50 protein-coding genes and 5 tRNA genes (2 of these 55 cut by a window edge) are annotated in these 57,671 nt (G+C 72.7%); 36 read left to right on the top strand and 19 right to left on the bottom strand.

What is annotated here, in order from left to right; genetic code table 11:
- Both IE295_RS11965 and IE295_RS11960 read right to left on the bottom strand, forming a co-directional pair.
- Positions 1–307, bottom strand: the 5' portion of a protein-coding gene (locus IE295_RS11965) for a MarR family winged helix-turn-helix transcriptional regulator (RefSeq protein WP_190063571.1). The gene continues 176 nt to the left of window position 1, outside the view; only the first 307 of its 483 coding nucleotides appear in the window; its start codon is at positions 305–307; the stop codon falls past the left edge of the window.
- Between the two features lie 169 nt (positions 308–476).
- On the bottom strand, positions 477–2,741 hold the full coding sequence (locus IE295_RS11960; protein ID WP_190063570.1) for a (Fe-S)-binding protein: 2,265 nt from the start codon (positions 2,739–2,741) through the stop codon (positions 477–479).
- A 268-nt stretch (positions 2,742–3,009) separates the two neighbouring features.
- Between IE295_RS11960 and dnaK the strand changes: the two genes are divergently transcribed.
- The 5 genes from dnaK (at position 3,010) to IE295_RS11935 (ending at position 8,293) form a co-directional block, all read left to right on the top strand.
- A complete protein-coding gene (dnaK, locus tag IE295_RS11955; protein WP_190063569.1) occupies positions 3,010–4,863 on the top strand; it encodes a molecular chaperone DnaK in 1,854 nt (617 codons plus the stop codon).
- A complete protein-coding gene (grpE, locus tag IE295_RS11950; protein ID WP_190063568.1) occupies positions 4,860–5,516 on the top strand; it encodes a nucleotide exchange factor GrpE in 657 nt (218 codons plus the stop codon). Before dnaK ends, grpE begins: the two co-directional genes overlap by 4 nt.
- Before the next feature lie 33 nt (positions 5,517–5,549).
- The gene (gene dnaJ / locus IE295_RS11945; RefSeq protein ID WP_190063567.1) at positions 5,550–6,722 is read left to right on the top strand and encodes a molecular chaperone DnaJ; all 1,173 of its coding nucleotides are present in this window, start codon (positions 5,550–5,552) and stop codon (positions 6,720–6,722) included.
- 3 nt (positions 6,723–6,725) lie between these two features.
- Complete coding sequence (locus tag IE295_RS11940) at positions 6,726–7,193, top strand: heat shock protein transcriptional repressor HspR (RefSeq protein ID WP_190063566.1); 468 nt, start codon at positions 6,726–6,728, stop codon at positions 7,191–7,193.
- A gap of 164 nt (positions 7,194–7,357) precedes the next feature.
- The gene (locus tag IE295_RS11935) at positions 7,358–8,293 is read left to right on the top strand and encodes a type IV toxin-antitoxin system AbiEi family antitoxin domain-containing protein (RefSeq protein WP_190063565.1); all 936 of its coding nucleotides are present in this window, start codon (positions 7,358–7,360) and stop codon (positions 8,291–8,293) included.
- A gap of 12 nt (positions 8,294–8,305) precedes the next feature.
- On the opposite strand, the gene IE295_RS11930 is transcribed toward IE295_RS11935, so the two are convergent.
- On the bottom strand, positions 8,306–8,710 hold the full coding sequence (locus IE295_RS11930; RefSeq protein WP_190063564.1) for a pyridoxamine 5'-phosphate oxidase family protein: 405 nt from the start codon (positions 8,708–8,710) through the stop codon (positions 8,306–8,308).
- Positions 8,711–8,949: 239 nt separating this feature from the next.
- Between IE295_RS11930 and clpB the strand changes: the two genes are divergently transcribed.
- Both clpB and IE295_RS11920 read left to right on the top strand, forming a co-directional pair.
- Positions 8,950–11,604 (top strand): ATP-dependent chaperone ClpB, encoded by a 2,655-nt coding sequence (clpB, locus tag IE295_RS11925; protein ID WP_190063563.1) that lies wholly within the window; start codon positions 8,950–8,952, stop codon positions 11,602–11,604.
- Positions 11,605–11,689: 85 nt separating this feature from the next.
- Positions 11,690–12,223 (top strand): YbjN domain-containing protein, encoded by a 534-nt coding sequence (locus tag IE295_RS11920; protein WP_224322985.1) that lies wholly within the window; start codon positions 11,690–11,692, stop codon positions 12,221–12,223.
- A gap of 31 nt (positions 12,224–12,254) precedes the next feature.
- Here IE295_RS11920 and IE295_RS11915 read toward each other — a convergent pair whose 3' ends face one another.
- Positions 12,255–13,484: a putative hexosyltransferase gene (locus IE295_RS11915; protein ID WP_224322984.1), complete on the bottom strand. Its 1,230-nt coding sequence runs from the start codon at positions 13,482–13,484 to the stop codon at positions 12,255–12,257.
- 271 nt (positions 13,485–13,755) lie between these two features.
- Between IE295_RS11915 and IE295_RS11910 the strand changes: the two genes are divergently transcribed.
- The 3 genes from IE295_RS11910 (at position 13,756) to IE295_RS11900 (ending at position 17,490) form a co-directional block, all read left to right on the top strand.
- Complete coding sequence (locus IE295_RS11910) at positions 13,756–14,958, top strand: aminotransferase class I/II-fold pyridoxal phosphate-dependent enzyme (protein ID WP_190063561.1); 1,203 nt, start codon at positions 13,756–13,758, stop codon at positions 14,956–14,958.
- 346 nt (positions 14,959–15,304) lie between these two features.
- Entirely contained in the window at positions 15,305–15,823 is a 519-nt protein-coding gene (locus IE295_RS11905; RefSeq protein ID WP_190063560.1) for a DUF2617 family protein, read from the top strand.
- A 104-nt stretch (positions 15,824–15,927) separates the two neighbouring features.
- A complete protein-coding gene (locus IE295_RS11900) occupies positions 15,928–17,490 on the top strand; it encodes a polyamine aminopropyltransferase (protein WP_190063559.1) in 1,563 nt (520 codons plus the stop codon).
- Here the strand turns inward: IE295_RS11900 and IE295_RS11895 are convergent.
- Complete coding sequence (locus IE295_RS11895) at positions 17,478–18,401, bottom strand: helix-turn-helix domain-containing protein (protein WP_190063558.1); 924 nt, start codon at positions 18,399–18,401, stop codon at positions 17,478–17,480. The two genes, IE295_RS11900 and IE295_RS11895, sit on opposite strands and share 13 nt — an antisense overlap.
- Positions 18,402–18,496: 95 nt before the next feature.
- On the opposite strand from IE295_RS11895, the gene IE295_RS11890 reads away from it, so the two are divergent.
- The 12 genes from IE295_RS11890 to IE295_RS11835 all read left to right on the top strand — a co-directional run bounded on the left by IE295_RS11890 (position 18,497) and on the right by IE295_RS11835 (position 29,807).
- On the top strand, positions 18,497–19,147 hold the full coding sequence (locus tag IE295_RS11890) for an NAD(P)-dependent oxidoreductase (protein WP_190063557.1): 651 nt from the start codon (positions 18,497–18,499) through the stop codon (positions 19,145–19,147).
- A gap of 78 nt (positions 19,148–19,225) precedes the next feature.
- Entirely contained in the window at positions 19,226–19,954 is a 729-nt protein-coding gene (locus IE295_RS11885; protein WP_190063556.1) for an SRPBCC domain-containing protein, read from the top strand.
- A 53-nt stretch (positions 19,955–20,007) separates the two neighbouring features.
- Positions 20,008–20,799, top strand: a complete 792-nt coding sequence (locus tag IE295_RS11880; protein ID WP_190063555.1) for an aldose epimerase family protein — start codon at positions 20,008–20,010, stop codon at positions 20,797–20,799.
- Between the two features lie 4 nt (positions 20,800–20,803).
- A complete protein-coding gene (pyrE, locus tag IE295_RS11875) occupies positions 20,804–21,349 on the top strand; it encodes an orotate phosphoribosyltransferase (protein ID WP_190063554.1) in 546 nt (181 codons plus the stop codon).
- A gap of 224 nt (positions 21,350–21,573) precedes the next feature.
- A complete protein-coding gene (gene fbaA / locus IE295_RS11870; protein ID WP_190063553.1) occupies positions 21,574–22,596 on the top strand; it encodes a class II fructose-bisphosphate aldolase in 1,023 nt (340 codons plus the stop codon).
- Positions 22,597–22,747: 151 nt separating this feature from the next.
- Complete coding sequence (locus tag IE295_RS11865) at positions 22,748–24,247, top strand: MFS transporter (protein WP_190063552.1); 1,500 nt, start codon at positions 22,748–22,750, stop codon at positions 24,245–24,247.
- Between the two features lie 139 nt (positions 24,248–24,386).
- The gene (locus IE295_RS11860) at positions 24,387–24,800 is read left to right on the top strand and encodes a DUF3151 domain-containing protein (RefSeq protein ID WP_190063551.1); all 414 of its coding nucleotides are present in this window, start codon (positions 24,387–24,389) and stop codon (positions 24,798–24,800) included.
- A gap of 190 nt (positions 24,801–24,990) precedes the next feature.
- On the top strand, positions 24,991–25,857 hold the full coding sequence (locus tag IE295_RS11855) for a tryptophan 2,3-dioxygenase family protein (protein ID WP_190063550.1): 867 nt from the start codon (positions 24,991–24,993) through the stop codon (positions 25,855–25,857).
- Positions 25,850–27,043 carry a kynureninase gene (gene kynU, locus IE295_RS11850; RefSeq protein ID WP_190063549.1) on the top strand — a complete coding sequence of 398 codons (1,194 nt, stop codon included), beginning with the start codon at positions 25,850–25,852 and terminating at the stop codon, positions 27,041–27,043. The genes IE295_RS11855 and kynU overlap by 8 nt, the downstream gene beginning before the upstream one ends.
- Complete coding sequence (locus IE295_RS11845) at positions 27,040–27,765, top strand: alpha/beta hydrolase (RefSeq protein ID WP_190063548.1); 726 nt, start codon at positions 27,040–27,042, stop codon at positions 27,763–27,765. The genes kynU and IE295_RS11845 overlap by 4 nt, the downstream gene beginning before the upstream one ends.
- A 99-nt stretch (positions 27,766–27,864) precedes the next feature.
- Positions 27,865–29,145, top strand: coding sequence for a sensor histidine kinase (locus IE295_RS11840; RefSeq protein WP_190063930.1), 1,281 nt, complete (start codon positions 27,865–27,867; stop codon positions 29,143–29,145).
- Positions 29,142–29,807 (top strand): response regulator, encoded by a 666-nt coding sequence (locus IE295_RS11835; protein ID WP_190063547.1) that lies wholly within the window; start codon positions 29,142–29,144, stop codon positions 29,805–29,807. Before IE295_RS11840 ends, IE295_RS11835 begins: the two co-directional genes overlap by 4 nt.
- A 29-nt stretch (positions 29,808–29,836) precedes the next feature.
- Here IE295_RS11835 and IE295_RS11830 read toward each other — a convergent pair whose 3' ends face one another.
- Positions 29,837–30,784 (bottom strand): diacylglycerol kinase, encoded by a 948-nt coding sequence (locus IE295_RS11830; protein ID WP_190063546.1) that lies wholly within the window; start codon positions 30,782–30,784, stop codon positions 29,837–29,839.
- 176 nt (positions 30,785–30,960) lie between these two features.
- Between IE295_RS11830 and IE295_RS11825 the strand changes: the two genes are divergently transcribed.
- A complete protein-coding gene (locus IE295_RS11825) occupies positions 30,961–32,247 on the top strand; it encodes an adenylosuccinate synthase (protein ID WP_190063545.1) in 1,287 nt (428 codons plus the stop codon).
- 106 nt (positions 32,248–32,353) lie between these two features.
- Here the strand turns inward: IE295_RS11825 and IE295_RS11820 are convergent, their stop codons facing one another.
- Together IE295_RS11820 and IE295_RS11815 are read right to left on the bottom strand one after the other, a co-directional pair.
- The gene (locus tag IE295_RS11820; RefSeq protein ID WP_190063544.1) at positions 32,354–34,054 is read right to left on the bottom strand and encodes a serine/threonine-protein kinase; all 1,701 of its coding nucleotides are present in this window, start codon (positions 34,052–34,054) and stop codon (positions 32,354–32,356) included.
- Positions 34,055–34,189: 135 nt separating this feature from the next.
- The gene (locus IE295_RS11815; RefSeq protein ID WP_190063543.1) at positions 34,190–34,393 is read right to left on the bottom strand and encodes a cold-shock protein; all 204 of its coding nucleotides are present in this window, start codon (positions 34,391–34,393) and stop codon (positions 34,190–34,192) included.
- Positions 34,394–34,725: 332 nt separating this feature from the next.
- On the opposite strand from IE295_RS11815, the gene IE295_RS11810 reads away from it, so the two are divergent.
- From IE295_RS11810 to IE295_RS11795, 4 genes are all read left to right on the top strand, one after another.
- On the top strand, positions 34,726–36,081 hold the full coding sequence (locus IE295_RS11810) for an aspartate aminotransferase family protein (protein WP_190063542.1): 1,356 nt from the start codon (positions 34,726–34,728) through the stop codon (positions 36,079–36,081).
- 205 nt (positions 36,082–36,286) lie between these two features.
- Positions 36,287–36,982, top strand: coding sequence for a GntR family transcriptional regulator (locus tag IE295_RS11805; RefSeq protein WP_190063541.1), 696 nt, complete (start codon positions 36,287–36,289; stop codon positions 36,980–36,982).
- A gap of 45 nt (positions 36,983–37,027) precedes the next feature.
- The gene (locus IE295_RS11800) at positions 37,028–39,499 is read left to right on the top strand and encodes a dolichyl-phosphate beta-glucosyltransferase (protein WP_190063540.1); all 2,472 of its coding nucleotides are present in this window, start codon (positions 37,028–37,030) and stop codon (positions 39,497–39,499) included.
- A gap of 152 nt (positions 39,500–39,651) precedes the next feature.
- Positions 39,652–40,302 carry a putative DNA-mimic protein gene (locus IE295_RS11795; protein ID WP_086566122.1) on the top strand — a complete coding sequence of 217 codons (651 nt, stop codon included), beginning with the start codon at positions 39,652–39,654 and terminating at the stop codon, positions 40,300–40,302.
- Positions 40,303–40,353: 51 nt separating this feature from the next.
- Here the strand turns inward: IE295_RS11795 and IE295_RS11790 are convergent, their stop codons facing one another.
- A complete protein-coding gene (locus IE295_RS11790) occupies positions 40,354–41,070 on the bottom strand; it encodes an SLATT domain-containing protein (RefSeq protein WP_086566121.1) in 717 nt (238 codons plus the stop codon).
- A gap of 323 nt (positions 41,071–41,393) precedes the next feature.
- Here IE295_RS11790 and purD point away from each other — a divergent pair, with 323 nt between their 5' ends.
- From purD to IE295_RS11760, 6 genes are all read left to right on the top strand, one after another.
- Positions 41,394–42,644 (top strand): phosphoribosylamine--glycine ligase, encoded by a 1,251-nt coding sequence (gene purD, locus IE295_RS11785; protein WP_190063539.1) that lies wholly within the window; start codon positions 41,394–41,396, stop codon positions 42,642–42,644.
- A 265-nt stretch (positions 42,645–42,909) separates the two neighbouring features.
- Positions 42,910–44,583, top strand: a complete 1,674-nt coding sequence (locus IE295_RS11780; RefSeq protein ID WP_224323020.1) for a hypothetical protein — start codon at positions 42,910–42,912, stop codon at positions 44,581–44,583.
- Between the two features lie 174 nt (positions 44,584–44,757).
- Positions 44,758–46,236, top strand: a complete 1,479-nt coding sequence (locus IE295_RS11775; protein ID WP_190063537.1) for a N,N-dimethylformamidase beta subunit family domain-containing protein — start codon at positions 44,758–44,760, stop codon at positions 46,234–46,236.
- Between the two features lie 68 nt (positions 46,237–46,304).
- The gene (locus tag IE295_RS11770; protein ID WP_190063536.1) at positions 46,305–47,204 is read left to right on the top strand and encodes a phosphoribosylaminoimidazolesuccinocarboxamide synthase; all 900 of its coding nucleotides are present in this window, start codon (positions 46,305–46,307) and stop codon (positions 47,202–47,204) included.
- A 140-nt stretch (positions 47,205–47,344) separates the two neighbouring features.
- The gene (locus IE295_RS11765; RefSeq protein ID WP_190063535.1) at positions 47,345–48,043 is read left to right on the top strand and encodes a response regulator transcription factor; all 699 of its coding nucleotides are present in this window, start codon (positions 47,345–47,347) and stop codon (positions 48,041–48,043) included.
- Positions 48,040–49,458: a sensor histidine kinase gene (locus IE295_RS11760; RefSeq protein ID WP_224322983.1), complete on the top strand. Its 1,419-nt coding sequence runs from the start codon at positions 48,040–48,042 to the stop codon at positions 49,456–49,458. Before IE295_RS11765 ends, IE295_RS11760 begins: the two co-directional genes overlap by 4 nt.
- Positions 49,459–49,520: 62 nt before the next feature.
- On the opposite strand, the gene IE295_RS11755 is transcribed toward IE295_RS11760, so the two are convergent.
- The 10 genes from IE295_RS11755 to IE295_RS11710 form a co-directional block, all read right to left on the bottom strand.
- Positions 49,521–49,593 (bottom strand) — tRNA-Gly (locus IE295_RS11755).
- A 34-nt stretch (positions 49,594–49,627) separates the two neighbouring features.
- A complete protein-coding gene (locus IE295_RS11750; protein WP_190063534.1) occupies positions 49,628–50,260 on the bottom strand; it encodes a response regulator transcription factor in 633 nt (210 codons plus the stop codon).
- A complete protein-coding gene (locus IE295_RS11745) occupies positions 50,257–51,576 on the bottom strand; it encodes a sensor histidine kinase (RefSeq protein ID WP_224323686.1) in 1,320 nt (439 codons plus the stop codon). The genes IE295_RS11750 and IE295_RS11745 overlap by 4 nt, the downstream gene beginning before the upstream one ends.
- Positions 51,577–51,616: 40 nt before the next feature.
- Positions 51,617–52,438, bottom strand: a complete 822-nt coding sequence (locus IE295_RS11740; RefSeq protein ID WP_190063533.1) for an ABC transporter permease — start codon at positions 52,436–52,438, stop codon at positions 51,617–51,619.
- Positions 52,438–53,421: an ABC transporter ATP-binding protein gene (locus tag IE295_RS11735; RefSeq protein ID WP_190063532.1), complete on the bottom strand. Its 984-nt coding sequence runs from the start codon at positions 53,419–53,421 to the stop codon at positions 52,438–52,440. Before IE295_RS11735 ends, IE295_RS11740 begins: the two co-directional genes overlap by 1 nt.
- Before the next feature lie 149 nt (positions 53,422–53,570).
- Positions 53,571–53,643 (bottom strand) — tRNA-Gly (locus IE295_RS11730).
- Between the two features lie 77 nt (positions 53,644–53,720).
- Positions 53,721–53,792, bottom strand: a tRNA-Gly gene (locus IE295_RS11725).
- 45 nt (positions 53,793–53,837) lie between these two features.
- Positions 53,838–53,909: transfer RNA gene (locus tag IE295_RS11720), tRNA-Gly, on the bottom strand.
- 45 nt (positions 53,910–53,954) lie between these two features.
- A tRNA-Gly gene (locus IE295_RS11715) sits at positions 53,955–54,026 on the bottom strand.
- Positions 54,027–54,256: 230 nt separating this feature from the next.
- A complete protein-coding gene (locus IE295_RS11710) occupies positions 54,257–54,574 on the bottom strand; it encodes a histone-like nucleoid-structuring protein Lsr2 (RefSeq protein ID WP_190063531.1) in 318 nt (105 codons plus the stop codon).
- A gap of 316 nt (positions 54,575–54,890) precedes the next feature.
- On the opposite strand from IE295_RS11710, the gene purS reads away from it, so the two are divergent.
- The 3 genes in view from purS to purL are tightly spaced (each overlapping or abutting the next) and all read left to right on the top strand, a layout consistent with a single transcriptional unit that may run on beyond the window.
- Positions 54,891–55,136 carry a phosphoribosylformylglycinamidine synthase subunit PurS gene (gene purS / locus IE295_RS11705; RefSeq protein ID WP_042151546.1) on the top strand — a complete coding sequence of 82 codons (246 nt, stop codon included), beginning with the start codon at positions 54,891–54,893 and terminating at the stop codon, positions 55,134–55,136.
- Positions 55,133–55,813 (top strand): phosphoribosylformylglycinamidine synthase subunit PurQ, encoded by a 681-nt coding sequence (gene purQ, locus IE295_RS11700; protein ID WP_190063530.1) that lies wholly within the window; start codon positions 55,133–55,135, stop codon positions 55,811–55,813. The genes purS and purQ overlap by 4 nt, the downstream gene beginning before the upstream one ends.
- Positions 55,810–57,671: the 5' portion of a phosphoribosylformylglycinamidine synthase subunit PurL gene (gene purL, locus IE295_RS11695; RefSeq protein WP_190063529.1), read on the top strand. The gene runs 388 nt beyond the window's last position; only the first 1,862 of its 2,250 coding nucleotides appear in the window; the start codon lies at positions 55,810–55,812; the stop codon falls past the right edge of the window. Before purQ ends, purL begins: the two co-directional genes overlap by 4 nt.

The following is a 57,671-nucleotide window of genomic DNA, read 5'->3' as shown; positions in this document are numbered from 1 at the left end:
CCTCGTCGTCCGGGCTCGTCAGCCAGCCGCGGACGACCATGGAGTCGAGCGCCCGGTCGATCTCGTCGCGGCCTTCGTCGAGGGCCGCGGCCAGCAGATCGCGGACCTTCTGGCGGGTCAGCCCGCCCTCGACGGCGTCGACGCGGTTGAGGATCCACCACTGGGGCTGGGTGATGTCCACCTGGGCCATCGCCGAGCGGATGTGCCGGATCACGGACTTGTTGGCGACCCAGCTCCAGTAGCCGATGGGCTGGCCGGCGAGGTTGGCGGTGTCGGGGTTCGGGGTTTCCAGCTTCGTCGTCGTCATGGGAACGACGGTAGGACCTCAAGCGCGCTTGAGATCAAGTGTGTTGGCAGTCACGAGCGGTACGCGACGCCGGGGCGCCAGATGGACAGGACGCCAGAGGACAGGACGGCAAACGGCCGGGCCCCGCGAACATGTCGCGGGGCCCGGCCGTGCGTACGCCTGCGGACGCCTACTTCACCGGCTCCGGCTCCGGCGTGTCCGCCGTCTCGCCGTCGCCCTCCGGGGCGGCCGGGGTCTTCACGGACTCCAGCAGCAGCTGGGCGACGTCCACGACCTGGATGGACTCCTTGGCCTTGCCGTCGTTCTTCTTGCCGTTGACCGAGTCGGTCAGCATGACGAGGCAGAAGGGGCAGGCGGTGGAGACGATGTCCGGGTTGAGGGACAGCGCCTCGTCGACGCGCTCGTTGTTGATGCGCTTGCCGATGCGCTCCTCCATCCACATGCGCGCGCCGCCGGCGCCGCAGCAGAAGCCGCGCTCCTTGTGGCGGTGCATCTCCTCGTTGCGCAGGCCCGGCACCTTGGCGATGATCTCGCGCGGCGGCGTGTAGACCTTGTTGTGGCGGCCCAGGTAGCAGGGGTCGTGGTAGGTGATCAGACCCTCGACCGGGGTGACGGGGACGAGCTTGCCCTCGTCGATGAGGTGCTGCAGCAGCTGGGTGTGGTGGATGACCTCGTACTCGCCGCCGAGCTGCGGGTACTCGTTGGCGATGGTGTTGAAGCAGTGCGGGCAGGTCGCGACGATCTTCTTCTTCGCCTTCTCGACCTTGACGCCCTCGTCCGCGTCCTCGCCGAAGGCCATGTTCAGCATCTCGACGTTCTGCTGGCCGAGCTGCTGGAAGAGGAACTCGTTGCCCAGGCGGCGGGCGGAGTCACCGGTGCAGTTCTCCTCGCCGCCCATGATGGCGAACTTCACGCCCGCCATGTGGAGCAGCTCGGCGAAGGCCTTGGTGGTCTTCTTGGCGCGGTCCTCCAGGGCGCCGGCACAGCCGACCCAGTAGAGGTACTCGACCTCGGTGAGGTCCTCGATGTCCTTGCCGACGACCGGGACCTCGAAGTCGACCTCCTTGGTCCACTGCAGGCGCTGCTTCTTCGCCAGGCCCCAGGGGTTGCCCTTCTTCTCCAGGTTCTTGAGCATCGTGCCCGCCTCGGACGGGAAGGAGCTCTCGATCATCACCTGGTAGCGGCGCATGTCGACGATGTGGTCGACGTGCTCGATGTCGACCGGGCACTGCTCGACGCACGCACCGCAGGTGGTGCACGACCACAGCACGTCCGGGTCGATGACGCCGTTCTCCTCGAGCGTCCCGATCAGCGGGCGCTCGGCCTCGGCGAGGGCCGCCGCCGGAACGTCCTTGAGCTGCTCCTCGGTCGCCTTCTCGTTGCCCTCCGCGTCCTTGCCGCCGCCGGCGAGCAGGTACGGGGCCTTGGCGTGCGCGTGGTCGCGCAGCGCCATGATGAGCAGCTTCGGCGACAGCGGCTTGCCGGTGTTCCAGGCGGGGCACTGCGACTGGCAGCGGCCGCACTCGGTGCAGGTGGAGAAGTCGAGGATGCCCTTCCAGGAGAACTCCTCGATCTTGGAGACGCCGAAGACGTCGTCCTCGCCCGGGTCCTCGAAGTCGATCGGCTTGCCGGCGCTGACCATCGGCTGCAGCGCGCCGAGCGCCACGTCGCCGCTGGCCTCGCGCTTGAACCAGATGTTCGGGAAGGCGAGGAAGCGGTGCCAGGCCACACCCATGTCCGTCTTCAGGGAGACGGTGATCATCCAGATGAAGGACGTCGCGATCTTCAGGCCCGCGAAGAAGTAGGTGAGGTTCTGGAGCGTGGAGACGTCCATTCCCTCCAGCCACGAGACGACCGGGTACGAGATGAAGAACGAGGCCTCGTAGCCGTCCACGTGGTGCTGGGCGCCCTCGAGCGCGTGCAGCATGAAGATGCAGACGCCGACGATGAGGATGACGGACTCGACGAAGTACGCCTGGCCGGTGTTGGAGCCGGCGAAGCGGGACTTGCGGCCCGCGCCGCCCGGCCGGTTCAGCTGCCGGATGACGATGAGGGTCAGGATGCCGAGCGCGGTCATCGTGCCGAGGAACTCGACGAAGACGTTGTACGGGGCCCATTCACCGATGATCGGCAGGAGCCAGTCGGCCTGGAAGAGCTGACCGATGGCGTTGACGATCGTCAGCAGCAGGGAGAAGAAGCCCACCGCCACGAACCAGTGCGCCACGCCGACCACGCCCCAGCGGTTCATCCGCGTGTGGCCGAGGAACTCCTTGGCGACGGTGACGGTCCGCTGCGTGGGGTCGTCGGTGCGGGTGCCGGCCGGTACGGGCTGGCCTAGCCGTACGAAGCGGTAGATCTGCAGGAGGGCACGGCCGAACAGCGCGACGCCGACCGCGATGAGGACCAGCGACACAATGATCGCGGCGAGTTGCATGGGAGGGGCTCCTCGAACCTGCGAGAGCGGGATTACTAATCGGTAACTTATCCAGTCCGTACGAGACTACTCACTCTCGCGTGCGCGATATACCCGCACCGCCGGTGATCTGTGTCGCGAAGGCAAGCCTTGCTCCGTGCTGTGCGATCGCGACTGCCAGTAAGACCTACATAAAAGTTGAGTGGGCCCGACTCAGGTCTGTTGACAGGTTTGCGGGGGGTGTTGCACCCTTGAGTCTGTTCCACTCAAGTCAGCTGGAGGAATCGACATGGCACGTGCGGTCGGCATCGACCTGGGTACGACGAACTCCGTCGTCAGTGTTCTCGAAGGCGGTGAGCCCACCGTCATCACCAACGCCGAGGGCGCCAGGACCACGCCGTCCGTCGTCGCCTTCGCGAAGAACGGCGAGGTGCTGGTCGGCGAGGTCGCCAAGCGCCAGGCCGTCACCAACGTCGATCGGACGATCCGCTCGGTCAAGCGCCACATGGGCACTGACTGGAAGATCAACATCGATGGCAAGGACTTCAACCCGCAGCAGATGAGCGCCTTCATCCTGCAGAAGCTCAAGCGGGATGCCGAGGCCTACCTGGGCGAGAAGGTCGTCGACGCGGTCATCACCGTCCCGGCGTACTTCAACGACTCCGAGCGCCAGGCCACCAAGGAGGCCGGTGAGATCGCGGGTCTGAACGTCCTGCGCATCGTCAACGAGCCCACCGCGGCCGCCCTGGCCTACGGCCTCGACAAGGACGACCAGACCATTCTGGTCTTCGACCTCGGTGGCGGCACCTTCGACGTCTCGCTGCTCGAGATCGGCGACGGCGTCGTCGAGGTCAAGGCGACCAACGGCGACAACCACCTCGGTGGTGACGACTGGGACCAGCGTGTCGTCGACTACCTGGTCAAGCAGTTCGCCAACGGCCACGGCGTCGACCTGTCCAAGGACAAGATGGCGCTGCAGCGTCTGCGCGAGGCCGCCGAGAAGGCGAAGATCGAGCTGTCCTCGTCCACCGAGACCTCGATCAACCTGCCGTACATCACGGCGTCCGCCGAGGGCCCGCTGCACCTGGACGAGAAGCTCACCCGCGCCCAGTTCCAGCAGCTGACCGCGGACCTGCTCGACCGCTGCAAGACCCCGTTCCACAACGTCATCAAGGACGCCGGCATCAGCCTGTCCGAGATCGACCACGTGGTCCTGGTCGGCGGTTCCACCCGCATGCCCGCCGTCGCCGAGCTCGTCAAGGAGCTGACCGGCGGCAAGGAGGCCAACAAGGGTGTGAACCCGGACGAGGTCGTCGCCATCGGCGCCTCGCTCCAGGCCGGTGTCCTCAAGGGTGAGGTCAAGGACGTCCTGCTCCTCGACGTGACCCCGCTGTCCCTCGGCATCGAGACCAAGGGCGGCATCATGACCAAGCTGATCGAGCGCAACACCACGATCCCGACCAAGCGCTCCGAGATCTTCACGACGGCCGAGGACAACCAGCCGTCCGTGCAGATCCAGGTCTACCAGGGCGAGCGCGAGATCGCGGCGTACAACAAGAAGCTCGGCATGTTCGAGCTGACCGGCCTGCCGCCGGCCCCGCGTGGCGTCCCGCAGATCGAGGTCTCCTTCGACATCGACGCCAACGGCATCATGCACGTGACCGCGAAGGACCTGGGCACGGGCAAGGAGCAGAAGATGACCGTCACCGGCGGCTCTTCGCTCGCCAAGGACGAGGTCGACCGCATGCGCCAGGAGGCCGAGCAGTACGCGGAGGAGGACCACCGCCGCCGCGAGGCCGCCGAGACCCGCAACCAGGGCGAGCAGCTCGTCTACCAGACCGAGAAGTTCCTCAAGGACAACGAGGACAAGGTCCCCGGCGAGGTCAAGACCGAGGTCGAGACGGCCCTCACCGAGCTGAAGGAGAAGCTCAAGGGCGAGGACACGGCCGAGATCCGCACCGCGACCGAGAAGGTCGCCGCGGTCAGCCAGAAGCTCGGCCAGGCCATGTACGCCGACGCCCAGGCCGCGCAGGGCGCCGCCGGTGCCGCCGACGCCGGTGCGGGTGCCCCCAAGGCCGAGGACGACGTCGTCGACGCCGAGATCGTGGACGACGAGAAGCCGAAGGGCGGTGCGTCGGCGTGACGGAGGAGACCCCGGGCTTCAACGAGAACGAGAAGCCTGAAGGCCCCTCCGACGCCACGACCCCCGATGACGCGGCGCAGGCCGCCGGATCCGCCGACAAGGCGGGTCCGGCCGGCCCGGCCGCGCCCGGCGAAGAGCTGGTCGAGGTAGGCCTCCAGGCACAGCTGGACCAGGCCCAGGCCGCGCTCAACGAGCGCACCGCGGACCTCCAGCGGCTCCAGGCCGAGTATCAGAACTACCGTCGCCGAGTGGAGCGGGACCGGGTCACGGTCAAGGAGATCGCCGTCGCGAACCTCCTGTCCGAGCTCCTCCCCACGCTCGACGACATCGGTCGCGCCCGTGACCACGGCGAGCTCGTCGGCGGCTTCAAGTCCGTCGCCGAGTCGCTGGAGACGGTCGTGTCCAAGATGGGCCTGCAGCAGTTCGGCAAGGAGGGCGAGCCCTTCGACCCGCTGGTGCACGAGGCCCTGATGCACAGCTACGCGCCCGACGTCACCGAGACCACCTGCGTGCAGATCCTGCAGCCGGGGTACCGGATCGGCGAGCGCACGATCCGCCCCGCGCGGGTCGCGGTCGCCGAGCCGCAGCCGGGCGCGAGCCCCAAGGGCGACGAGGCGTCGGACGAGGAGAGCGGTGGCCCGGAAGAGGGCTGACGCCCTGGGTGACGGGAAGGAGGGACGTCGGGGATGAGCCTGAGCAGGGACTTGCTGGAGAAGGACCTCTACAAGGTCCTCGGCGTCCCCAAGGACGCCACCGAATCGGAGATCAAGAAGGCGTACCGGAAGCTCGCCCGCGAGTACCACCCGGACGCCAACAAGGGTGACTCCTCGGCCGAGGAGCGCTTCAAGGAGATCTCCGAGGCGAACGACGTCCTCGCCGACGCCAAGCGCCGCAAGGAGTACGACGAGGCGCGCGCCCTGTTCGCGAACGGCGGCTTCCGCCCCGGTCCGGGCGGCGGCGGCTCGTTCAACTTCGACCTGGGCGACCTCTTCGGGGGCGCCCAGGGCGGCGGCGGTGCCGGCGGCTTCGGCGGCGGGCTGGGTGATGTGTTCGGCGGCCTGTTCAACCGGGGCGGCACGGGCACGCGCACCCAGCCGCGCCGTGGCCAGGACATCGAGTCCGAGGTGACGCTCAACTTCACCGAGGCGGTGGAGGGGGCCACGGTCCCGCTGCGGATGTCCTCCGCGGCGGCGTGCAAGGCCTGTTCGGGCACCGGCGACAAGAACGGCACGCCCAGGGTCTGCCCGACCTGCGTCGGCACCGGCCAGGTGTCGCGCGGCTCGGGCGGCGGCTTCTCGCTGACCGACCCCTGCCCGGACTGCAAGGGCCGCGGGCTGACCCCCGAGAACCCCTGCGACGTCTGCCACGGCAGCGGGCGCGCCAAGTCCTCCCGCACGATGCAGGTCCGCATCCCCGCCGGTGTCTCCGACGGCCAGCGGATCCGGCTGCGGGGCAAGGGCGCGCCGGGCGAGCGCGGCGGCCCGAACGGCGACCTCTACGTCGTCGTCCACGTCGGCACCCACCCGGTCTTCGGGCGCAAGGACGACAACCTCACCATCACCGTGCCCGTCACCTTCGTGGAGGCGGCGCTGGGCGGCGAGGTCAAGGTCCCCACGCTCGGCGGCCCTCCGGTGACCCTGAAGCTGCCCGCGGGCACGCCCAACGGCCGTACGATGCGCGCCCGTGGCAAGGGCGCGGTGCGCAAGGACGGCACCCGCGGCGACCTCCTGGTCACCGTCGAGGTCGCCGTGCCCAAGGACCTCGGCGACAAGGCCAGGGAAGCCCTGGAGTCCTACCGCGAGGCCACCTCGGGCGAGGATCCGCGAGCGGAGTTGTTCCAGGCCTCGAAGGGAGCGTGACCCATGGAAGGTGTCGGCCGCCGACGAAACCCCTATGAGCTGACCGACGAGTCGCCGGTCTACGTCATCTCCGTCGCCGCTCAGCTCTCGGGTCTGCATCCGCAGACGCTGCGGCAGTACGACCGTCTCGGCCTGGTCTCCCCCGACCGCACGGCCGGGCGTGGCCGACGCTATTCCGCGCGCGACATCGAGCTGCTGCGGCAGGTCCAGCAGCTGAGCCAGGACGAGGGCATCAACCTGGCCGGCATCAAGCGCATCATCGAGCTGGAGAACCAGGTGGCCGCGCTCAAGGCGCGCATCGCCGAGCTCCAGTCGACGGTCGAGGGCGCCGCCACGGCCATGCGGCAGGCCGAGGCCGCGGTGCACGCCTCCTACCGCCGCGACCTGGTGCCGTACCAGGACGTGCAGCAGGCCGGCGCGCTGGTCGTCTGGCGTCCGCGGCGGGACCCGCGGGATCACCGGGAACGCTGAGCGAGCAGCGAACAGCGAACAGCAAAAAGGGCCGGGAGAGCGCATCGCTCTCCCGGTTCTTTGCTTTCCCGGGGTGATGACGGGCTTCCCGGGTGATGACGGTTGATTACGGAGAGTTATCCACAGGCCTGGTGTGGTGACGCCGGGCCCGGGACACTCGGACCATGACGGGGGACAGGGCTTCATTGCGGGCCCGGGCCGATGCCCAGGGCGGGGTGGTGCTCACGGCGCAGGCGCTGGCCGAGGGGTGGACGCGGGGCCGGCTGGGCCGGTTCCTGACGGCCGGGGGATGGACGCGGGTCCGGCCCGGGGCGTGGCTCGTGCCGGGGAGGGAGGCGGGGCCGGCGGAGCTGCTGTGGACGCATCAGCTGCTGCGGCCGGAGCTGGTGGTGAGCCACTGGTCGGCGGCGATGCTGCACGGCGTCGAGACCGGCCCGCCGGGCGAGCGCCCCGACTTCATCTGCCCCGCCGCCGCGGCCCTCAAAGGGGCCACGCTGCACAGACTGCCGCTCGCACCGGGCGACGTGACCGTCGTGGCCGGGCTGAGGGCGACCACCGTGGCCCGGACGATGGCGGATCTGCTGCGGGCGCGCCCGCGGGACGACGCTCTGGTGGCCGTCGACTCGGCCCTGAGCTGGCGGCACGGCCGTGGGTCCGGGCCGCCGGGCTCGCGCGGACGGCCGTTGACCACGCTCGACGACATCGGCCGCGCCCTGATCCGGTCCCCGTCCCTGCGCGGTGCCCGGGCCGCCGCCTGGTGGCTGGCCATGGCCGACCCCCGCTCGGGCTCACCCGCCGAGACGCTCGCCCGGCTGCGGATGAACGACGCCGGGCTCCATCCCGAGACGCAGGCCGTGCTGGTGGTCCCGGCGACGGGCCGGCGGGTCTGTCCCGACTTCCTCTTCCGGCGGCAGGGCCTGGCCGTGGAGACCGAGGGGTACGCCTGGCACGGCAGCAGGGCGCAGCACCAGCGCGACGCCATACGGTTCAACGCGCTGGCGGCCTGCCCGGAGGTGCGACGCATCCTGCGGTTCACCACGGCCGACGTCCGCGACCGCCCGGCCATGATGATCCGAGACATCCGCGATGCGCTGGGCTGACGCCCCGGGGCTTCAGCCCCGGCCCATCGCCCGGGTGACCGTGATCTCGATGACCACGCGCTCGGGGTTGGGGCGCGGGACGCGTTCGTAGCGCTCGGCGTAGCGGGCGACGGCGTCGGCGACGGCCTCGGCCTCGGTGCGGACGACGGCGCGGCCCTCGAGGGTGGCCCAGCGCCTGCCCTCGAGCTGGCAGACGGCCACGCGGGCGCCGTCGGGGCCGGCGGCCAGGACGTTGAGGGCCTTGCGGCTGTTCTTGCCGGTGATGACGCGGGCGATCCGGGCCTCGGGGTCGAAGGTGACGCCGACGGGGACGACGTGCGGCGAGCCGTCCGGTCGGGGGGTGGTGAGGGTGCAGATGTGCCGCTCGCGCCAGAAGGCGAGGTAGGCGGGGTCGAGGTCGCGGAGGTCCAGGGCCATGGGGAGAAGCCTAGGCGGCCGGGGGCCGGGCCGGGGGCGGTCGGGGTCGCGGGTTCGGGGTGGGGCGGCTTCACTCACAAGTGGGGCATTTCGCCGTGACCGTCTACCGGAGACAAGGTTGAGTGGAATAGACTCAACTTATCGCACGCTGATTCAATCAGGCTGATGCGAGCAGGACCGCATCGAGCAGGACTGCGACACCGCAGGCGAGCACGAGCCACAAGGAGGAGCGCGAAGCCGTGGATGCCGAGCTGACCAACAAGAGCCGCGAGGCGCTCAGCGCCGCGAACGACCGGGCCGTGTCGGCGGGCAACGCCGACCTGACGCCCGCGCATCTGCTGCTGGCGCTGCTGGCCGGCCGGGACAACGAGAACGTGATGGACCTGCTGGCCGCCGTGGAGGCCGATGCCGCCGCCCTGCGCTCGGGCGCCGAGCGGCTGCTCGCCGCGCTGCCCAGCGTCCAGGGGTCCACCGTGGCCCCGCCGCAGCCCAACCGCGAGCTGCTGGCCGCCCTGGCGGACGCCTCGGAGCGGGCGCGCGACCTGGGCGACGAGTACGTCTCCACCGAGCACCTGCTGATCGGGCTCGCCGCCAAGGGCGGCCGGACCGGCGAGCTGCTGGCCGACCAGGGGGCCCCGGCCCGGAAGCTGCTGCAGGCCTTCGAGACCGCGCGCGCCGGGCAGCGCGTGACCTCGCCGGATCCGGAGGGCACGTACAAGGCGCTGGAGAAGTTCGGTACGGACTTCACCGCCGCCGCCCGGGAGGGCAGGCTCGACCCCGTCATCGGGCGGGACCACGAGATCCGCCGCGTCGTGCAGGTCCTCTCGCGGCGCACGAAGAACAACCCCGTGCTCATCGGCGAGCCGGGCGTCGGCAAGACCGCCGTCGTCGAGGGGCTCGCGCAGCGGATAGTGAAGGGCGACGTCCCCGAGTCCCTGAAGAACAAGCGCCTGGTCGCGCTGGACCTGGGGGCGATGGTCGCGGGCGCGAAGTACCGCGGCGAGTTCGAGGAGCGGCTCAAGACCGTCCTGGCCGAGATCAAGGCCAGCGACGGGCAGATCATCACCTTCATCGACGAGCTGCACACCGTCGTCGGGGCCGGTGCCGGCGGCGACTCCGCCATGGACGCGGGGAACATGCTCAAGCCCATGCTGGCGCGCGGCGAGCTGCGCATGGTCGGCGCGACCACCCTCGACGAGTACCGCGAGCGGATCGAGAAGGACCCCGCCCTCGAGCGCCGCTTCCAGCAGGTGCTGGTCGCCGAGCCGTCCGTGGAGGACTCGATCGCCATCCTGCGCGGTCTCAAGGGCCGCTACGAGGCCCACCACAAGGTGCAGATCGCCGACTCCGCGCTGGTCGCGGCCGCCACGCTGTCCGACCGGTACATCACCTCCCGCTTCCTGCCCGACAAGGCCATCGACCTCGTCGACGAGGCCGCCTCCCGGCTGCGCATGGAGATCGACTCCTCGCCCGTCGAGATCGACGAGCTGCAGCGCGCCGTGGACCGGCTGAAGATGGAGGAGCTCGCGCTGCGCAACGAGTCCGACGAGGCCAGCAAGGAGCGGCTCGCCAAGCTGCGCCGCGACCTGGCCGACAAGGAGGAGGAGCTGCGCGGCCTGACCGCCCGCTGGGAGAAGGAGAAGCAGTCCCTCAACCGCGTCGGCGAGCTCAAGGAGCGCCTCGACGACCTGAAGGTGCAGGCCGAGCGCGCCCAGCGCGACGGCGACTTCGACACCGCCTCCAAGCTGCTCTACGGCGAGATCCCGGCCGTGGAGCGCGAGCTGGCGGAGGCCGCCGAGGCGGAGGCCGAGGCCGAGCAGGAGGCCGCGGCCAAGGACCTCATGGTCAAGGAGGAGGTCGGCCCGGACGACATCGCCGACGTCGTCGCCTCCTGGACCGGCATCCCGGCCGGCCGCCTGCTGGAGGGCGAGACCCAGAAGCTGCTGCGCATGGAGGACGAGCTCGGCAAGCGGCTGATCGGCCAGGCCGAGGCGGTGCGGGCCGTCTCGGACGCCGTGCGGCGTTCCCGGGCCGGCATCGCCGACCCCGACCGCCCCACCGGCTCCTTCCTCTTCCTCGGCCCGACGGGCGTCGGCAAGACCGAGCTGGCCAAGGCGCTCGCCGACTTCCTCTTCGACGACGAGCGGGCGATGGTCCGCATCGACATGAGCGAGTACGGCGAGAAGCACTCCGTCGCCCGGCTGGTCGGCGCGCCCCCCGGCTACGTCGGCTACGAGGAGGGCGGCCAGCTGACCGAGGCCGTGCGCCGGCGCCCGTACAGCGTGGTGCTGCTGGACGAGGTGGAGAAGGCCCACCACGAGGTCTTCGACATCCTGCTGCAGGTGCTCGACGACGGCCGGCTCACGGACGGCCAGGGCCGCACGGTGGACTTCCGCAACACCATCCTCATCCTCACCTCCAACCTCGGCTCCATGTTCCTGATGGACCCGCTGCTGAAGGAGGAGCAGAAGAAGGAGAGGGTGCTGGAGACGGTCCGGTCCTCCTTCCGCCCCGAGTTCCTCAACCGCCTCGACGACATGGTGGTCTTCCACCCGCTCGGCACGGATCAGCTGGAGCGGATCGCCCAGATCCAGATCGGCCACCTGCAGCGCCGCCTGGCCGACCGCCGGCTGACGCTCGAGGTCAGTGACGACGCGCTGCGCTGGCTCGCCACGCTGGGGCACGCGCCGCAGGCGGAGGGTGGCGAGGCGCCGGACCTCACCTACGGTGCCCGTCCGCTGCGCCGCCTGGTCCAGACCGCCATCGGCGACCAGCTCGCCCGCGCCATCCTGGCGGGCGACGTCCGGGACGGTGACACGGTCCGCGTCGAGGTCGCCGAGGGACACGGGGCGCTCACCGTTTCGCCTGCTCGCGAGGGTGCCGCCGGGAAATAGGTGCGACAACAGGCCGGGCGGGGGTTGCCAGCTCCCGCCCGGGATGGGGGAGGATGGCGTCAGACCGTACGAAGGGACTAACACGGTGAGCATCGACCCGTCCTCGATTCCGAATTTCGGGGGCCAGCCCGAACCGCAGCCTGAGGCGGGCCCGACAGGCCCCGTCATCCCCGACCAGGACCTGGTCAAGCAGCTCCTCGAGCAGATGGAGCTGAAGTACGTGGTGGACGACGAGGGTGACCTCGCCGCGCCGTGGGAGCAGTTCCGGACGTACTTCATGTTCCGCGGCGAGGAGGAGCAGCAGGTCTTCTCCGTGCGCACGTTCTACGACCGTCCGCACGGCATCGAGGAGAAGTCCAAGCTCCTCGAGGTCATCGACGACTGGAACCGTCGCACGCTGTGGCCGAAGGTCTACACCCACACCCACGACGACGGCACCGTCCGCATGATCGGTGAGGCGCAGATGCTGATCGGCGTCGGCGTCGCGCTGGAGCACTTCGTCTCCAGCACCGTCAGCTGGGTGCGGGCCTCGATCGAGTTCGACAAGTGGCTCGTCGAGCAGCTCGGCCTGGAGGCCGACGTCGAGTCCGACGACGACAAGCCGGACGACGAGGCGTAGACCCGCTCGCGGCTTCCCCCGGGACCGCGTGTCACATCGGGACCCTGGCCACTGCCAGCAGGTAGGTCCCGTAGAAGAACGAGAGCCCGGCCAGCGCGCCCGCCGTCACGGCGACGGTGCGTGGCCGGGCTTTGGCCATGGCCACGGCGGCCGGCAGCAGCAGCGGGAAGGCCGGCAGCAGGAAGCGCGGCTTGGAGGCGAAGTAGCTGGAGCCGCCGACCGCGATGACGGTCAGCACGAGCACGTACACCAGCAGGGCGGCCGGCGGCCGGTCCAGGGCGAGGAAGACCAGCGCGACGAGGGCGGCGCCCAGGATCGCCAGCGTGACGTAGTACGCCATGTAGTCCTTCGCGACGATCAGGTGCCGGGCGAAGAGGAACGCGTCCCGCCCGAAGTCGAAGCGCGAGCCCCACAGCCGCTGCACCTCGAAGTAGCCGAGCGGACCGCCGCCGGAGCGGAGCCCGGCCCACAGCACGTACCCGGCCCAGCCCAGCGGCGCCGTCGCGGCACCCGCCCACACCCGCCAGTCACCGCGCGAGCGCCGGTCGCGCCACAGCGCGAGGACGGCCGCGCAGCAGACGGCCGCCGCCACGGCGATCGCATTGGGCCGGGAGAGCCCCGCCAGCAGGGCCAGCGCCCCCGCGCACAGCCACCGCCCGCTGATCACCGCGTACAGCGCCCATGCCGCGAGCGCCGTCATCAGGGACTCGGTGTAGGCCATGGTCTGCACGATCGCGTGCGGCAGCAGCGCCCACAGCAGCACCAGCAGCGCCCCCACCCGCCGTCCGTGCAGCCGCTCGCCGACCGCGTAGATGCCCCAGGCCGCCGCTCCGGCCGCCGCCCACGCCACGAGCAGCCCGGCGCTGACGATCGTCAGCGGCAGCACGGTCGCCACGGCCCGCACCAGTCCGGGGTAGAGCGGGAAGAAGGCCAGGTCGTTGTAGAAGACGTCGCGCGAGGTGGGGGAGGGCACGATCAGCCCGTAGCCGTCGCGCGCGATGCCGGCGTACCAGATGCCGTCCCAGAGGTGGCCGAGCAGCGTGCGCGGATGCTTGCCCACCCACCACGCCCACGCCGCCATCACCGTCATGCCCGCCAGCCGGACGGTGGCGTACAGCCCGAGCGCGGGCAGCGCCCGGCGCAGCGCCTCGCGCACCCGGTCCGTGCGGTCGGCGCGGCGGCGGTCGCGGGCGGTGCGGCGCTGGCCGGGGGCCCGGGCGGGCGCTGCGACGCGGTGAACGGTGGGGCCGGCGGCGGACACGGGGGCACCTCCGGTGCGGGCGCTGCGGAAAGTGGAGGCATGCCGACGGCAGTGGCGTTCGGCATCCCGGCGGCATACCGACCATGCGGCCCGTGCCTCGCGCGCGCGACCTGCAGCGCCCGTAAGCGGTGCACCTTCCACCCGCTCGGCCGCACGCAGGGGTGTCGCGCGTGAGGTGAAGACGCGTCGTGTGCTGTGCCGCCCGGGGCGTTCTGCCTAGGGTGAGGACGATCAGCGGAGCCGATGAGGACCGAGGGGAGCGGGATCGGGGATGGCCGAGAACGTCGAGATCACGGTGGGTGCGCGGGGCGCGGACTGGAGTCCGGCGGCGCGGGTGCGGGGCCTGGGGACGTCCGTCTTCACGGAGATGACGGAACTGGCCCGCAGCACGGGGGCGGTCAACCTGGGCCAGGGCGTGCCCGAGCTGAGCGCGCCCGAGGCGCTGCTGCGGGACGTCGCGGAGACGGTGCTCGCGGGCGGCAACCAGTACCCGCCCGCCCATGGCTTCCCGTCGCTGCGGGAGGCCGTCGCCGCGCACCAGCGCCGGCGCTACGGGCTGGAGTACGACCCGCAGGGGGAGGTGCTGGTCACCACGGGCGCGACGGAGGCCCTGGCGGCGGCGCTGCTGGGGCTGTGCGATCCGGGCGACGAGGTCATCGCCTTCGACCCCTGCTACGACGCCTACCCGGCGGGCGCGCGCTTCGCGGGCGCCCGGCTGGTGCCCGTACCGCTCGCGGAGGAGGACGACGGCTTCGTGCTCGACGCGGACGCGCTGCGCGCCGCGGTCACCCGGCGCACCCGCGTCCTGCTGCTCAACACCCCGCACAACCCCACCGGCAAGGTGTTCACCGCCGGGGAACTGGAGGCGGTCGCGGAGGTCTGCCGGGAGCACGACCTGACGGTGGTGACGGACGAGGTGTACGAGCACCTGGTCTACGACGGTGCCGGGCACCGGACGATCGCCGCGCTGCCGGGGATGCGCGAGCGGACGCTGACGATCTCCTCGGCCGGCAAGACCTTCAACGTCACGGGCTGGAAGGTCGGCTGGGTGTGCGGCCCGGCCCGCCTGGTGGCGGCCGTGGCGGCGGCCAAGCAGTTCCTCACCTATGCCTCGGGCACGCCCTACCAGGAGGCGCTCGCGCGGGCGCTGGGAGGCGTGGAGGAGTGGGCGGCGGAGCTCAGGACGGCGCTGCGCCGCAACCGCGATCTGCTGAGCGAGGGGCTCGCGCGCGCAGGTCTGCGCCCCCTCCGCGCGGACGCCGGCTATTTCGTCCAGGCGGACATCCGCGCGTGGGGGCACGCGGACGGCGTGCGATTCTGCCGTGAACTCCCTTTGCGCGCCGGGGTGGTGGCCATTCCCACGTCCGCCTTCCAAATGCGCCCGGACGCCCCTTCCTATCTGGTGCGATTCTCCTTCTGCAAGCGCGAGAAGTCGGTGCTCGAGGCCGTGGAGAAGCTGGTAGCGGCTATGTGATCAGTGGGTTTGCAACTGGCTCATGCCAATTCGCATATGCGTCCGGCGGATTTCGACATCCGTCGGACGCCGGTGTGTTGAACATTTGAGCTGCATGGCCCTCGCTTGGATGGAAAGTTGCAGATGATGGGTAAAACTGCTGTGCACGCGGCTCATTCGTGATTCCCTCTCATTCAGAGCCACGTTGAGAGACAACTCCTCGGAATCGCCGGAATCCGGAATCCCACCCGCCGGAGCGGAACCAGGGGCCTCGAATGTGGGCATGAGCCGGCGCACCCGAAAGGAAATCTGGTCCTCCTCGGGGCGGGCCGGCCCACCCTCCACTGCTCGCTCGCGGAGCCGACCCATGCTCACCACCCTCAAGACCACCTACACCGATACCCGCGCCGCCGATCTCGCCTGGTGTCTGGGCAAGGAGCCCCTTCCCGCGCTGGCGGTGCTCGACCTCCACCTCGACGGCGCGGCCGTGCAGCTGCGCCTGCTGGGCGCCTCCCACCAGGTCATACTCGAAGAGGAGGGCGGCACCTGTTCGGAGACGGTCGCCTGCATAGCCGGCAGCAGTACCCCGCTCCCGCTGGGAGTCGCCCGGCGCGTCGGCGCCTGGGAGTACGAGTTCGCCGCCCGCGTCGAGACCCTCTCCAGATGCTCGTTCGCCGGGCGCGCCCAGGAGCTGCTGGCCCTGGTCGCGGAGCACCCCCAGGGCCTGGCCGGCACCTTCCCCGGCAGCCCCCACGCCTTCACCGCGCTGCTCGCCCAGCGCCACGACGGCCAGATCAGCTGGCGCACCTGGCACGCCTACCCCCAGGAGGGGAGGCTGGTGGCCACCCGGACCCGAGTGGGCGTGCGCATGGCCGCCCCGATCTGAGGTCATCCGGCGGCTCCCCCCGCCACCGCCGGGAGGCGGCGCTCCCGGCATTGAACCCGTGTGGGTGACAAAGGGGATGCCGGTTCGTGACGTAGCGTTCCCGCATGGTCCACCACCGCCCGGTACCAGCGCGGTTGCCCGTACCGGCCGGGCTCGGCCGCCTCCTCGTCCTGTCCACGGTCTTCGTCTGCGCCGCCTGCGGGCTGGTGTACGAGCTGGAACTGGTCGCCCTGGCCTCGTACTTGATCGGCGATTCCGTCACCCAGGCCTCCGTCGTCCTGTCGGTGATGGTCTTCGCCATGGGCGTCGGCTCCCTGCTCGCCAAGCGGCTGCGCGCCCGCGCGGCCGTCGGATTCGCGGCGGTCGAGGCGGTGCTGGCACTGACCGGCGGCCTGTCGGCCATGGCGCTGTACGCCTGCTTCGCCTGGTACGGCCAGGCCAGGCTCGCCCTGGTGGGCTTCTCGCTCGCCATCGGCGTGCTGATCGGGGCCGAGGTGCCGCTGCTGATGACCCTCATCCAGCGCATCCGCCGCCAGGACGCGGGCGGCGCGGTCGCGGACCTCTTCGCCGCCGACTACGTGGGCGCCCTGGTCGGAGGGCTCGCCTTCCCGTTCCTCCTGCTGCCCGTGCTGGGCCAGTTGACGGGCGCGCTGCTGACCGGCGCGGTGAACGCCGTCGCGGGCGGTGCGCTGGTGCTCTGGCTCTTCCGGGGCGACCTCAGCGCGCGGGCGCGCTGGGTGCTGATCACCGCGAACGCGCTGGTGCTGGTGCTGCTGGCCGTCTGCTCGGTGCTCACCGGGCCCTTCGAGCGGGCCGCGCGCAACGCCGTGTACGGAGCCGACGTCCGGGTGGCCGTGCAGTCGGAGGTGCAGGAGGTCGTCCTGACCGGCGGCGGCGTCAGCGGGCGGCCGCTGTCCCTCTTCCTGGACGGGCGGCTGCGCGTCAGCGGCGACGACGAGTACCGCTACCACGAGGCCCTGGTGCACCCCGCGATGGCGGGCCCCCACCGCAACGTCCTCGTCCTCGGCGGCGGCGACGGCCTCGCCGTGCGCGAGCTGCTGCGCTATCCGGACGTCGGCTCGGTGACCGTCGTCGAGCTCGACTCCGCGGTGCTGCGGCTGGCCCGCACGGACGCCGATCTCGTGGCGCTCAACCGCGGCGCCTACCGCGATCCGCGCGTCAGGGTCGTGGCCGCCGACGCGTTCGAGTGGCTGCGCGCCCCGCGCGGGGCCGCCGAGGGCCCGTACGACGTGGTGATCTCCGACCTGCCCGATCCCGGCGTGACGCCCAGCGCCAAGCTGTACTCCCAGGAGTTCTACGGACTGGTGACGCGGGTGCTCGCGCCCGGCGGCCGATTAGCCGTGCACGGGGGCGACCTCGACGCACGTCCGCGCGCCTTCTGGACCGTGGACGCCACGGTCCGTTCCGTGGGGCTGCGGAGCGAGCCCTACGAGGTGCGGGCGCCGGCCGCGCACGGTGAGCGCCGCCCCGGCTGGGGCTTCCTGCTCGCCGCCCGCTCGCCCCTGCGGCTGCGACTGCCCGCCGCCCACCCCGACCTGCCCTCCCTGACGCCCGAGACGCTGAGCGCCCAGGCCCACGAGGCCGCGCTGCGCAGGGAGACGGGACTGCTGCCGTCCACGTTGATGCACCCGCGCTACGCGGGGTGAGGCGGACCGGGCGGCGCCGGCCGCAGGGACGCCCGGAACGCTCCGGGGGCGAGGCCCGCGCGGTGCTGGAAGAACTTGGAGAAGTTCGCCGCGTCGTCGAAGCCCAGGCGGCCCGCGATCCGGGCGGCCGGCAGGTCGCTGTGCGCGAGCAGCCGCTTGGCCTCCAGCACCACCCGCTGGTCGATGAACTCCTTGGCCCCCGCCCCGGTCGCCGCCAGCGCGGCCCGGGAGAGGGTGCGGGAGGAGTAGCCGAGCGCACGGGCGTAGTCGGCGACCCGGCGGTGCGTGGCGAAGTCGCGCTCGACCGCCGCCCGGAAGCGCGGGAACGTGTCGTCGGCGGCGGGCGCCGGCCCCGCCGCGGCCGCGGTGTGCGCCAGGCGCAGCACCAGGACGGAGAACAGGTGCCGCAGGACGTCCGTGTGGATGCCCGGCGGGAGCGCGGCGCCGGTGCGGTAGTCGGTGGCCAGGTGGCGCACGGCGCAGAAGACGGCCTCCCTGTCGCCGCCCTCGGGCTGCCACAGCACCGGGCGGAAGGGGTCGTCGGCCGTGGCCGCGACGCTGCTGCCGGGCGGCAGGAAGCCGGGCTCGACGAGGACGACGGTGCCCTCGACGCCGGTGACGTCGTCGCCGAACTGCTGCACCTGGCCGGGGCGCACCCACAGCACGCGGCCGGCGCGGAGGGCGTGGGCGGTGAAGTCCACGGTGTGCGAGGCGGCGCCGGAGTCGATGGCGAGGATCTGGTGGAAGTCCAGCCGCTGGGGCCTGGTCAGCAGGCCGCCCGCGGCCCGCTCGCGGAGCTCGGCGAGCGTCATCACCTCGAGGCCGGCGGGGCTGCCGGGCGGGGGCTCGTAGGCGAGGTCGAGGATCTCGCCGGTGTCGCCGTCCGGGTCGTCGTGTCGTTTTCTCACCATGAGCAGGCGCGAGCCTACCTGGCCGCGGGGTGCCGGCCTGCCTAGCGTGGTCATTCGGCACAACAGCCGCTTCCGCAGTTCCCAAGGAGACCCCCATGGCCAAGATCGCTCTCTTCGGCGCCACCGGCACGATCGGCAGCCGCGTCCTGCGCGAGGCGCTGGACCGAGGCCACCAGGTCACGGCGGTCGTCCGTGACCCCGCCAAGGTCACCGAGCAGCACCCCAACCTCACGGTCACGACCGGTGACGTCCTCGACCCGGCGTCGGTCACCGAGGCCGCCCGCGGCCGGGACGTCGTGGTCAGCGCGGTGGGCGGCGGCGACGGCCCCGGTCACCTGGCGACCATCGAGCCGGCGGCGAAGGCGCTGGTGGCGGGCCTGCGCGCGCTCGGCGACGCGGCCCCGCGGCTGGTGGCGGTGGGCGGCGCGGGCTCGCTGCGCACGCCGGACGGCAAGCAGGTGTGGGACGCCGAGGGGCTGCCCGAGTTCCTGCTGCAGATCATGCACGCGCACGGTGACGCGCTGGACTTCTACCGCACGGTCTCCGACGTCCGCTGGACCAACATCAGCCCCGCCGGTCTCATCGAGCCCGGCGAGCGCACCGGCACCTACCGCACGGCGCTGGACGACCTCGTGGTGGACGCGGACGGCAAGAGCCGGATCTCCGCCGAGGACTACGCCGTGGCGCTCATCGACGAGATCGAGACGCCGAAGCACGTCGGAGAGCGCTTCACTGTCGGAGACTGACCGTCTTCGCACGGAAAGTTCGATCGGATTCGACCGGGGCGGTACCGGTACGGGGCCCGGTGGGTAGGCTCGCTTGCTATGGAGCACGAGGTGTTCGTTCCGTTTCCCGTGGAAGCGGTGCGGCGAGTTCTTTCCGACCCCGCGCGCGTCGCGCGCTGCGTTCCCGGCCTCCAGCAGGACGCCTCGGCCGGCGCCGCGCTCGCCGGCCGCCTGCGGCTGCGCATCGGCGGCTCGACGATCACCTACCGGGGAGCGCTCCGGCTCACCGAGCGGGACGGCTCGTACGAACTGTCCGGCGAGGGCACGGAGGCACGGGGCTCCGGCACGGTCACCCTCACGCTGAGCGCGATGCCGGAGGAGATGCCCGGCGGCACGCGGCTGACCTGCACGGGAACGGTGGGCGGCGCCGGGCGGCTCGCGGAGTTCGACGACAGGACCGCCGAGTCGGCGGCGCGGCGGCTGCTCGACCGGTTCGCCGCGGCCCTGGCCGAGGAACTGCGCGGCGACGTCGCCGCGGCGGCTCCGGAGGCGGTGCCGGCCGCCGTGGAGGCGGAGGACGCCCCGGAGTTCGAGGACGACGCCCTCGGCGACGAGGAGCCCCCGGCCGAGGCCGCCCATGCGCGCCGCACGATGATCGGACGCAGCGCGGAGGAGGTCGACCACGCGCCGCCGAGGGGCCGTTACGCCCCCGTCCCGGCACCGGAGACGGCCTCCGGCACGGCGGTCCTGCGCTGGGCCGCCCCGGCGGCGGCCATCGCCCTGGCGGGCGCCGTGGTCGTCACCCGGGCCCTGCGGCGCAAGCGCTGACGACGCGTCGGAATCGGTGGGTGCGTCCGGGCGCCAGGACATAGGGTCGAAGGGTGAGCGATGACGTACGCCTGAAGGCCGGGAACGCCGCGGTGACCCTGGATCCCGGCAACGGCTGCCGCCTGAGCAGCCTCAAGATCGACGGCACCGAACTCCTGCGCCAGGGAGAGAACTACGGTGCCTTCCCCATGGTCCCGTGGTGCGGCCGCATCGAGCTCGGCCGCTTCCGCGACGGCGCCGATACGCACCAGATGCCGGTCAACCACCCCCCGCACGCCATTCACGGAACCGGACGCGACACCGCCTGGCACACCGCCCGTGCGGAGGAGAGCGCCGCGGCGTTCACCTACGACCTCGCCGACCCCTGGCCGTACACCGGCCGCGTCACCCAGTTGGCCGAGCTGACGGAGAATTCCCTCACGCTCACCATGGGCATCGAGACCTACGACGACTCCTTCCCGGCGCAGGCCGGCTGGCACCCCTGGTTCCTGCGGAACCTCGGCACCGGCAAGGACGTGGAGATCGACTTCCTGCCCGCCTGGCAGGAGGAGCGCGGCGACGACCACCTCCCCACCGGCCGCCGCATCACTCCCCGGCCCGGCCCCTGGGACGACTGCTTCGGGATGCCCGACGGCGTGGACGTCACCCTGACCTGGCCCGGAGCCCTGGAGCTGAAGATCACCAGCCGCGCCGAGTGGGTCGTGGTCTACGACGAGCAGACCGAGGCGGTCTGCGTCGAGCCGCAGTCCGGCCCGCCCAACGGGCTGAACACCCACCCGCGCCTCGTCACGCCGATCGACCCCCTGGAGATCTCCACGACGTGGACCTGGCGGTCGCTGGCCTAAGCTCATGGCCATGAGCGATGCGCGTGACGCCCTGCTGCAGCAGATCAAGGACAAGGCCGTGGTGCACGGCAAGGTGACCCTCTCCTCCGGCAAGGAGGCCGACTACTACATCGACCTGCGCCGGATCACCCTGGACGCCGAGGCCGCGCCCCTGGTCGGCCAGGTGATGCTGGACGCCACGGCGGACCTGGACTTCGACGCCGTGGGCGGGCTCACCCTGGGCGCCGACCCGGTCGCCACCTCCATGCTCCACGCCGCCGCCGCGCGCGGCCGCAAGCTGGACGCGTTCGTCGTCCGCAAGGCGCAGAAGACGCACGGCATGCAGCGTCGCATCGAGGGCCCGGACATCAAGGGCCGCCGGGTGCTCGTCGTCGAGGACACCTCCACCACCGGCGGCTCCCCGCTGACCGCCGTCGAGGCGGCCCGGGAGGCCGGCGCCGAGGTCGTGGCCGTGGCCACCATCGTCGACCGCGGCGCCCAGTCGGCCATCGAGGGCGCCGGCCTGCGCTATGTCACCGGCTACTCCCTGGGGGACCTGGACCTGGCCTGACCCGGCCTTTTCCGAAAAGCGTCGCCGAAGGGCGCGTGGTTTCACGTGAAACCACGCGCCCTTCGCGCATGAGGCCTTCGCATATGCGCCCTTCGCAAATGAGCGTGGTGCACCTCATGTGGAGCAATTCGAGGAGTCTGGGAAGATGGGTCCGACGATGACCGTCGCCCCCTAGGTCAGGGCCCGTATTTCGCCCGTACCCGCACATCACAAGGAGCGGACAGATGCCCATCGCAACCCCCGAGATCTACAACGAGATGCTCGACCGGGCGAAGGCAGGCAAGTTCGCCTACCCGGCCATCAACGTCACCTCGACGCAGACGCTCCACGCCGCGCTGCGCGGCTTCGCCGAGGCGGAGAGCGACGGCATCATCCAGATCTCCACGGGTGGTGCGGAGTTCCTGGGCGGCCAGTACAGCAAGGACATGGTCTCGGGCGCCGTCGCGCTCGCCGAGTTCGCGCACGTCGTCGCCAAGAAGTACCCGGTGAACATCGCGCTGCACACCGACCACTGCCCGAAGGACAAGCTGGACGGCTACGTCCGCCCGCTGCTGGCCATCTCGCAGGAGCGCGTCGCCGCCGGTCAGAACCCGCTCTTCCAGTCCCACATGTGGGACGGCTCCGCCGAGAAGCTCGACGAGAACCTGGCCATCGCCAAGGAGCTCCTCGCCGAGGCCGTGAAGGCGAAGATCATCCTCGAGGTCGAGATCACCCCGACCGGCGGCGAGGAGGACGGCGTCTCCCACGAGATCAACGACGACCTCTACACCACCGTCGCGGACGTGGAGCGCACCGCCGAGGCGCTGGGCCTGGGCGAGAAGGGCCGCTACCTGCTGGCCGCCTCCTTCGGCAACGTCCACGGCGTCTACAAGCCGGGCAACGTCGTGCTGCGCCCCGAGCTGCTCCGTGACCTGCAGGACGGCATCGCCGCCAAGCACGGCAAGGCCGACCCGTTCGACTTCGTCTTCCACGGCGGCTCCGGCTCCACGGAGGAGGAGATCCGCACCGCGCTGGAGAACGGCGTCGTGAAGATGAACCTCGACACCGACACCCAGTACGCCTTCACCCGTCCGGTGGCGGCCCACATGTTCAAGAACTACGACGGCGTCCTGAAGGTCGACGGCGAGGTCGGCGACAAGAAGACCTACGACCCGCGCACCTGGGGCAAGCTGGCCGAGGCGAGCATGGCCGAGCGCGTCACCAAGGCCTGCGCCGACCTGCGCTCCACGGGCACCAAGCTCAAGTAAGCGCTGAGGCTCGAGCATGAGCCGAAGGGCCCGGCACGGATCACCGTGCCGGGCCCTTCGCGTTCGCACAGGCCGCCCGTACCGCCCTCCACCGCCCTCCACCGCCCTCCCCGCACTGGCCCCAGGCGGCCCGCGCGGGGATCATCCAGGTATGAGCGACTCGGCAGCGGACGCCGGCGCCGTCCGTCTCGGCACTCCCGTGGGGCGCTGGGTCCTGCTCACGGCCGTGCTCGGGTCGGGCATGGCGCTGCTGGACAGCACGGTCGTCAACGTCGCGCTGCCGCACATCGGCAGGGACCTCGACGCGGACCTGGGCGCCCTGCAGTGGACCGTCAACGCCTACATGCTCACCCTCGCGGGCCTGATCCTGCTGGGCGGCTCGCTGGGCGACCGGTACGGGCGCCGGCGGGTGTTCGTGATCGGCACGGTGTGGTTCGCGCTGGCCTCGCTGCTGTGCGGGGTGGCGCCGGACGCCGGGATCCTGATCGCGGCCCGCGCGCTGCAGGGCATCGGCGGGGCGCTGCTGACGCCCGGCTCGCTGGCGCTGATCCAGGCGGTGTTCCACCCCGACGACCGGGCGGGCGCCGTGGGCGCCTGGTCCGGCCTGGGCGGTGTGGCGGCGGCCGTCGGCCCGTTCGTGGGCGGCTGGCTGGTGGACGGGCCGGGCTGGCGCTGGGTGTTCCTGATCAACCTGCCGCTGGCCGCCGTCTGCGTGCCGGTGGCCCTCAAGCACGTGCCCGAGACCCGGGACCCGGCCGCCCACGGCCGCTTCGACGCCCCCGGCGCGGCGCTGGGAGCCCTCGCCCTCGCCGCCGTGACGTACGCCCTGATCGCGGCCCCCGACAAGGGCGCCTCGCCCTGGGTGATCGTTCCGGGCGTCGCCGGCGTGCTGCTGGGCGTTGCGTTCGTGTACGTCGAGGGGCGGCGGGCGAACCCGATGCTGCCGCTGGGGATCTTCGCCGTCCGGCAGTTCTCGGCGATCAACGTCGTCACGGTCTTCGTCTACGCCGCCTTCAGCGGCTTCTTCTTCCTCTCCGTCCTCCAGCTGCAGGTGGTGGTCGGCTGGTCGGCCCTCGAGGCGGGTACGGCCCTGCTGCCGACGACCGTGCTCATGCTGCTGCTGTCCGCCCGCTCGGGCCGGATCGCCCAGCGCGTCGGCGCGCGCCTGCCGCTGACCGCCGGGCCGCTGCTGTGCGCGGCGGGCATGCTGCTGATGACGCGCGTGGGAGCCGGCGCGCGGTACTGGACCGACGTACTGCCCGGCCTCGTCGTGCTGGGCCTGGGCATGGTGGTGCTGGTGGCCCCGCTGACCGCCACGGTCCTGGCCTCCGTCGACGTCGCCCGCGCCGGACTGGCCAGCGGCATCAACAACGCCGCCGCCCGCGCGGCCGGCCTGATCGCGGTGGCGGCACTGCCGCTGGCGGCCGGGATGAGCCCCGACGTGTACCGCGACCCGGCCGCGTTCTCGGCCTCCTTCGACCGCGCGATGCTGCTGTGCGCGGGCGCGCTGGTGGTGGGGGCGGCGCTGGCCTGGGGCACGGTCCGCGCGCCCGAGCGGCGCGTATGTCATCCCGAGTGCGAATACCACTGCGGGGTCACCTCGCCGCCGCTGGACCCCGGGGACGCCCAGGGCCTGCCCGGCAGATCATGACGAACGCACCCTCCCCCGCGGTGATCGCGTGTTCCGCAGGGCCCCCGCCGCGGCCCAGGTGAAGATCCACCGGGCGGGCCCCGGGGCCTGTCCGGCACGGACCGTGGCCGTCGCCCGCCGCTGGGGCAGACTGGAGCCCATGTCCATTCACGAGAACCTTCTCGGGGGCCCGGCCCCGACGCACCTGCCCGACGACCCCGAGCCGCGCGAGCTGCTCGCCTCCGGCGCGGCCCCCTCCGAGGTCGCCGCCAAGTACCCGGCGTCCTCGCTCGCCTGGGCGCAGCTCGCCGACGAGGCGTTCGAGGCCGGCCGCGTCGTCGAGTCCTACGCGTACGCGCGCACCGGCTACCACCGCGGCCTCGACGCGCTGCGCCGCAACGGCTGGAAGGGCCACGGCCCGGTGCCCTTCGAGCACGAGCCCAACCGCGGCTTCCTGCGCGCCCTGCACGCCCTCGCCCGGGCCGCGCAGTCCATCGGCGAGCACGAGGAGTACGAGCGCTGCTCGACGTTCCTGCGCGACAGCTCCCCGACGGCCGCCAACACCCTGGGCTGAGCCGCCGCGACCGGCCGGAACGCCCCGCCGCCGCCGGGCGTTCCCGCCGGTCAGCTCCTGCGCGGGCCGCCGGTCAGCTCTTGCGCGAGCGAAGCGGGGGACGCATGATGCGCGCAGGGGACCGGGGCTCCGATGCCGACAGGAAGGGGCGGACCGCTACCCGGAAGCACGACGTGCCGAGGAGCCCGTGATGTCGCACGCGCAGTCAGCCTTCCCCCCTGCCCTCAGGGCCGCCGAGCCGGAGACCGACGCGTCTCCGAACCTCGACTTCCAGGGCACGACCCCGTACGAGGACTACGTCCGCGCCGAGGTCCTCACCAACCTCCAGAAGCCGCTCTCCGACGACCCCGGCGAGATGGTCTTCCTCGTCACCACCCAGGTGATGGAGCTGTGGTTCACCGTCATCGTCCACGAGTGGGAGACCGCCGCGCGGGCCCTGCGCGAGGACGACCTGCCGGTCGCGCTGGCCGCGCTCAAGCGCTCGACGTACGAGCTCACCTCCCTCAACGCCTCCTGGGAGCCGCTCGCGCACCTGACGCCCGCGCAGTTCAACGCCTTCCGCTCCGCGCTCGGCGAGGCGTCCGGCTTCCAGTCGGCGACGTACCGCCGGATGGAGTTCCTGCTGGGCGAGAAGTCCGCTGCCATGCTCGTTCCCTACCGCAACGCCCCCGGCGTCCACGCGCGGCTCGAGGCGGCCCTGCACGCGCCGGGCCTGTACGACGAGGCGCTGCGCTGGCTGGCGCGGCGCGGGCACCCGATACCCGCGGCCGTCCTCGAGCGCGACCTGTCCGAGCGGTACGCCCCCGTGCAGGCCGTCGAGGACGTGTGGCAGGCCGTCTACGCGGGCGACCAGGGCAGCGAGGAGTGCCGGCTGGGCGAGGCCCTGACGGAGGTCGCCGAGCTCGTCTGGCGCTGGCGCAACGACCATCTCGTCGCGACCCGGCGGGCGATGGGGGCCAAGGTGGGCAGCGGCGGCTCGGCCGGCGTCGCCTGGCTGGAGAAGCGTGCCGGCAAGCACGTCTTCCCCGAGCTGTGGACGGCGCGCAGCAATGTCTGACCTCACGCACGAGGCCCTGGCGCTGGACGCCGCGGACGGACTGCGCGCCAAGCGCGCCGAGTTCGTCCTGGACGACGACACGGTCTACCTCGACGGCAACTCCCTCGGCGCCCTGCCGCGCTCCGTCGCCGGACGTCTCTCCGACGTCGTCGAGCGGGAATGGGGACGCCTGCGCATCCGGTCGTGGACCGAGTCCGGGTGGTGGACGGCGCCCGAGCGGGTGGGCGACCGGATCGCCCGGCTCGTCGGCGCCGCGCCGGGCCAGGTGGTGGCCGGCGACTCGACAAGCGTCAACGTCTTCAAGGCCGTTGTCGCGGCCGTCCGCCTGGCCGGGGAGGGCCGCGACGAGATCCTCGTCGACGCGGCGACCTTCCCCACCGACGGCTACATCGCCGCCTCCGCCGCCCGCCTGACAGGCTGCCGCGTCCGGGCCGTCGACGCCGCGGACACGGCCGCCGCGGCCGGCCCCCGCACCGCCGTCGCGCTCGTCAACCACGTCGACTACCGCACCGGCCGGCTGCACGACCTGCCCGGCACGACCGCCGCCGTGCACGCCGCCGGGGCCCGCGTCGTGTGGGACCTGTGCCACAGCGCCGGCGCGCTGCCGGTCGCGCTCGACGCGAACGGCGTGGACTTCGCGGTCGGCTGCACGTACAAGTACCTCAACGGCGGCCCCGGTTCGCCCGCCTACCTCTACGTCCGCCGCGACCTCCAGGCAGGCTTCGACTCGCCGCTGCCCGGCTGGAACTCCCACGCCGACCCCTTCGGCATGTCGGCCGCCTACGAGCCCGCCGACGGCGCCGCGCGCGGTCGGGTCGGCACGCCCGACATCCTCTCCCTGCTCGCCCTGGAGGCCGCGCTCGACGTCTGGGACGGCGTCGACATCACGGCCGTACGGGCCAAGAGCCTGGCCCTGACCGACTTCTTCCTGCGCTGCGTCGCGGCGTACGTGCCCGAGGGGCGGGCCGAGCCCGTCACGCCCCTCGCGCACGCCGAACGCGGCAGCCAGGTCTCCCTGCGCTGTGCCACCGGCGCGGAAGAGGTCATGGCCGAGCTCGTCCGCCGGGGCGTCGTCGGCGACTTCCGCCGCCCGGACGTGCTGCGCTTCGGCTTCACCCCGCTCTACACCGGCTTCGCCGACGCCGAGCGGGCGGCCCGCGTCCTGGGAGAGGTGCTGGGCGCGTGACCGCCGGACAGGAGGAGACGGCGCTGTTCGGCCTGCCGTACGTGCCGCCGGACGCGACGGCGGCCTACGGCCCGCACCCGAGCCAGGTGGTCGACTTCTACGGCCCGCCCGGCGCCGCGACCCGGGTCACGCTGCTGCACGGCGGCTTCTGGCGCGAGGCGTACGACCGCCGTCACCTCGCGCCGCTGGCCGCCGCGCTGGCGGGGGAGGGGCTGCGGGTCGCCCTGGCGGAATACCGGCGCGTGGGCGGCGGGGGCGGCTGGCCGGCGACCTTCGACGACGTCGCCCGGGCCGTCGGCACGGACACCGGCGGCCCGGCCGCCGAGCGGCACGTCGTGGCCGGCCACTCCGCGGGCGGCCACCTCGCCCTGTGGCTGGCCTCCGGGCCGGCGGCGGCGCACCTGGACGGCGTGGTGGCGCTCGCCCCCGTCGCCGACCTCGCACGCGCCCGGGCCCTGCGGTTGAGCGAGGGCGCGGTCGCCGGCCTCGTCGGGCCCGCCGACGAGGCGGCGGCCGACCCCATGCGGCTGCCGCCGCCGGCCGTGCCGGTCACGCTGCTGCACGGCGACGAGGACCGGGAGGTGCCGGTGGCCTTCTCGGCGGCCTACGCCGCGTACGCCCCCGCCGTCGCCTTCCGCCCGCTGGCCGGCACCGGCCACTACGCCCCCGTCACGCCGGGCACGCCCGCGTACCGGGCCCTGCTGGCGGCGATCCACGGCTAGGGGGCTGCGGGGGTCCGCGTAGTACTTGAGACGGACCCCCGCAGATCCTCATCCGTGCGGACGCGTGGGCACGCGCGCGTGCCTACCGTTGATGACGTGATGGACACGTATGAGACGAACGGGCTGCGCAGCGAGATGCGCATCGCCAAGAGTGCCCTCGAGGGCATACGCCAGGACCTGTTCACCGACCCGTTCGCCTTCCGGCCCCTGCCACCGCTCGGCGGCGAGCGCGGGCGGTACGTCCGGTGGCTTCCGCACGCCGCCGTCATCGCGTTCACCGGCATGGTCATGCTCGCGGCGCTGGCCTACGAACCCAGCGCGGGCGGCGTGCTGCTCGCGCTGCTCGCGGGCGCGCCGCTGCTGACGACGCTCCTGCGGCCGGCCGGCGCGTGGTGGCTGTCGCTGGGCGCGGTGTTCGTCACCGGCGTCCTGTTCGTCCCCGCCCCGTGGACGCCGTCCGGGTTCGTCTCGCACCTCGCGGTGATGGTGATCGTCACGATCCGCACCCGGCCGCGCGCGGCCGCGTGGATGTGGCTGCTGACGGCCGCCCTGGGGGTGTTCCTCGGCGCGGTGCGCGGCCACGAGTACGACTCCGCCGTGTACGGGATGACCCTGCTGTCCGCCGTCGTGCTCTTCGTCGTCGCCGCCGTCCGCGGCCTGCGCGAGTCCAAGCAGCAGGTCGCCGCGCAGGCCGCCGTCACCGAGGTGGAACGCTCCCGGCGCACCGTGCTCGAGGAGCGCACGACGATCGCCCGCGAGCTGCACGACGTGGTCGCCCATCACATGTCCGTCGTCGCCATCCAGGCCGAGGCCGCGCCCTACCGCGTCCAGGACACCCCGCCGGAGCTGGCCGCCGCGTTCCAGACCATCCGGGAGAACGCCGTCGCCGCCCTGACCGAGCTGCGCCGCGTCCTGGGCGTCGTACGGTCGGAGAACCCCGACGCCTTCGCCGGCCCCGAGGCCCCGCAGCCCACCCTCGACGCGCTCCCCTCGCTGATCGACAACGTCCGCGCGGCCGGGCTGGCCGTCGAGCACGTGACGACCGGGGCGGTGCGCCCCCTGCCGCAGGGCGTGGAGCTCTCGGCCTACCGGATCGTCCAGGAGGCGCTCAGCAACGTCCTGCGCCACGCGCCGGGCGCCCAGGCCCGCGTCGAGGTGTCGTACGTCCTCGGCGGGCTCGGCCTGCGCGTGGTCAACGGTCGCCCGGACCGGCTGGCCAAGCCCTCGCCGGGGGCCGGCCACGGCGTCCTCGGCATGCGCGAGCGGGTCGCCATGCTCGGCGGCGACATGACGGACGGGGCCACCGACGAGGGCGGCTACGAGGTCGTGGCCTTCCTGCCCGTCGCGGCCCCCGCCGCCCCGGGCGGGGCCGCCGCGTGAGCGCCCCCATACGCGTCCTGATCGTCGACGACCAGATGATGGTCCGCGAGGGCTTCTCGGTGCTCCTGAACGCCCAGCCCGACATCGAGGTCGTCGGCGAGGCCGTGGACGGCCGCCAGGCGCTCGCGCAGGTCGCCGCCCTGCGCCCCGACGTCGTCCTGATGGACATCCGCATGCCGGAGCTCAACGGCCTGGACGCGACCCGCGAGATCGTCGCCGCCGACGCGGACGCCAAGGTGCTGGTGCTGACCACCTTCGACCTGGACGAGTACGTCTACCAGGCGCTGCGGGCCGGGGCCAGCGGCTTCCTGCTCAAGGACGCCTCCGCCCGGCAGCTCGCCGACGGGGTGCGGGTCGTGGCCGCCGGCGAGGCCCTGCTGGCGCCCACGGTCACCAAGCGCCTGATCCAGGAGTTCTCCCGGCTGGGCGCGCCGAAGGCGCCCACCCAGGAGCGCGTCGGCGACCTCACCGAGCGGGAGACCGAGGTGCTGGTCCTGGTCGCCCAGGGCCGCTCGAACTCCGAGATCGCCGAGGGGCTCGTGGTCGCCGAGTCCACGGTCAAGACGCACGTCAGCCGCATCCTGGTGAAGCTGGGCCTGCGCGACCGCACCCAGGCCGCGGTCTTCGCCTACGAGGCCGGCCTGGTCACCCCGGGCGGCTGACGCCCCCGCACCGGCCCGTCGGACACCCCCTAGCGCGGCAGGGTCAGCCGCCAGGCCTCCGGGTGTGCGGTCCAGGTGCGCGTGCGCACCGGGCCGCGGATGCGGTTGTCCGCGCGGTAGCGGAAGTCCGGGCCCGAGACGGTGACCGCGCGGGCGCGGGCCCGTACCGGCTCGTCCCCCGAACGCTGCTGCACGACGACCTCGGCCAGCCCCTCCACCGCCGACACCGCGACACGCCCGACGGGCCGGTCGAGGTCCGCCAGCAGCACCCCGTCCGCCTCGACCCGCAGCCGCGTGCAGGAGGGCAGCGTGTGCCGCCCGCCGGGGCCGGACAGCAGGGTCAGGGCCGTGCGGGCGGTCCGCGCGGCCGGCGACCACCACGACTGATGGCCCGCCCCGCCCGCACCACCCGCACCGCTCGCACCACCCGCACCGTCCCCGCCGCCACCGGCCGGCCCGGCCTCGGCCCCGGCGGGGAAGCGGCCGCGCCGGGCGCCGGCGGCGGGGACGTGGGGCGCGGCCCGGTGAGTGGCCCCCGCGGGCACCCACAGGCCCCCCAGGACGACGCCGTCGCTGTCATCGGCCAGAAGCCCCAGCCGCCGCTCCACGCCGTCCAGAACGGCGCGTGCGGCCGCGACGGCACTGAGCGGCACGCCGAGCACCCGCGCCACCGACACCGCCGGGAGCGCGCCCACCGGCACCCAGGCCAGCGGCGCCACGGCCAGCTCGCGGCGCCGGTGCAGCAGGCCGACGACGCGCAGCAGGGCGCGGTCGTCGCCGATGACGACGGTCCGGCGGCGCCCGCGTCTGGCGACGGCCCGCGCGACCTCCTCCGGGCCGTTCGGGAGGCAGATTTTGGCCACCGCTCCTGCGCACAACACGTCCCGCGCGATCCGCGTGGACTCGCCGTCCACGCGCCTGGCGGCCGGGTCGATGACGACGAGCAGCTGCGCTCCGGTCGGGTCTGCAGCCGACACCTTCGTCCTTCCTCAGGTAATCTCTCGGTGCAAGAGCCCCTGTCGCTGTTGCGCCAGGGGCTTCGTCTATCCGGGGCACCGGTTCGACGGCTCTAGCAGTGGTGAACGCCCGATTCACGCGGGCTTCCGCCACCTGTGCACGTTGGACATGCCCCGCCCGGAAGGGGTGTACGCCTGTGCCCGCACTTGTGCTGCTCGGTGCTCAGTGGGGTGACGAGGGCAAGGGAAAGGCCACCGACCTGCTCGGTGGATCCGTCGACTACGTGGTGCGCTACCAAGGTGGCAACAACGCCGGCCACACGGTCGTCGTGGGTGACCAGAAATACGCGCTGCATCTCCTCCCTTCCGGAATCCTCTCGCCGGGGTGCACCCCGGTCATCGGCAACGGTGTCGTCGTCGACCCGGCGGTCCTGCTCTCCGAGCTGAGCGGGCTGAACGACCGCGGCGTCGACACGTCGAAGCTGCTGATCAGCGGTAACGCTCACCTGATCACGCCGTACCACACGACGGTCGACAAGGTGACGGAACGCTTCCTCGGCAAGCGGAAGATCGGCACCACCGGCCGCGGCATCGGCCCGACCTACGCGGACAAGATCAACCGCGTGGGCATCCGCGTCCAGGACCTGTACGACGAGTCGATCCTGGAGCAGAAGGTCGAGGCCGCTCTCGACTTCAAGAACCAGATCCTGGCGAAGCTCTACAACCGCCGCGCCATCGAGGCCGGTCAGATCGTCGAGGAGCTGCTGGGCTACGCCGAGCAGATCAAGCCGTACGTCGCCGACACCACGCTGATCCTCAACAACGCCATCGACGAGGGCAAGGTCGTCCTCTTCGAGGGCGGCCAGGGCACGCTGCTGGACGTCGACCACGGCACGTACCCCTTCGTCACCTCCTCCAACCCGACCGCGGGCGGCGCCTGCACGGGTGCGGGCGTGGGCCCGACGAAGATCAGCCGCGTGATCGGCATCCTCAAGGCGTACACCACCCGCGTCGGCGCCGGCCCGTTCCCGACCGAGCTGTTCGACAAGGACGGCGAGGCGCTGCGCACGATCGGCGGCGAGCGCGGTGTGACCACCGGCCGTGACCGCCGCTGCGGCTGGTTCGACGCGGTCATCGCCCGCTACGCCACCCGCGTCAACGGCCTGACGGACTTCTTCCTCACCAAGCTCGACGTCCTCACCGGCTGGGAGCAGATCCCGGTCTGCGTGGCCTACGAGATCGACGGCAAGCGCGTCGAGGAGCTGCCCTACAGCCAGAGCGACTTCCACCACGCGAAGCCGATCTACGAGATGCTGCCGGGCTGGTCCGAGGACATCACCAAGGCCAAGACCTTCTCCGACCTGCCGAAGAACGCGCAGGCGTACGTGAAGGCGCTGGAGGAGATGTCCGGCGCGCCGATCTCCGCGATCGGCGTCGGCCCGGGCCGCACCGAGACGATCGAGATCAACTCCTTCCTCTCGTAAGCGGCACGCCGCAAGCGGCACATCGCAAGCGGCACGCGCGCGTGCACGGCGCCCCGGTGGCTCATCGCCACCGGGGCGCCGGCGTATGCCCGTCGTCCGCCCGTCCTCAGTAGATCTTGCGGTAGACGAGCGACGCGTCCTTCGTGCCGGAGTCGGAGAAGTCGCGCCGCATCCTGCCGTCCGGGAGCAGGACCAGGTCGGACGACGAGCCCGGCTGGCAGGCCGACTTGGGCATGGCCCGGGTGACGCTGGAGGGACCGACGTGCATCGGGGTCCCGCCGGTGCCGCCGCCGGCGGTCGCGTGCCACGTGCAGACGTAGGAGGTGCCGTCGTCCAGGACGCCGCTTCCGTCGATGGTGACGTCGGCGGCCGAGCCCCCGGAGATGGTGATGGTCCGGGTGTTGACGCGCGAGCCGCTGCCGAAGCTCGACTGCCAGGTGCCGAGGAACGTGCTCGCCCCGGTGGCCGGCGTGGGGCTCGTGCCGGCCGGTGTCGTCGGCCCGGCCGTGGGCGGCCCGGACGCTGCGGACGACGAGCCGCGGGCGGACGTGGAGGGCGTCGGCGCGGGGTCCGGGGAGCGCGCGTCGTCCTGGGTGTGGCGGTTGAGCAGGAACACCGTCCCGCCGCCCGCGAGCAGGCACGTGGCGATGACGGCGGCCAGCACGTAGGGCGCCTTCGAGCGGGACGGCGGCGGTGCGGGAAGGCCGTAGGGCGAGGGGCCGTACGGGCCGGGGTAGCCGTAGCCGGTGCCGGGCGCGGGCGGCGGCAGCGGGCCGGCGCCGGGCGCGGTGACGGTGGGCGGCTCGGCGGGGCGCGCGTCCCACGGCTCGACCCGCGTGGGCGGCTCGGGGGAGGCCGGAGGTATCGGTTCGGCGGCCGGGCGGGCGGCCGGGCTCTCGACGTCGAGCAGCTGGACGGCGTGCCGGCCGAGCTGGGCGACGAGCCCGCCGGGCAGCCACGGTTCGGCGGTCCTCAGGTCGGGCAGCAGGTCCTCCACGCCCGTGCGCTCGAGGACCTCCTCCGGCGTGGGCCGCCGCGCGGGGTCCTTGACCAGGAACGCGGAGATCAGCGGCCGCAGCGTGTCCGGCACCCCGGTGAGGTCCGGCTCCTCCTCGGCGATGCGGTACATGAGCGCGTGCACGCCGCTGTCCGCCGTGCCGAACGGCATCCTGCCGGTGGCCGCGTAGGCCAGCACCGAGCCGAGGCAGAAGACGTCGCTGGCCGGGGTGACCTGGGCGCCGCGCACCTGCTCGGGCGACATGAAGCCGGGCGAGCCGACGGCCGCCCCGGTGCGGGTCAGGCCGCCGTCGGTGACGGTCTCCAGGGCGCGGGCGATGCCGAAGTCGATGACGCGCGGGCCGTCGAGGGTGATCAGGACGTTGGAGGGCTTGAGGTCGCGGTGGACGATCCCCGCGGCGTGGATCGCCTGCAGGGCGCGCGCGAGCCCGGCGCCGAGGATGCGCACGGACCGCTCGGGCAGCGGGCCGTAGTCGGTGTCGACGACCTGGCGCAGCGAGGGGCCGGCGATGTAGCCGGTGGCGACCCAGGGCACGGCGGCGTCGGTGTCCGCGTCGAGCACGGGCGCGGTCCACTCGCCGCCCACCCGCCGGGCGGCGCGCACCTCCTGGCGGAAGCGGCGGCGGAACTCCTCCTGGCCCGCGAGTTCCGGCTGGATCAGCTTGACCGCGACCGTGCGTCCCCGGTCGGAGCGGGCGAGGTAGACCCGGCCCATGCCTCCGGCCCCCAGCCTGCCCAGCAGGCGATAGGCGCCGAGTTCTCGCGGGTCTTCCGGCGACAGGTCTTCCATGCCGGTGCCCTCCTTCCCCCATGTTTCGTCGCGGGGAGAATAGCGGCACGGCAAAGGGCCGGGTATCCGCACGGCGCAAGTGCGGCCCCGGCCCCGGCTCCGGGCGGCCGCCGCAGCGGCCCCGGGCCCCGGTCGTCAGGCCGGAAGGATGTTCTCCGCCTGCGGGCCCTTCTGGCCCTGCGTGATGTCGAACGTCACCTTCTGGCCCTGCTGGAGTTCCCGGTAGCCCTGGCTGACGATGTTGGAGTAGTGGGCGAAGACGTCGGCTCCGCCGCCGTCCTGCTGGATGAAGCCGAAGCCCTTTTCCGAGTTGAACCACTTCACGATGCCGGTAGCCAAGCCGATCTCCTTATGAGGGGGCGTGCGAGGGAATTTCACACGCCCGGTGAAAAACGCAAGTGCGCCCGAGGTCGCGGACCTCAGGCGCACAAGACAAATGGGTACCAAACTGCAACCGCAAAGGACCGTAGCAGGCGAATGCCGTCGAATTGGGATTTCCCGTACGGCGATTTGCGTGATCCCGCGGCCGCCGCGGGCGCCCGGCATTGTGTCCGCGTGCGCGGCGGGCGGTGCGACACAGTGCCGGTACCGGCCCGGGCGGCGCTTTCGTAGGCTCGGGGCCGCACAGCCCACGCCTCTTTCCTCCCGCACTCAGATCAGAGGTCACGCCCGTGAGCACGCAGCCCGATCCCGCCCTTGGCGCCGCCGTGAAGGCGGCCGACCGCGCGCACGTCTTCCATTCCTGGTCCGCCCAGGGCCTCATCGACCCGCTGGCCGTGGCCGGCGCCGAGGGCTCGTACTTCTGGGACTACGACGGCAACCGCTATCTCGACTTCTCCTCGCAGCTGGTCAACACCAACATCGGCCACCAGCACCCCAAGGTCGTCGCCGCGATCCAGGAGCAGGCCGGCAGGCTGTGCACGATCGCGCCGGGCTTCGCCGTCGACGTGCGGTCCGAGGCCGCGCGGCTGGTCGCCGGGCGGACGCCCGGCGACCTGGACAAGATCTTCTTCACCAACGGCGGCGCCGAGGCCGTCGAGAACGCCGTCCGGATGGCCCGGCTGCACACCGGCCGCCCCAAGGTGATGAGCGCCTACCGCTCGTACCACGGCGCGACCGCCGCCGCGATCAACCTCACCGGGGATCCGCGCCGTTGGCCCTCCGACACCGGCTCGGCCGGCGTCATCCACTTCTGGGCGCCCTTCCTCTACCGCTCGCCCTTCCACGCGGAGAACGAGGAGCAGGAGTGCGAGCGGGCCCTGCGGCACCTCGAGGACACCATCGCCTTCGAGGGGCCGGCGACGATCGCCGCGATCGTCCTGGAGACCGTGCCGGGAACGGCCGGGATCATGGTCCCGCCGCCCGGCTACCTCCCGGGCGTCCGCGCGATCTGCGACCGGTACGGCATCCTCCTCGTCCTCGACGAGGTCATGGCCGGCTTCGGGCGCACGGGCCGGTGGTTCGCCGCCGACCACTTCGGCGTCACCCCCGACCTGCTGACCTTCGCCAAGGGGGTCAACTCCGGCTACGTGCCGCTCGGCGGCGTCGCCCTGTCCGCCGAGATCGCCGCCACCTTCGAGACGCGGCCCTACCCGGGCGGGCTCACCTACTCCGGGCACCCGCTCGCCTGCGCCTCCGCCGTGGCGACGATCAACGCGATGGCCGAGGAGGGCATCGTGGAGAACGCCGCCCGCATCGGCGAGGACGTCCTCGGCCCCGGCCTGCGCGAGCTCGCCGAGCGCCATCCGTCGGTGGGCGAGGTGCGCGGCCTCGGCACGTTCTGGGCGGTGGAGCTCGTCCGCGACCGCGCCACCCGCGAGCCGCTGGTGCCGTACGCGGCGACGGGCGAGGCGAACGCCCCGATGGCCGCCTTCACCGCCGCGTGCAAGGCGGCCGGCCTCTGGCCGTTCGTGAACATGAACCGCACCCACGTCGTGCCGCCGTGCACCATCACCGCGTCCGAGGCCAAGGAGGGCCTGGCGGCCCTGGACGAGGCGCTGACGGTGGCCGACCGGTACACGGTCTGACGGCCGGCGCCCCCGGGCCGGCACGGCCCGGGGGACCGAACCGCCCGTACCCACCCGTACCGCCCAGCCCGGCGATCCGGTAGCGTTCGCCCTTCCCGTGCTCACGGCCATATCGCCCGTGACGGCCCTCGCATATCGTGGCGGGGGCCGTTCGCATGTCAGCGCGGCGGCCAGGGGACATCGGAAAAGGCGGAGACGGAGACCAATGCCCGGCAGCGAGACTGTCAAGCGCACCACGCTGCGCTCACAGATCGCCGAGGCGCTGCGCGACGAGGTGATCGCGGGGCGGCTCCCGGCGGGCCGGCAGTTCACCGTCAAGGAGATCGCCGAGCAGTACGGCGTCTCGGCCACACCCGTCCGCGAGGCGCTGCTCGACCTGTGCTCGCAGGGGCTGCTCGACGTGGAGCTGCACCGCAGTTACCGCGTGCGGGAGTTCTCCTACGCCGACTTCCGCGACATGATCGAGGCCCGCACCCTGATCGTCGAGGGCATGTTCCGCCGCTCCGCCGAGCGCGCGCTGCAGGCCGCGACGCCGCAGGCGCTGGCCTCGGTGCGGCGGCGCGCGGACGAGGCCGGGCGGGCCGCGATGGCGGGCGACCTCGACATCCTCATCGGCTACGACCTGCGCTTCTGGCGCGAGATGGCCGGGCTGGTGGGTAACCCTTACATATCGGATTTCCTGGACCGGGTAAGGGTGCAGAGCTGGATCTTCACGGTGCCGCTGCTGCGGCGCCTGGGGGACCTGAGGGGGCGGCTGTGGCACGGCCACGCCGACCTCGTGGAGGCGGTGGAGTGCCGCGACGTGGCCCGCGCGCAGCGGATCGTCGTGGCGTACAACCAGCACTCGCTGGCGTTGATCGACGGCCTGACCCCGCGACCCGATCAGAGTTCGACCACATAAGGTCGATGTCGCTCGCCGTCGTCGACAAACGGAATGTGATTCGCCATGAAGCCGGCACCGGCCCAGCCGTCGGATCCCTCCGGAACGACGGCTGAGTCAGCCGTCGATCTGACGGTGGTCATCCCCGCGTACAACGAGGAGGACCGGCTCGCCCCGACCCTCGCGGCGGTGCGCGCCCACCTCGACACCCTCGCACCCCTGCGGTGGGAGCTGATCGTCGTCGACGACGGCTCCGCCGACGGCACGGCCGCCGTCACCGAGGCCGCCGCCGCCGAGGAGCCCCGCGTCCACCTGCTGCGCACCCCCGCCAACCGCGGCAAGGGCCACGCCGTACGCACCGGAGTGCTCGCCTCGCGCGGGCGCCGGGTCCTGGTCACCGACGCCGACCTGGCCACCCCCATCGAGGAGATGGCCCTGCTCCGGCGGCGCCTCGACGAGGGCGCGGCCGCCGCCGTCGGCTCCCGGGCGCTGCCGGAATCGCGGATCGCCGTACGCCAGAACCCCGTGCGCGAGATCATGGGACGGCTCGGCTCCCGGCTGATACGCGCGGCCGCCGTGCCGGGCATACGGGACACCCAGTGCGGCTTCAAGCTCTTCGACGGCGACAAGGTCCGCACGGCCTTCGCGGGCTCCCGGCTGGACGGCTGGAGCTACGACGTCGAAATCCTGCGCTTCTTCCACCAGATGGACTGGGAGGTCGCCGAAGTGCCCGTCCGCTGGGCCCACCAGCCCGGTTCCAAGGTCCGCCCGTTCGCCTACCCCACCGTCCTCGCGGACCTCGTGCGCCTGCGCTGGCGCGCGGTGCGCCCGGAACACATAGCCATACCCGCGATCTTCCTCCTGCTCTCCTTCTTCCTCTACGGCGGCCTGTGGGGCGGCCTCGGCAGCGCCTACCTCGCCGACTCCGGCTCCGACCAGCAGCAGTGGGAATGGTTCTTCGCGGTCACCGCCGACAACGTCGCGCACCTGCGGAACCCGCTCTTCACCGGCCTGCAGAACGCCCCGCTCGGGGTGAACCTCATGGCGAACACCGCCATGCTGGGCCTGTCCGTACCGCTGGCGCCCCTCACCCTCGCCCTCGGCGCCCACGTCACCTGGGCCGTCGTGCTCACCGGCGGGCTGACCGCGACCGCCTGCTCCTGGTACTGGCTCATCGCCAGACGCTTCGTGCGCTCCCGCTGGGCGGCCGCGCTGGGCGGCGGGTTCTGCGCCTTCGCGCCGCCGATGATCTCGCACGGCACCGCGCACCCCAACTTCGCGGTGCTCTTCATGATGCCGCTGATCATCGACCGGGCGCTGCGGCTGTGCGAGGGCCGGCGGCCCACCCGCGACGCCGTCGTCCTCGGCCTCTTCCTCGCCTACCAGGTCTTCCTCGGCGAGGAGGCGCTGCTGCTGGCCGCGACGGGCATGATCCTGTTCGCCTTCGGCTACGCGGTCGCCTCCCCGGACGTGGCCAAGGCCGTCGCCCCGCCCCTGCTGCGCGGGCTGGGCATCGCCGCGCTGGTGGCCGTACCGCTGGTGATGGCGCCCCTGGCCTGGCAGTTCTTCGGCCCGCAGAGCTACCGCAGCGTGCTGCACGGGCAGGTGGGCAACCACCCCATGGCGCTGCTGGAGTTCGCCACCCGCTCGCTGGCCGGCGACGAGCACGTCGCGGCCTCGCTGTCGCTCAACCGGACCGAGGAGAACGCCTTCTTCGGCTGGCCGCTCGTCGTCCTCGCCGTCGCGCTCGTCGTCCACCTGCGCGACCAGCCGCGCGTGCGCGCCCTGGGCTTCACCGCGCTGGCCGCCGCCGTGCTCTCCCTGGGCCAGAACATCCCGCTGCCCGGCACCGGCAAGACCCTGCCGGGACCGTGGCGGATGATCGCGCCGCTGCCCGTCTTCGAGTCGGTCATCGAGTCGCGGATGGCCATGGTCTGCGTGCCGGCCCTCGGCATCCTCCTGGCCCTCGGCTGCGACCGGCTGGTCCTGCGGCGCGTCCGCAGCGAGCGCGAGAGCTCCCGCCGGCTGCTGGGGGCGGCCGCGCTCGCCGTGGCCGTGCTGCCGCTGTTCCCCACGCCGTACCGCACCGTCGAGCGCGCCCCCGTGCCCGCGTTCGTCACCGACGGCACCTGGCGGGAGTACGTCCGCCCCGGCCGCTCCCTGGTGCCCGTACCGGTCCCCTCGCCCGCCGACACCGCCGCCCTGGGCTGGCAGATCGACGCCGGCCTCGGCTTCCGCTTCCCCGGCGGCTACTTCAACGGTCCGTGGGGCCCCGAGCGCATCGGGATCTACGGGCCGCAGCCGCGCCCCACGTCCGATCTGCTGCGCAAGGTCCGTGAGACGGGCAGGGTGCCGGAGATCGGCCCCCAGCAGCGCCGCGAGTTCGGCTGGGACCTCGACTTCTGGCGCGCGGACGCGCTCGTCCTGGCCGGTCAGGACAACGACGAGGCGCTGCGCGCCGCGGTCACCGCCCTGTCGGGCAGGCAGCCGAAGCGGGCCGGCGACGTGTGGGTGTGGGACGTGCGGACGGACCGCTGACGGGGGCGGTGGCGGGAGGCGTCCGCGGCCGTGCGGAGCGTGCGATTCCATCTGCGTCGGCCCTGTGTGACAACCGGCTGAGCGGCACTACTCTGGCCCGACCATCGCATGCCCCGACCATCGCACGAACGCGAAAACGAGAGTGAGTTCACGTGGCCTGTGACCTCTGGCTAGTGCCCCTTGTCGACGTGCTGTGCCACAGCCCCGACAACCCCTTCGCCGAGGAGATCGCCGCGTACGACAAGGCCCTCGGCGAGGCCGGACTGCCTCCCGTGCCCGTCTTCGGCTACATGCCGGGCCTCTCCGGCGACGTGGCCCCGGTCGCGGGCTTCGACTACGACGCCCTGCACTTCCTGCGCCGGGCCCACCTGCTGAACCTGTGCGGTCTCGCCGTCACTCCCGTGGATGAACTCGGCGGCGACTACGAGCAGTTGCTGGAGATGTTCGAGAGCACCGCCCAGCAGTCGCACCTCGTGTGGCACTACGACCACGCCGGGGCGTACGTCCCCGTGGACTTCGCCCACCCGCTGTACAACGACGAACTACTCGAGGGCGGCGGCCCCTTGGGATCCAGCCACGGCCTGCTGCGCGAACTCCTCGCCGTGGCACCGGTCCTGGGCATCGACCCGGCCAACCCGCCCGCCGCGCCCGCCGCTCCGGACCACCCGACCACCCTCGAGGAGCGCGCGGCGCCGGGCCCGCACGACGACAGCCCCTTCGCCCGGGAGCGCCACGTGTGGCTGGGGCTGCACGCGGCGGCGACGCGCAGCCTGGGCCAGGGGTCGATGATCGTCTTCAGCTGACGGGCGCCCTCGGTGCCGGACGGCGGCCACGGCCGTCCGGCACGGGAGCGTCTAGCGCGGCGACTCCGGCGGCCGCTGCCGGGGCATGTTCGGCCGCGTGTGCGGCGGCATCGGGAACCGCCCCACGGGGCCGTTGCCCTCGCCCCGCGGGCCCCAGGCCACGAGCGACTGCGTCAGCAGCGGCGCCGGGCCCGCCCGGAACTCCACCATCCAGTCGGCCGTCTCGGCCCGTACGAGCTCGGAGACGTCCTCCGAGAAGCGCCGCAGCACGGTCAGGCAGCGCTCGGCGGCCTCGCTGGCCGTGCCCTCGGTCGGGCCGAGCACCTCGCGCACGCACTCCGACGCCCAGTCGAACTGCAGCACCTCCAGCCGCCGCTGCACCGCCTGCGCCGTGGCCACCGCCCGCATCCAGCCGGACGTCAGGCCGAAGTAGCGGTCGCAGGCCACACAGGCCACCGCGCCGAGCAGCGCCAGGAACGCCCAGGCCGAGCCCGTGCGCAGCACCTTCGTCAGCTCCAGCAGCGGCAGCGCGGCCCCCACCAGGGCGCAGGAGGCGGCGGCCAGACGCAGCCCGCGCGCCCAGCGGCGCTTCCAGGCGCGGTCGGTCAGGTACCAGTCGGCGAGGTTGAGGGCACCGCCCTCGACCCATCTGTACAGCTCGTCCAGCCGCTCGGCGGGCTCTCCCCAGTCCCCGAGCGGGAAGGTCCGGCCGCGCAGGTCGCCCCGGTGCTTCCCGTCCTGCTCCCGAGGGAGCCCCTCGGGCTGCATCTCAGGCTGGCTCACGCCTGCACTCCCTCTCCGCCGTGTGCGCGTCCACGCACCTCAACCGTGCTGGCAGCCTCCTTCCTACCGCCGAACGGTTGGCGTTGGGCGCAAGATCCAGCCTTTTCCGTCCGTAAGTGCGGCGGAATCAGGTATAGGAGCCCCTCGGCCCTCACTCGAAAGAGTTCCTCCCGGCCGGGCCGTGGACGCCCGGGGGCGCCCAGGAGGCACGTCGAGGGGCTCCCGGGGGGTGCGTCAAGAGGTTCCTACGAAGAGCGGGCGGCACCCGAGTCGTGGTGATCCACAAGACAGGCAATAGGGTGGCCCCTGTGAAGGTCCTCGTCATCGGCGGCGGCGCCCGCGAACACGCCCTGTGCCGCTCTCTGTCCCTCGACCCCGACGTCACCGCGCTGCACTGCGCCCCCGGCAACGCCGGGATCGCCGAGGTGGCCGAGGTGCATCCCGTTGACGCGCTGGACGGCTCGGCCGTCGCGGAGCTGGCCGCGTCGCTGCGCGCGGACCTCGTGGTGGTCGGCCCGGAGGCGCCGCTGGTCGCGGGCGTCGCCGACGTCCTGCGCGAGCGCGGCGTCCCCGTCTTCGGTCCGTCGGCCGAGGCGGCCCTGCTGGAGGGCTCCAAGGCGTTCGCCAAGGACGTCATGGCCTCCGCGAACGTCCCCACCGCCCGCAGCTACGTGTGCGTCACGCCCGAGGAGGTCGACGCGGCCCTCGACGCGTTCGGCGCGCCGTACGTCGTCAAGGACGACGGCCTGGCCGCCGGCAAGGGCGTCGTCGTCACCCCGGACATCGCCGCCGCCCGGGAGCACGCGCTCGCGTGCGAGCGCGTGGTGATCGAGGAGTTCCTGGACGGCCCCGAGGTCTCGCTCTTCGCGATCACCGACGGCGAAACGGTCCTTCCCCTGCAGCCCGCCCAGGACTTCAAGCGCGCCCTGGACGCGGACGAGGGCCCCAACACCGGCGGCATGGGCGCCTACTCCCCGCTGCCCTGGGCCGACCCCAAGCTGGTCGACGAGGTGCTGGAAACCGTGCTCCAGCCCACCGTCGACGAGCTGCGCCGCCGGGGCACGCCCTTCTCCGGGCTGCTCTACGCGGGCCTGGCGATCACCTCGCGCGGGGTGCGGGTCATCGAGTTCAACGCCCGCTTCGGCGACCCGGAGACCCAGGTCGTGCTGGCCCGTCTGCGGACCCCGCTGGCGAGCGTCCTGTTCAACGCCGCCACGGGCAACCTCGCCGCCGAGCCGCCGCTGCGCTGGAGCGACGACGCGGCCGTGACGGTCGTCATCGCCTCGCACAACTACCCCGGCACCCCGCGCACCGGCGACGTGATCGAGGGCCTGGCCGGGGCGGCCGAGGTGGAGCAGGCCTACGTCCTGCACGCCGGCACCGCGCACGACGCCCAGGGCCGCGTGGTCAGCGCGGGCGGCCGGGTGCTGTCCGTCACCGCGACCGGCGCCGGCCTGGAGCAGGCCCGTACGCGCGCGTACGAGGCCGTCTCCCGCATCCGCCTGGACGGCTCGCACCACCGGACGGACATCGCGGCGAAGGCCGCGGCCTCCGCCTGAGCCCGCGGCGCCCTGCCCCCACCCGTTCGTCGAACGCCAGTTCCGATGGATCGGGTGGGGGCGGCCTGCGTACGGGCCTTTGCCCAAAGCCATTCCATCGAGTGACCGATCGGCCAACCGGCTGACGGGTGCCCCGACCCCAACTAGGGTGCGGCGAAGGCCTGCTGCGCGTCCGGCAACTGGCCCACCGGCATTGCGATGTCAGAGGCCGGTGCCACAGTGGGGGTGGTAGGCACCCGGGCAGCACTACAGGCGACTGGGGGTGATCGGTCTCGTGGCAGGTCCCGAAGCAGGCGTGCTGACCGCGCGCGCCCGAGCCCTCGCCGTGCTGCGGGTGCGCAGCGCCGCGCTGGCGGTCGCCCTGCTGCCGGCGGCGGCCGCGGTCGTGCTGGCGGCGGGCTCGGCCATGGGCCGCATCCCGGACGACTCCGTCTGGGACGTCGTCCGGCCGGTCGTGAGCGCCCTCGCCGTGCTGGCCCTGGTGCTGGCCGCCGGCGTGGCCGCCGTGGTCGCGCGGGCCCGGCCGGCCCTCAGCCCCACCGTCCCCATCCCGGAGGCGACGGCCCCCGACCTCTACCGCCTGGTCCGTGACCTCGCCGACCGGCTGGACGTCCCCGCCCCCTCCGCCATAGCCCTCACCCCCGACTGCGACAGCTGGCTGGAGGACCGTACGCACCCCGCGCACGGCCCTCCGCGCGAGCGCCTTGCGGTGCGCCGCCGGGCCGGGGCCGCGCCGGTGCTGGTGATCGGCTCGCCGTTCCTGTGGTGGATGCGCGTCGCCGAGCTGCGCGCCCTGCTCGCCCCCGTGGTGGCGGGCACGGGCCCGGCCGCCCACCCCGACATAGCGGCCGCCCGCCGCTTCGTACGGGGCCTGGACGCCGCCGTGGCGGTGGCGGCCGGGCGCCCGCTGCTCGCGTTCGTCGGCTGGGTCGCCCGGCTGCTGCTGCGCTCCTGCCGCGACCACGCCGCGGAGATGGAGCGCGGGGTCGCCGCGGCCGCCTCCGAGCGCGCCCAGACCGTCGACTACGGCCTGCGGATCGTCGCCCAGGAACAGGTCGGCCTGGCCTACGCCGGCTGGGACCGGCTGCTGAACCGCGTCGCGCTGCCCGCCTGGCGCATGGGCCGCTGGCCCTCGCGCCTCGACGCGGGCGTCGTCTCCGCGCTCACCGAGCTCTCCCGGCGCGACCGGCTGGCGGAGGGCTTCGCCTCCCGGCTGGGCGAGCGGCCCGCGTGCGACCTGCTCGAGGAGCCCGGCCTCATCGACGAGGCCGCCTCCCTGCTGGCCGCCCGCCTCTTCCACGGCGGCCCGCCCGAGCCGGGCCCCGACTGGTCGCCCGTCAGCTGGAGCCAGTATCCGGAGGAGGTCGTGGACCGCAAATGGCGGCTGGAGGCCGCCCGGCTGCACCGCGTCCTGGACGACATCGCGCCCCGCGCGCTGCCCGCCGTGCCGGACGCGCAGCGGGCCCCGCTCGTGCCGGACCCCACACCCGCGGCGCCCACGGTCGCCCGGGTCCTCGAGCGCCTCACCGGCCCGGCCGGCGGCGGGGTGGGCGAGGAGCTGGAGGTGCGGCTGAGCGCGGAGGTCGCCCGCGAGGCGGCCCGGGAGGAGCTCGTGGCCGAGCGCGGCGGGTTCGGCGCCTCGGCCGGCTCCTGGATCGACGGGCTGGCCCCGCTGTTCCCGCTGCAGCCGCCGCGCAGCGGCCGCGAGCTGCTCACCGACCATGTGACGGCCATGGTGTGCTGCGCCGCCGTCGACACGGCCGGAGCCGTTCCCGGCCTGGACTGGCTGGACGGCCCCGCCCTGCTGATCGGCGGCGCCCGCCGCGCCGACCTCGCCCGTACGGTCCTGAGCCTGATCGAGGACGGCGACGGCGAGCCCCTGCGCGCCTGGCTCGGCGAGATCGGGGTGCGCCCGGAGAAGCCCGTCCGGCTGGGCTGACGGCTCCGGTCCGCCCCGGCGGCGCCGTCACGGACGGTGAAGCGGTGACGCTGCGTAGAGGCCGAGCCATCACTTCCGGGGAATTTGCCGACGAACAGTGACGAGCCGGGTGTGTCCTGTGATCTGCTGGGAAACCGAATGGGTATGCGGTGATCCAGGGGAGGGAGAGCGCACATGGGGATGGAGCAGGTCCGGCGCTGGGAATCCGGGGCGCTCGCGCACGCCGTCTCCGATCCCTTCGGACAGGGGCCGCTGCCCTGGCTGCGCGGCGGCGAGTACTACTTCGACGGCACCGGCCAGATCATTCCCTGGTACGTCGATCCGGTCGTCGCCCCGGCCGGCGCGCGCGTCCCCCCTCCGCGCAGACCCGGGCCCCGCACCGCCGACGACGTCCACTGCCAGATCAAGGGCTTCGCCACCGACAGCGCGGTGGCGCCCGGCGAGGCCGTGGACTTCCGGATCACCGTGGACCCCCCGCAGCAGTTCGCCGTCGACATCTACCGCATCGGCCACTACCAGGGCGTCGGCGCCGCGAAGATCACCACCAGCCCCCGGCTGTCGGGCATCGTCCAGCCGCCGCCGCTCACCGCGGACCGCACGGTCTCCTGTCACCACTGGTGGCTGTCCTGGCGGCTGCAGATCCCCAGCTTCTGGAGCACCGGCGCCTACGTCGCCGTCCTCACCACCGCCGACGGCTACCGCAGCCACATCCCCTTCACCGTCCGCGACAGCGCCCCGGCCGATCTGCTGCTCGTCCTGCCCGACATCACCTGGCAGGCCTACAACCTCTACCCCGAGGACGGCCGGACCGGCGCCAGCCTCTACCACGCCTGGGACGAGGGCGGCCGGCTCCTCGGCGAGGAGGGCGCGGCCACCACCGTCTCCTTCGACCGCCCCTACGCCGGCGCCGGGCTGCCGCTGCACGTGGGCCACGCCTACGACTTCATCCGCTGGGCCGAGCGCTACGGCTACGGCCTCGCCTACGCCGAGACCCGCGACCTGCACGCAGGGCGAATCGATCCGGCACGCTACCGGGGCATGGTCTTCCCCGGCCACGACGAGTACTGGTCGCCCGCCATGCGCCGCGCCGTCGAGGACGCCCGCGACTGCGGCACCTCGCTGGTCTTCCTCTCCTCCAACACCATGTACTGGCAGGTCGAGCTCGCCCCCTCGCCGGCCGGCCCCGACCACCTGCTGACCTGCCGCAAGCGCCGGGGGCCGGGCCGCTCGGCGCTGTGGCGCGACATGTCGCCCCCCGAGCAGCAGCTGCTCGGCATCCAGTACGCCGGCCGCGTCCCCGAGCCCGCCCCGCTGGTCGTCCGCAACGCCGGCCACTGGCTGTGGGAGGCCACCGGCGCAGGCGAGGGCGACGAGCTGGCCGGCCTCGTCGCGGGCGAGGCCGACCGCTACTTCCCCCGTACGGCCCTGCCCGAGCACACCCGTCGCATCCTGCTGGCCCACTCCCCGTACGAGGACGGCGAGGGCGCCAGGCGGCACCAGGAGACCTCCCTGTACCGCGCGCCCAGCGGCGCCCTGGTCTTCGCCTCCGGCACCTTCGCCTGGTCCCCGGCCCTGGACCGGCCCGGCCACGTGGACGCCCGGATCCAGCGGGCCACGGCCAACCTCCTGGACCGCATCTGCAAACGGGCCTGACCCCCGGCGGAGCCCGGCGCCGCCGTACGGCAGAATCGAGGTGTTTGGACAAACCACCAGGAGGACGCGTGTCCGGATTCGTCGAGAAGCCCAAGCCCGTCGAGGTCCCGGGGCTGACGCACCTGCACACCGGCAAGGTCCGCGACCTCTACCGCGACGAGGCCGGCCGGCTGGTGATGGTCGCCAGCGACCGCATGTCCGCCTACGACTGGGTGCTCCCCACCGAGATCCCCGACAAGGGGCGCATCCTCACCCAGCTGTCCCTGTGGTGGTTCGACCGCCTGCGCGACCTCATCCCGCACCACGTGCTCTCCGCCGACCTGCCCGCCGGCGCCCCCGCCGACTGGGCCGGGCGCACGCTGATCTGCCGCTCCCTGGAGATGATCCCGGTCGAGTGCGTCGCCCGCGGCTACCTCACCGGATCCGGCCTCGTGGAGTACGAGCAGACCCGCACCGTCTGCGGTCTCGCCCTCCCCGAGGGCCTGACCAACGCCTCCGAACTGCCCCAGCCGATCTTCACCCCGGCGACCAAGGCCGAGGTCGGCGAGCACGACGAGAACGTCTCCTACGAGGAGACCGCCCGTCGCGTCGGCGCCGAGACCGCCGCCATGCTCCGCCAGACGACCCTGGCCGTCTACAGCCGCGCCCGCGACATCGCCCGCGACCGGGGCATCATCCTGGCCGACACCAAGTTCGAGTTCGGCTGGGCGGACGGCGACCTGGTCCTCGCGGACGAGGTGCTGACCCCCGACTCCTCCCGCTTCTGGCCCGCCGACTCCTGGGAGCCGGGCCGCCCCCAGGCCTCCTTCGACAAGCAGTTCGTCCGCGACTGGCTGTCCTCGCCGGCCTCGGGCTGGGACCGCAACGGCCAGCTCCCGCCGCCGGAGCTGCCGGCGGAGGTCGTCGAGCGCACCCGCGCCAAGTACGTCGAGGCCTACGAGCGCCTGACCGGCTCGAAGTGGGCGTAGCGGCGGCACGGCCCGCGTAGGGCGGGCCGGGCGGACGGTGAAGGCGTGAAGGCGTGAGGGGCCCTCCCTAAGAGCCCTCTCAGACAGCGCATGCCATCGTGGGGGCACGCACAAGATCCCGTACCCCCGCCGGAGGCGCGATGGCCGAGACGCCGACGTCCGTACTGGTCGTGGACGACGACCCCGACGTACGGGCAGCCGTCGTCGACAGCCTGACCGTCGAGGGCTACGCCGTGCGCTCGGCCGCCGACGGGCTCCAGGCCCTCTCCGCCGTCGCGAGCGCGCCGCCCGGGGCCATCGTGCTCGACCTCGCCATGCCCGTGCTCGACGGCCTCGCCGTCTGCCGACGGCTGCGCGAGCTCGGCGACCGGACGCCCGTCCTCGTCCTGACCGCCCGCGATGCCGTCTCCGACCGCGTCGCGGGCCTGGACGCCGGGGCCGACGACTATCTGGTCAAGCCCTTCGCACTGGACGAGCTGCTCGCCCGCCTGCGGGCCCTGCTGCGCCGCGCGGCCCCCGCCGAACGGGTGGGGGAGGAGCGCGAGTTGGCCTTCGCCGATCTGCGCGTCGACCCCGTCACCCGCACCGGCGAGCGCGCCGGGCTCGCCCTGGAGTTCACCCGGACCGAGTTCGCGCTGCTGGAGGTGCTGCTGCGGCACCCGGGACAGGTGCTGCCGCGCGAGGTGATCCAGGAACGCGTCTGGGGCGCGGACTTCGGCCCCGAGTCCAACTCCCTCGCCGTCTACGTCGGCTACCTCCGGCGCAAGCTCGAGGCGGGCGGCGCACCCCGCCTCGTGCACACCGTCCACGGCGTCGGCTACCAGCTGGCCCAGCGGTGAGCCGGCGGACCGGCCCGCTCGGCCGCAGGCCGCTGCGCACCCGGCTGACGCTCGTCACCTCCGCCGCGGTGGCGCTCGTCGCCCTGGGCGTGCTGGCCGGCGCCTATGTGGTCATCCGCTACGAGCTCGTGCGCCAGCTGGACCTCCAGCTCAAGCAGCAGGCCGGGCTCATCGCCCAGCAGAGCCGCAGCGGTGCCGACCAGGGCGTGCTCTACGACCAGTGCGCCTGGCGGGCCGCCCCCGCCTGCGCCCAGATCGTGCGCGCCGACCCGGCGGCGCCCGGCCAGAGGGGCCTGGTGCTGCCCGTCACCGGCGCGACCCGCCGGGTCGCGGCCGGCACCCTCGGCGCGTACTACAGCGACATCACCCACCACGGCCGCCCCATGCGGATGCTGACCACCCCGGTCCCGGGCCGCGACGGGCGGGCCCTGCAGGTGGCGGCCCGCTCCGACGCCGTCGGGGAGAGCGTGGAACAGGCCGGGCTCTACCTCGGCGCGGTCGGCGCCGTCGGGGTCCTCCTCGCGGCGGCGCTCGGCCATCTCGCCGCGCGGACCTCCCTGCGGCCGGTCACCCGCCTCACCGCCACGGCCGAGCGCATCGCCGCCACCCGCGACCCCGCCCACCGCATCGAGCTGCCGCGTTACGAGAAAAGAGGTGCGCGCCGCCAGGACGAGATCACCCGCCTCGCGACCAGCTTCAACACCATGCTCGGCGAGCTGGAGGAGGCCGTCGCCGCCCAGCGCCGGCTCGTCGCCGACGCCTCCCACGAGCTGCGCACCCCGCTCACCGCGCTGCGCACCAACGCCGAGCTGCTCGCCCGCGCCGACCGGCTCTCGACCGCCCAGCGCGAGCGGGCCTCGGACGCCCTGGGCCGCCAGCTGCGCGAGGTGACGGGCATGGTCAACGACCTCATCGAGCTGGCGCGCGACGAGGAACCGCAGCAGCTGGTCGAGCGGGTGCGGCTGGACCGGCTCGCCGAGCGCGTCGTGGCCGACGCCCGCGGCCACTGGCCGGGCACGGTCTTCACGGCCGACCTGGCCGGGGCCACCGTCCCGGGCGTGCCCGCCCGGCTCGCCCGGCTGCTGTCCAACCTGCTGGACAACGCGGCCAAGTTCAGCCCGCCCGGCGCCGTGGTCGAGGTGCGCCTCGCCCGTACGGACGGCACCCTCGACCTCACCGTGCGCGACCACGGCCCCGGCATCTCGGACGAGGACCTGCCCCATGTCTTCGACCGCTTCTACCGCTCCCGCCAGGCCCGCGCGCTGCCGGGCTCCGGCCTGGGCCTGGCCATGGCCCGCCAGATCGCCCGCGCCCACGGCGCCGAGCTCACGGCGGAACAGGCCGGCACGGGCGGCGCCCTCTTCCGCCTGCGCTTCCCTCCGGGTTCTTCGGGCTCTCCGGGCTCTCCGGACTGAGCCGGAGGGGCCCGGGAACGCCGAAGGCCCCGGTCGTTCCCGACCGGGGCCTTCGTTCTCTGAGCGGACGACGAGACTCGAACTCGCGACATCCACCTTGGCAAGGTGGTGCTCTACCAACTGAGCTACGTCCGCATTCGCCCCGCGCTCTCGTGCGGTGCGGGTACCACTATAGCCAACCCTGGGCACGTGCGATGCGCGCCGCCGCATGACGGTTCTCCGCGCCCAGCTTCGCGGCGGCCGCCGAGAGGTAATTGCGGACCGTTCCGGGCGTCAGCGAGGCCCGCTCGGCGATCTCCGCGACGGGCGCGCCGTCCTCGGCCAGCTCGAGCAGTTCCGCCTCGCGCGCGGACAGCGGCGAGTCCCCGGCGCTGATCGCGTCGGCCGCCAACTCCGGGTCCACGTAACGGCTTCCGCCGTGCACCGTGCGGATGATCTCGGCGAGCCGCTGGGCCGATACGGTCTTGGGCACGAACCCCCGCACCCCCGCCTCCAGGGCCCGCTTCAGGTGCCCGGGGCGGCCGTGACCCGTCACGATCATGGCGCGGCAGGAGGGGAGTTCGGACCGTAGGGATGTGGCGACTGTCACACCGTCCGCCCCTGGCATCTGGAGATCCAGTACGGCTACGTCCGGCCGGTGCGCCACGGCCATCGCCAGCGCCTCGGGCCCGGACGCAGCCTCCGCCACCACCTGGAGATCGTCCTCGAGCCCGAGGAGGGCGGCCAGCGCCCCACGGATCAGGTGTTCGTCGTCGGCGAGCATCACCCGGATCGGCCGGGCTCCACCCGGTCCCCCGGTCATGCGGTCCTCCCTTCCAGTCCGGCGGCGGCGGGCTGCGGCGCCGGCGGTTCCGCCTGCCCGGCGGCCCGGTCCGAGCCGGGCTCCGGCCCGGGCCGGGCCGCGTCCTCGGGCGGGATCCTCGCCGTCAGGTGGAACGTCCGGTGGGCGCCGTGCTCCGTCGTCAGCGTCCCGCCCAGCGCCGTCAGCCGCTCCCGCAGCCCCGCCAGCCCCGAGCCGCCGCCGGCCCCGTCGCCCGCCCCCGCGGGGGCGTCGCGCACGCCGTCGTTCTCGATCCGGAGCACCGCCACCCCGTTCACGGTCCGCAGCCGCACCGCGCAGCGGCTCGCGTCCGAGTGCCGCAGCACGTTCGTCGTGGCCTCGCGGACCACCCAGGCCAGCGCCGACTGGACCTGCGCCGGCAGCTCCTCGACCGCCGTGTCCTCCATGCGGCACTCGATGCCGGCGGCCGCCAGGATGCCGCGGGCCCCCACCAGTTCCGTGTGGAGGTCGGCCTCGCGGTAGCCGCGGACGACCTCGCGCAGCTCGCGCTGGGACTCCTGCGCGATCCGCTGCACCTCCGCCATCTGTGCCGTGGCCGCGTCCGAACCCCGCCGCGAGAGCTGTTCCGCCAGCTCGCTCTTGAGGGCGATCGCGGCGAGGTTGCGGCCCAGGATGTCGTGCATGTCGCGGGAGAACCGCAGCCGTTCCTCGGCGACGGCGAGCCGGGCCTGCACCGCGCGGGCCGCGTCGAGCTCCCAGATGATGGAGAGCATCCACCCCGAGACCCGCGCCATCAGCATCACCCAGCCGCTGACGAAGAGCGCGCCGAAGACCACTCCCACCAGCGCGGGAACGGGGATGCCGGCCACGCCGAACGGCACGGCCGCGACGAACGAACCGGCCGCGCACAGCATCCAGTAGGTCCGCTTCCGCACCACCAGGCACAGAGACCCCAGGGGCGCCACCGTCAGGCCCATGAACGTCGTGGACCCGACCTGCGCGACGTCCTCGGCGCTCACGGTCACCAGCTTCGCGAAGAGGCACACCGCCAGCGCCAGCAGCACGAACGAGACGACCAGCCGCCACGTGAGGCCGGTCGTCTCCTTGCGCAGGTAGCGGTCGAGGGCGCGCCGGGTCAGACCGATGCCGAACGTGGCCTGCACGGCGCCCACGGCGATCAGGGCGACGGCCAGGGCCCGGGGCAGCGGCCGTGGCCCTGCGAGACCCACCAGGGCCCCCGCCTCGACCAGGAGGAAGAACCACGGGACCACGTACAGCGCGCCGCGCGTGTAGAGGTCGATCTGCTCGATCCTGCTCCGGCTCCGGAATATGCGCACCCGACGGATCACGCGCCGCCACCCCCGATGTTTCCCCAGCTCAGCGCCGTGGCTCCCAGCGGAACCACCGACGTACAGCAAACACCCCGAGGATCACCCAGACCAAGGCGGCCCCCAGCCGGCCCAGGACCTCGGCGGCGCTCGCCCCGCCGAGCCAGCCGGTGCGCATCAGCTCGACGACGGGCGTCATGGGCAGCACTTCGCAGAACCGCGCGAGGCCCTCGGGCATCGCCGCCAGCGGCCAGAACATCCCCGAGCCCAGCATCGAGACCATCGCCAGCGGCATCGCCGCGAGCTGCGCGCTCTCCGAGGTCTTGGCGAAGGCCGTGGACGCGGCGGCCAGCGCGGCGAGCAGGACGATGCCCAGCAGGACGCCCGCCAGCAGCAGTTCGGGGCGCGCCGGGACCCGCATGTCCAGCCAGAGCGAGCCCGCCCCGACCAGCAGGACGCACTGCGCCAGGGCGATCGCCGCGGAGGGCAGGGCCGTCCCCGCGAGGATCTCCGCGTCGCCGGCCTCCCCGGTGCGCAGCCGCTTGAGCACCAGCTCCTCGCGGCGGGCGGTGTAGGCGCTCATGAGGTTGTAGTAGACGACGAAGAGGAGGACGTATCCGAAGGCGCCGGTCATGGTCACTTCCTTCAGTGACAGTCCGGAGCCCTCCAGGTCCAGGTTCTTCGTGCCCGAGCGCATGGCGTAGACCATGAAGAGGGGCATCAGCAGGGTGATGTACAGGGCCGTCTTGTTGCGGCCGAGGAGCTTCAGCTCCGCGCGCCCCAGGGCCAGTGCCCGTCCCGTGACCGTCGTCGCGCCCGTCGGGACCCCCGTACCCGTCGCGCCCGCCGTCTTCACGCCGTTCACCGCCATCAGCCGTTCCTCCCCGTCAGTGCGCCGGGCGCCTCCGCCGCGGCGGAGGACTCCGTCGCCCCCGCTATCGCCAGGAACGCCTGCTCCAGCGAGGCGGTCCGGGCGTCGAGCCCCTCCAGCTCGAGGTTCTTCTCCCGCGCCCACAGCAGCAGCCCGGTCAGGGTGCGCTGCAGCTCGCCCGTCTGGAGCTCCACCCGCCCGCCGGTCTCCTCGTGCCGGAGCACCCCCATCTCGGCCAGCGGCGGCAGATCCCCGACGAACCAGCCGTCCGGCATCGCGAAGCGAATCCGCGACGGATAGCCGCCGATCACCTCCGAGGGCGTCCCGGTCGCCACGATCCGGCCCTCGCGCATGATCGCCAGCCGGTCGGCCAGTGCCTCGGCCTCTTCCAGGTAGTGGGTGGTGAGCAGCACCGTCGTGCCCTCGTCGCGGAGCCTGCGCACCAACTCCCACGTCGTGTGCCGCGCCTCGGGGTCGAGGCCGGTCGTGGGCTCGTCGAGGAAGAGCACCTCGGGGCGCCCGAGCAGGGCCAGCGCGAGGTCCAGCCGCCGCCGCTCGCCGCCCGAGAGCTGCTTGATGCGGACGTCCCGGCGGGCCGTGAGCCCCACGAGGCCGAGCGCCTCGCCGGCGGGCCGCGCCCCCGTCGTGCACCCCGCCCACATCGCCACCGTCTCGGCGACGGTCAGGTCGGAGGGGAAGCCGCCCTCCTGGAGCATCACCCCGATCCGCGGGCGCACCGCGCGCCGTTCCTCGTACGGATCGTGGCCCAGCACCCGCACCCGGCCCTCCGAGGGCCGCGCGAGGCCCTCCAGCACCTCGACCGTGGAGGTCTTGCCCGCGCCGTTCGTCCCCAGCAGCGCGAACAACTCGCCCCGCCGCACGGTGAAGGAGACGCCCCGCACCGCTTCGAATCCCTCGTCCCCTGACTGCCGGTACCTGCGCCGCAGTCCTGAGACCTCGATCACACTCTCCCCGAAGTCCATGCTTCAAGGCTCCCGGCCCGCCCGGCTCCGGGTCAGTGCGGCCTGTCATGACTTCGGATGACGAATGTCATCAGGCGCGGGCGGGGGGCCTTCGAACCCCGGGAACGCCGAAGGCCCCGGTCGTTCCCGACCGGGGCCTTCGTTCTCTGAGCGGACGACGAGACTCGAACTCGCGACATCCACCTTGGCAAGGTGGTGCTCTACCAACTGAGCTACGTCCGCATGCCTCCGACCGGCTTTCACCGGGCGGCGCGTGCACCACTCTACCTGATCCACAACCGTGGTCGGTAAGCGATGAGAGCGGGTGACAGGAATCGCACACTGCGCCTCCCCCTTGGAAAGGGGGCGCTCTACTACTGAGCTACACCCGCGCGTCCATCCACCCGAGCCACGTACGTGGTCGGTTGGACGGTCAGAGCGGGTGACAGGAATCGCACACTGCGCCTCCCTCTTGGAAAGAGGGCGCTCTACTACTGAGCTACACCCGCGCGTCCATCCACCCGGACCACATACGTGGCCGGTTGGACGGTCAGAGCGGGTGACAGGAATCGCACACTGCGCCTCCCCCTTGGAAAGGGGGCGCTCTACTACTGAGCTACACCCGCATGACCCCGAAGTTCCGGCTGGTTTCCCGGCCTTGCCCCTCGGCGTGATCCAGACTCTAGCTGATCATCCGGGGTGCTTGGCAAGTCGGACCGGAAGAGGCCCCTCCACCCGTTCGGCCGACAGGCCGCCCCGGCGGACCTCGGCGTTCCGCCCGGCGGCCTCCCCGGCCTCCCCGGCCTCCCCGGCCTCCCCGGCCTCCCCACGGCCGTCCGGGCGGCGGGCCCGTACCTCAGGCGGCCTCGTTGAACGCCTCGTAGACCTTCTTGGGGATCCGGCCGCGCGGCGGGACCTCCATGCCGTGCGAGCGGGCCCAGGCCCGCACCGCGGCGGGGTCGGGTGCGACGGCCGTGCGCCGGTAGGCCTTGCCCGAGCGGGACTGCTTGCGGCCGGCCTCCACGTAAGGGGCGAGGACGGTTCGCAGTTTCTTCGCATTGGCAGTGTTCAGGTCGATCTCGTACGACTTGCCGTCGATCCCGAACATGACGGTCTCCGCGGCTTCCCCGCCGTCGATGTCGTCGGAGAGTGTGACCACTACGCGCTGCGCCACGGAAATGGGTCCTTTCGGCCGGTATCACCGCCTTGACCTGCGGTGATGTGAGGGTTGCGGTTGTTCTCGGTCAATACATATTCACTTGTACAACAAAAGGCAATGCGTGGTGAAGCCCAGTTAATTCCGTCCGCGCGCCCCGTCGCAATCGCGACGGTGCGATCTTCCGGTGTTTTTCCGGAATTTTTTCCGTGCGTTCCCGTGTCGCCCCGCGTAAACGCGGAGGATAAGCCCAGCATATCTATGCGCGTAGATTTTTCGGGACTGTACTCTGACATCACCGCTTCAGCTCACGCACCACACACCGGGAGTGCCAGTGGCACGCGTCGTAGTCGACGTCATGCTCAAGCCGGAGATCCTCGACCCGCAGGGCCAGGCGGTGCAGCGCGCGCTGCCACGCCTGGGTTTCGAGGGGATCGCCGACGTCCGTCAGGGCAAGCGCTTTGAACTCGAGGTGGAGGGCCCGGTCGACGAGGCCGCCCTCGCCCGAATCCACGAGATGGCCGAAACGTTTCTCGCCAACACCGTGATCGAAGACTTCACCGTGCGAGTCGACTCGTGACCGCACGCGTAGGAGTCGTCACGTTCCCCGGCACCCTGGACGACCGCGACACCCAGCGCGCCGTCCGGATCGCCGGCCTCGAGCCCGTGCCGCTCTGGCACCGCGACAAGGACCTCAAGCAGGTCGACGCCGTGGTCCTGCCCGGCGGGTTCTCCTACGGCGACTATCTGCGGGCGGGCGCCATCTCCCGCTTCTCGCCGGTGATGGAGACCGTCATCGAGCAGGCCAAGGGCGGCATGCCGGTCCTCGGCATCTGCAACGGCTTCCAGGTGCTCACCGAGACGCACCTGCTGCCCGGCGCGATGCTGCGCAACAACCACCTGCACTTCATCTGCCGCGACCAGAAGCTCCGCGTCGAGAACGCGGACACCGCCTGGACGGCCGACTACGAGGCGGGCCAGGAGATCTCCGTCCCGCTGAAGAACATCGACGGCCGCTACGTGGCCGACGAGCACACCCTGGACGAGCTCGAGGCCGAGGGCCGCGTCGTCTTCCGGTACCTCGACGTCAACCCCAACGGCTCGCTCCGCGACATCGCGGGCATCACCAACGCCGCCGGCAACGTCGTCGGCCTGATGCCGCACCCCGAGCACGCCGTCGAGCCCCTGGTCGGCACCGGCCGCACGGACGGGCTCGGATTCTTCACCTCGATCCTGAAGAAGCTGGTCAACGCATGACTCTCGACACGGTCAAGCACGCAAACGAAACGCCCGACGTCGACCAGCCCTGGGCCGAACTCGGGCTCAAGCAGGACGAGTACGAGCGCATCCGCGCCATCCTCGGCCGCCGTCCCACCGGCGCCGAGCTGGCCATGTACTCCGTCATGTGGTCCGAGCACTGCTCGTACAAGTCCAGCAAGGTCCACCTGCGCCAGTTCGGCGAGAAGGCCCCCGAGAACGACGCCCTGCTCGTCGGCATCGGCGAGAACGCCGGCGTCGTCGACGTCGGCCAGGGCTACGCGGTCACCTTCAAGGTCGAGTCGCACAACCACCCGTCGTACATCGAGCCCTACCAGGGCGCGGCCACCGGCGTCGGCGGCATCGTCCGCGACATCCTCGCCATGGGCGCCCGCCCCGTCGCCGTCATGGACCCGCTGCGCTTCGGTGCCGCGGACCACCCCGACACCAAGCGCGTCCTGCCGGGCGTCGTCGCGGGCATCGGCGGCTACGGCAACTGCCTGGGCCTGCCCAACATCGGCGGCGAGGTCGTCTTCGACTCCTGCTACCAGGGCAACCCGCTGGTCAACGCCCTGTGCGTGGGCGTGATGAAGCACGAGGACATCCACCTCGCCAAGGCCTCCGGCGCCGGCAACAAGGTCATCCTCTACGGCGCCCGCACCGGCGGCGACGGCATCGGCGGCGTGTCCGTCCTGGCCTCGGAGACCTTCGACGACTCGAAGCCGACCAAGCGCCCCGCCGTCCAGGTCGGCGACCCCTTCCAGGAGAAGCTCCTCATCGAGTGCACCCTGGAGATCTTCCGCGAGGACCTCGTGGACGGCATCCAGGACCTCGGCGGCGCCGGCCTGTCCTGCGCCACCAGCGAGCTGGCCAGCGCCGGCTCCGGCGGCATGCGCGTCGAACTCGACCGCGTGCACCTGCGCGACGCGACGCTCTCGCCCGAGGAGATCCTCATGAGCGAGTCGCAGGAGCGCATGTGCGCGATCGTCGAGCCGGGCAAGGTCGACCGATTCCTCGAGATCTGCGAGAAGTGGGACGTCATCGCCACCGTCATCGGTGAAGTCACCGACGGCGAACGGCTGGAGATCTTCTGGCACGGCGAGCAGATCGTGGACGTACCGCCGCGCACGGTCGCCCACGAGGGCCCGGTCTACGAGCGCCCGTACGCCCGCCCGGACTGGCAGGACGCCCTGCAGGCCGACGACGCGAACAAGCTCGCCCGCCCGGAGACCGCCGAGGAACTGCGCGCGCAGGTCCTCAAGGTGATCTCCTCCCCGAACCAGGCGTCCAAGTCCTGGATCACCGACCAGTACGACCGGTTCGTGCAGGGCAACACCGTGCTCGCCCAGCCCGAGGACTCGGGCATGGTCCGCGTCGACGAGGACACCAACCTCGGCGTCGCGGTCGCCACGGACGGCAACGGCCGCTACGCCAAGCTCGACCCGTACGCGGGCGCCCAGCTCGCGCTCGCCGAGTCGTACCGCAACGTGGCCGCCACCGGCGCCCGGCCGCTGGCCATCTCCAACTGCCTGAACTTCGGTTCGCCCGAGGACCCGGCCGTCATGTGGCAGTTCGCCGAGGCCACGCGCGGCCTGGCGGACGGCTGCCTGACGCTCGGCACCCCGGTGACCGGCGGCAACGTCTCGCTCTACAACCAGACCGGCGAGACGGCCATCCACCCGACCCCCGTGGTCGCGGTGCTGGGCGTCATCGACGACGTCAACCGCCGTACGCCGATGGCGTTCTCGGACGAGGGGCACCTGCTCTACCTCCTGGGTGACACCAAGGAGGAGCTGGGCGGTTCGGCCTGGTCGCAGGTCGTCCACGACCACCTCGGCGGACTGCCGCCGGCCGTGGA

The organism is Streptomyces griseocarneus, assembly GCF_014655595.1.
GTDB classification, from domain to species: Bacteria; Actinomycetota; Actinomycetes; order Streptomycetales; family Streptomycetaceae; genus Streptomyces; species Streptomyces griseocarneus.
Note: the sequence above shows the minus strand (reverse complement) of the source record. Positions and strands in the feature narration are given on the sequence as shown.

Bases quoted from the DNA above. Each gene is read 5' to 3' on its own strand.
- IE295_RS11960 (WP_190063570.1), bottom strand. From the start codon at position 2,741: ATGCAACTCGCCGCGATCATTGTGTCGCTGGTCCTCATCGCGGTCGGC.
- dnaK (WP_190063569.1), top strand. From the start codon at position 3,010: ATGGCACGTGCGGTCGGCATCGACCTGGGTACGACGAACTCCGTCGTC.
- dnaJ (WP_190063567.1), top strand. From the start codon at position 5,550: ATGAGCCTGAGCAGGGACTTGCTGGAGAAGGACCTCTACAAGGTCCTC.
- IE295_RS11940 (WP_190063566.1), top strand. From the start codon at position 6,726: ATGGAAGGTGTCGGCCGCCGACGAAACCCCTATGAGCTGACCGACGAG.
- IE295_RS11935 (WP_190063565.1), top strand. From the start codon at position 7,358: ATGACGGGGGACAGGGCTTCATTGCGGGCCCGGGCCGATGCCCAGGGC.
- IE295_RS11930 (WP_190063564.1), bottom strand. From the start codon at position 8,710: ATGGCCCTGGACCTCCGCGACCTCGACCCCGCCTACCTCGCCTTCTGG.
- IE295_RS11910 (WP_190063561.1), top strand. From the start codon at position 13,756: ATGGCCGAGAACGTCGAGATCACGGTGGGTGCGCGGGGCGCGGACTGG.
- IE295_RS11905 (WP_190063560.1), top strand. From the start codon at position 15,305: ATGCTCACCACCCTCAAGACCACCTACACCGATACCCGCGCCGCCGAT.
- IE295_RS11900 (WP_190063559.1), top strand. From the start codon at position 15,928: ATGGTCCACCACCGCCCGGTACCAGCGCGGTTGCCCGTACCGGCCGGG.
- IE295_RS11895 (WP_190063558.1), bottom strand. From the start codon at position 18,401: ATGGTGAGAAAACGACACGACGACCCGGACGGCGACACCGGCGAGATC.
- IE295_RS11890 (WP_190063557.1), top strand. From the start codon at position 18,497: ATGGCCAAGATCGCTCTCTTCGGCGCCACCGGCACGATCGGCAGCCGC.
- IE295_RS11885 (WP_190063556.1), top strand. From the start codon at position 19,226: ATGGAGCACGAGGTGTTCGTTCCGTTTCCCGTGGAAGCGGTGCGGCGA.
- pyrE (WP_190063554.1), top strand. From the start codon at position 20,804: ATGGCCATGAGCGATGCGCGTGACGCCCTGCTGCAGCAGATCAAGGAC.
- fbaA (WP_190063553.1), top strand. From the start codon at position 21,574: ATGCCCATCGCAACCCCCGAGATCTACAACGAGATGCTCGACCGGGCG.
- IE295_RS11865 (WP_190063552.1), top strand. From the start codon at position 22,748: ATGAGCGACTCGGCAGCGGACGCCGGCGCCGTCCGTCTCGGCACTCCC.
- IE295_RS11860 (WP_190063551.1), top strand. From the start codon at position 24,387: ATGTCCATTCACGAGAACCTTCTCGGGGGCCCGGCCCCGACGCACCTG.
- IE295_RS11855 (WP_190063550.1), top strand. From the start codon at position 24,991: ATGTCGCACGCGCAGTCAGCCTTCCCCCCTGCCCTCAGGGCCGCCGAG.
- kynU (WP_190063549.1), top strand. From the start codon at position 25,850: ATGTCTGACCTCACGCACGAGGCCCTGGCGCTGGACGCCGCGGACGGA.
- IE295_RS11840 (WP_190063930.1), top strand. From the start codon at position 27,865: ATGGACACGTATGAGACGAACGGGCTGCGCAGCGAGATGCGCATCGCC.
- IE295_RS11820 (WP_190063544.1), bottom strand. From the start codon at position 34,054: ATGGAAGACCTGTCGCCGGAAGACCCGCGAGAACTCGGCGCCTATCGC.
- IE295_RS11805 (WP_190063541.1), top strand. From the start codon at position 36,287: ATGCCCGGCAGCGAGACTGTCAAGCGCACCACGCTGCGCTCACAGATC.
- IE295_RS11800 (WP_190063540.1), top strand. From the start codon at position 37,028: ATGAAGCCGGCACCGGCCCAGCCGTCGGATCCCTCCGGAACGACGGCT.
- IE295_RS11790 (WP_086566121.1), bottom strand. From the start codon at position 41,070: ATGCAGCCCGAGGGGCTCCCTCGGGAGCAGGACGGGAAGCACCGGGGC.
- IE295_RS11775 (WP_190063537.1), top strand. From the start codon at position 44,758: ATGGGGATGGAGCAGGTCCGGCGCTGGGAATCCGGGGCGCTCGCGCAC.
- IE295_RS11765 (WP_190063535.1), top strand. From the start codon at position 47,345: ATGGCCGAGACGCCGACGTCCGTACTGGTCGTGGACGACGACCCCGAC.
- IE295_RS11750 (WP_190063534.1), bottom strand. From the start codon at position 50,260: ATGACCGGGGGACCGGGTGGAGCCCGGCCGATCCGGGTGATGCTCGCC.
- IE295_RS11740 (WP_190063533.1), bottom strand. From the start codon at position 52,438: ATGGCGGTGAACGGCGTGAAGACGGCGGGCGCGACGGGTACGGGGGTC.
- IE295_RS11735 (WP_190063532.1), bottom strand. From the start codon at position 53,421: ATGGACTTCGGGGAGAGTGTGATCGAGGTCTCAGGACTGCGGCGCAGG.